36 protein-coding genes and 2 pseudogenes are annotated in these 42,008 nt (G+C 41.9%); 34 read left to right on the forward strand and 4 right to left on the reverse strand.

From position 1 onward, the window contains the following. The 34 genes and pseudogenes from IH879_01655 to IH879_01820 all read left to right on the forward strand — a co-directional run. Window positions 1–160 (forward strand): hypothetical protein (locus IH879_01655; protein MCH7673642.1); only part of this gene is annotated, 160 nt, incomplete at its 5' end. A gap of 89 nt (window positions 161–249) precedes the next feature. After that, a complete protein-coding gene (locus tag IH879_01660; GenBank protein ID MCH7673643.1) occupies window positions 250–1,938 on the forward strand; it encodes a long-chain fatty acid--CoA ligase in 1,689 nt (562 codons plus the stop codon). A 53-nt stretch (window positions 1,939–1,991) separates the two neighbouring features. Next, on the forward strand, window positions 1,992–3,128 hold the full coding sequence (locus tag IH879_01665; protein MCH7673644.1) for an ATP-binding protein: 1,137 nt from the start codon (window positions 1,992–1,994) through the stop codon (window positions 3,126–3,128). A gap of 29 nt (window positions 3,129–3,157) precedes the next feature. Further along, window positions 3,158–3,382: a hypothetical protein gene (locus IH879_01670; GenBank protein MCH7673645.1), complete on the forward strand. Its 225-nt coding sequence runs from the start codon at window positions 3,158–3,160 to the stop codon at window positions 3,380–3,382. Between the two features lies 1 nt (window position 3,383). Then, the gene (locus tag IH879_01675; protein MCH7673646.1) at window positions 3,384–4,901 is read left to right on the forward strand and encodes a Do family serine endopeptidase; all 1,518 of its coding nucleotides are present in this window, start codon (window positions 3,384–3,386) and stop codon (window positions 4,899–4,901) included. Between the two features lie 405 nt (window positions 4,902–5,306). After that, complete coding sequence (locus IH879_01680; GenBank protein ID MCH7673647.1) at window positions 5,307–6,380, forward strand: DnaJ domain-containing protein; 1,074 nt, start codon at window positions 5,307–5,309, stop codon at window positions 6,378–6,380. Window positions 6,381–6,475: 95 nt separating this feature from the next. Further along, a complete protein-coding gene (locus IH879_01685; protein MCH7673648.1) occupies window positions 6,476–7,993 on the forward strand; it encodes a Do family serine endopeptidase in 1,518 nt (505 codons plus the stop codon). 55 nt (window positions 7,994–8,048) lie between these two features. Continuing rightward, window positions 8,049–8,348 carry a zinc ribbon domain-containing protein gene (locus tag IH879_01690; protein MCH7673649.1) on the forward strand — a complete coding sequence of 100 codons (300 nt, stop codon included), beginning with the start codon at window positions 8,049–8,051 and terminating at the stop codon, window positions 8,346–8,348. 317 nt (window positions 8,349–8,665) lie between these two features. After that, window positions 8,666–10,582, forward strand: a complete 1,917-nt coding sequence (gene dnaK / locus IH879_01695) for a molecular chaperone DnaK (protein MCH7673650.1) — start codon at window positions 8,666–8,668, stop codon at window positions 10,580–10,582. A gap of 165 nt (window positions 10,583–10,747) precedes the next feature. After that, complete coding sequence (locus tag IH879_01700; GenBank protein ID MCH7673651.1) at window positions 10,748–11,542, forward strand: tetratricopeptide repeat protein; 795 nt, start codon at window positions 10,748–10,750, stop codon at window positions 11,540–11,542. 426 nt (window positions 11,543–11,968) lie between these two features. Continuing rightward, window positions 11,969–12,817, forward strand: coding sequence for a hypothetical protein (locus IH879_01705; GenBank protein ID MCH7673652.1), 849 nt, complete (start codon window positions 11,969–11,971; stop codon window positions 12,815–12,817). Between the two features lie 121 nt (window positions 12,818–12,938). After that, window positions 12,939–13,928 carry a MoxR family ATPase gene (locus IH879_01710; protein ID MCH7673653.1) on the forward strand — a complete coding sequence of 330 codons (990 nt, stop codon included), beginning with the start codon at window positions 12,939–12,941 and terminating at the stop codon, window positions 13,926–13,928. 370 nt (window positions 13,929–14,298) lie between these two features. Continuing rightward, window positions 14,299–14,534: pseudogene (locus IH879_01715) on the forward strand (DUF4926 domain-containing protein). 2 nt (window positions 14,535–14,536) lie between these two features. Beyond that, window positions 14,537–15,415 (forward strand): DUF58 domain-containing protein, encoded by an 879-nt coding sequence (locus IH879_01720; GenBank protein ID MCH7673654.1) that lies wholly within the window; start codon window positions 14,537–14,539, stop codon window positions 15,413–15,415. Window positions 15,416–15,436: 21 nt separating this feature from the next. Beyond that, window positions 15,437–16,369 (forward strand): hypothetical protein, encoded by a 933-nt coding sequence (locus IH879_01725; GenBank protein MCH7673655.1) that lies wholly within the window; start codon window positions 15,437–15,439, stop codon window positions 16,367–16,369. A 101-nt stretch (window positions 16,370–16,470) separates the two neighbouring features. Next, window positions 16,471–17,499 carry a hypothetical protein gene (locus IH879_01730; GenBank protein ID MCH7673656.1) on the forward strand — a complete coding sequence of 343 codons (1,029 nt, stop codon included), beginning with the start codon at window positions 16,471–16,473 and terminating at the stop codon, window positions 17,497–17,499. Next, window positions 17,500–18,495: a VWA domain-containing protein gene (locus IH879_01735; GenBank protein ID MCH7673657.1), complete on the forward strand. Its 996-nt coding sequence runs from the start codon at window positions 17,500–17,502 to the stop codon at window positions 18,493–18,495. 180 nt (window positions 18,496–18,675) lie between these two features. Beyond that, a complete protein-coding gene (locus IH879_01740; protein MCH7673658.1) occupies window positions 18,676–19,707 on the forward strand; it encodes a VWA domain-containing protein in 1,032 nt (343 codons plus the stop codon). A 19-nt stretch (window positions 19,708–19,726) separates the two neighbouring features. Continuing rightward, a complete protein-coding gene (locus IH879_01745) occupies window positions 19,727–20,485 on the forward strand; it encodes a tetratricopeptide repeat protein (GenBank protein MCH7673659.1) in 759 nt (252 codons plus the stop codon). A 104-nt stretch (window positions 20,486–20,589) separates the two neighbouring features. Further along, window positions 20,590–22,431, forward strand: coding sequence for a protein BatD (locus tag IH879_01750; GenBank protein ID MCH7673660.1), 1,842 nt, complete (start codon window positions 20,590–20,592; stop codon window positions 22,429–22,431). A gap of 5 nt (window positions 22,432–22,436) precedes the next feature. Beyond that, window positions 22,437–23,210, forward strand: coding sequence for a tetratricopeptide repeat protein (locus IH879_01755; GenBank protein MCH7673661.1), 774 nt, complete (start codon window positions 22,437–22,439; stop codon window positions 23,208–23,210). 24 nt (window positions 23,211–23,234) lie between these two features. Continuing rightward, a complete protein-coding gene (locus IH879_01760) occupies window positions 23,235–23,852 on the forward strand; it encodes an energy transducer TonB (GenBank protein MCH7673662.1) in 618 nt (205 codons plus the stop codon). A gap of 215 nt (window positions 23,853–24,067) precedes the next feature. Further along, window positions 24,068–25,297 (forward strand): hypothetical protein, encoded by a 1,230-nt coding sequence (locus IH879_01765; protein ID MCH7673663.1) that lies wholly within the window; start codon window positions 24,068–24,070, stop codon window positions 25,295–25,297. A 45-nt stretch (window positions 25,298–25,342) separates the two neighbouring features. Next, window positions 25,343–26,671: an outer membrane protein transport protein gene (locus tag IH879_01770; GenBank protein MCH7673664.1), complete on the forward strand. Its 1,329-nt coding sequence runs from the start codon at window positions 25,343–25,345 to the stop codon at window positions 26,669–26,671. 39 nt (window positions 26,672–26,710) lie between these two features. Continuing rightward, on the forward strand, window positions 26,711–27,700 hold the full coding sequence (locus IH879_01775; protein MCH7673665.1) for a hypothetical protein: 990 nt from the start codon (window positions 26,711–26,713) through the stop codon (window positions 27,698–27,700). Between the two features lie 166 nt (window positions 27,701–27,866). Further along, window positions 27,867–29,993 carry a tetratricopeptide repeat protein gene (locus tag IH879_01780; protein ID MCH7673666.1) on the forward strand — a complete coding sequence of 709 codons (2,127 nt, stop codon included), beginning with the start codon at window positions 27,867–27,869 and terminating at the stop codon, window positions 29,991–29,993. Window positions 29,994–30,231: 238 nt separating this feature from the next. Further along, on the forward strand, window positions 30,232–31,371 hold the full coding sequence (locus IH879_01785) for a hypothetical protein (protein MCH7673667.1): 1,140 nt from the start codon (window positions 30,232–30,234) through the stop codon (window positions 31,369–31,371). Between the two features lie 154 nt (window positions 31,372–31,525). Continuing rightward, window positions 31,526–32,071 carry a dTDP-4-dehydrorhamnose 3,5-epimerase gene (gene rfbC / locus IH879_01790; protein ID MCH7673668.1) on the forward strand — a complete coding sequence of 182 codons (546 nt, stop codon included), beginning with the start codon at window positions 31,526–31,528 and terminating at the stop codon, window positions 32,069–32,071. Window positions 32,072–32,100: 29 nt separating this feature from the next. Next, on the forward strand, window positions 32,101–32,892 hold the full coding sequence (locus IH879_01795; protein MCH7673669.1) for an SDR family oxidoreductase: 792 nt from the start codon (window positions 32,101–32,103) through the stop codon (window positions 32,890–32,892). A gap of 24 nt (window positions 32,893–32,916) precedes the next feature. Beyond that, window positions 32,917–33,663, forward strand: coding sequence for a hypothetical protein (locus IH879_01800; GenBank protein ID MCH7673670.1), 747 nt, complete (start codon window positions 32,917–32,919; stop codon window positions 33,661–33,663). 268 nt (window positions 33,664–33,931) lie between these two features. After that, window positions 33,932–36,343, forward strand: coding sequence for a penicillin acylase family protein (locus tag IH879_01805; GenBank protein MCH7673671.1), 2,412 nt, complete (start codon window positions 33,932–33,934; stop codon window positions 36,341–36,343). A gap of 112 nt (window positions 36,344–36,455) precedes the next feature. Further along, window positions 36,456–36,623, forward strand: coding sequence for a hypothetical protein (locus IH879_01810; GenBank protein MCH7673672.1), 168 nt, complete (start codon window positions 36,456–36,458; stop codon window positions 36,621–36,623). Window positions 36,624–36,790: 167 nt separating this feature from the next. After that, a complete protein-coding gene (locus IH879_01815) occupies window positions 36,791–36,970 on the forward strand; it encodes a pentapeptide repeat-containing protein (protein MCH7673673.1) in 180 nt (59 codons plus the stop codon). A gap of 266 nt (window positions 36,971–37,236) precedes the next feature. Continuing rightward, window positions 37,237–37,569: a hypothetical protein gene (locus tag IH879_01820; GenBank protein ID MCH7673674.1), complete on the forward strand. Its 333-nt coding sequence runs from the start codon at window positions 37,237–37,239 to the stop codon at window positions 37,567–37,569. Between the two features lie 186 nt (window positions 37,570–37,755). Here the strand turns inward: IH879_01820 and IH879_01825 are convergent, their stop codons facing one another. The 4 genes and pseudogenes from IH879_01825 to IH879_01840 form a co-directional block, all read right to left on the reverse strand. After that, entirely contained in the window at window positions 37,756–38,874 is a 1,119-nt protein-coding gene (locus IH879_01825; GenBank protein MCH7673675.1) for a TRAP transporter substrate-binding protein, read from the reverse strand. Window positions 38,875–39,268: 394 nt separating this feature from the next. After that, window positions 39,269–39,757, reverse strand: a pseudogene (locus IH879_01830) (polyketide cyclase). Window positions 39,758–39,922: 165 nt separating this feature from the next. Continuing rightward, window positions 39,923–40,282, reverse strand: a complete 360-nt coding sequence (locus IH879_01835; GenBank protein MCH7673676.1) for a tetratricopeptide repeat protein — start codon at window positions 40,280–40,282, stop codon at window positions 39,923–39,925. A 176-nt stretch (window positions 40,283–40,458) separates the two neighbouring features. Then, window positions 40,459–42,008 (reverse strand): hypothetical protein (locus IH879_01840; protein ID MCH7673677.1); only part of this gene is annotated, 1,550 nt, incomplete at its 5' end.

The raw sequence follows: 42,008 nt of genomic DNA on the forward strand, positions 1-42,008 counted from the left end.
GCCCGCTGCATACGAGGCTGGTAAAGCGTGTAAGGAATTAGGACAGTTTAATGAAGCCATCAAGTATTTTGGAATCTCCGGAAAAAGCAGGGTTTGGAAAAAAACTGCAGATTATGAAATCGACCTCATTAAGAATAGAGATAAATACGGCAGTAATTAAAATAATCAAAGTTAATACAAAAAAAACGCCCACCAACTTAGGTGGGTGTTTTTTTTTCTCAAAGTCATTCCTGAAAACCGGGATTCCATATGGACAAGCCCTGGATTAAATTTTACGAAGATCAAGTCCCGCCAGAAATTGAATTTCCGGATATTTCCTTACCTCAGCTTTTTGAACAGTCGGTAGCTAACAACCCAAACGGCTCAGCAGCGTCATTTTTTGGTAAGAAAATAACCTATACTGAACTCGGAAGATTAGTTGATCAGTTTGCAATTGCTTTAACAAGATTAGGGGTCAAGCAGGGTGACCGGGTAGCGATCATGTTGCCGAACATCCCTCAATACCCAATTGTTCATTTTGCTGCTCTCAAAATAGGCGCGATTTTAGTACCGACAAATCCTCTTTATGTCGAACGTGAACTTCAGTACCAATTGAATAATAGCGGCGCAGAAACCATCATCGCGCTTGATATACATTTCCCCAAAATAGAAAAAGTTAAGCCGGAGACCGGTCTAAGGAATGTCATTATAACCAGTGTTCAGGAATATTTGCCGGGTTTGTTAAAACTCCTGTATCCCATAAAGGCGAAGAAGGAGGGAAATTGGTATAAAGTGAATCGCGCCCCCGGAATTCATTTTTTTGAAGATTTAATCACCGAAAAGTTTGTGGCAATTTCGCCGGATATTGACGTGAAACCGGATGACATAGCGATGTTTCTTTATACCGGGGGAACGACCGGTGTTTCAAAAGGCGCTGTTTTAACGCACCGAAATCTGGTGGCCAATGTTATTCAAATCAGGACATGGTATTGCGAGGTCAAAGATAATGAAGAGGTGGTTCTCTGCGCGCTTCCCTTTTTTCACAGTTATGGTCTAACCACCTGTTTACACATGGCAGTCTTGCTGAGTTCGACGATGGTCTTAATTCCCAATCCAAGGGATATTAAAACCTTATTAAAGGAAATTCAAAAAGAAAAGGCTACCTTGTTTTCTGGTGTTCCGACTCTTTTCGTAGCAATTAACAACTTCCCGGAAATATCCAAATATGATCTTTCTTCGATTAAAGCTTGCGTTAGTGGGGGAGCCCCATTACCTTTAGAAGTCGCCAGGCAGTTTGAAGAAATTTCACACGGTGCACTGGTTGAAGGCTACGGTCTTTCGGAAACCTCTCCTGTTACGCATGCAAATTCCATCAATGGGAAACGAAAAGAAGGATCAATTGGGATACCTCTGCCAAATACGGATGCATTGGTAGTTGATCCGGAGACTAAGAAGGCCCTTCCAAAAGGAGAGGTCGGTGAATTGGCGGTCAAAGGCCCGCAAGTGATGAACGGTTATTGGAAAATGGATAAGGAGACCAAGGAAGTTTTGAGAGATGGATGGCTTTATACCGGCGATATGTCTAAAATGGATGAAGATGGCTATTTCTATATTGTTGACAGAAAAAAGGACATGATCATCGCCGGCGGCTTCAATATATTTCCGAGGGAAATTGAGGAGGTTTTGTACCAACATCCTAAAATTTTGGAAGCTGCAGTCATTGGGCTACCTGACGAGTATCGGGGTGAGACAGTCAAAGCCTTTGTGGTTTGTAAGGAAGGCGCCTCGCTTTCTTTCGAAGAAGTTATTGAATTTTGTAAATCGAAGCTAGCCCCATTTAAAGTCCCTAAGCTGGTTGAGTTTCGCGATTCACTGCCGAAAAGTAATATTGGTAAAGTCCTTAGAAGGATGTTGAAAGAGGAAATCGAAAGCATTAAAGCTGTTTCTAACACAAACTGATTATCCGTTTAACCTCAAGACTTCTTATCTTTAACAAAATAAGTTCTATTTTTATGGATTCCAAAAAAATTGCATATGAACCGATTGCCGGATTTGATAATGTGGTTCGTATTCCTTTGGAAGATATAGATGACACTCACATCGTGTTTCAGGTTTTACAGGATTCTTTTGAAATCTGTTTTCGGGATGGCAAAACCCGGATCGTTGTTGATTTACAGAATGTGCAATTTCCAACCGCCAGTCTTATTGCCCTGTTAGTTGAAGCAACATCACGGGCGCGAAGGTTAAACGGCGACGTTAAAATCATACATTTATCTAAATCAGCCAAAAATAATCTGGTTACGTTTTCACCCACCAGCTATCTTTCATTAGAAACTGAAGAAAAATTTGCTTTAGAGGATTTTCAGGAAACGTTTGTGCCGCAAGATGAAATTCTGGAAAGCACCCGGGACGAAATAATCGATGTTCCTCAGCAAGAAATAAACGGACCGGTACCAGAGGAAACATATGCTTCGATTCCTGATGAAACACCTGAGCAAGTTGAGGATAAAACAACGCCCATAGAAGATCAAACTTCACCAACGGTTGATATCGTTGAAGATCCATTTATCGAGCAATTGGAAGGCACCTTTCAGAATTTAAAAGCCCAGAGTGAGTCGAATATTAAAGAAACCGAACAAGAAGAAGTTCCAGAACCTCCGGTAGCCCCGGAACCTCGGAAAATTCCGGAAGTCGCAGAAACTCCGGACCCGCAGGAAACGTACGAAGATAAAAGACATCATTTACGAGTGAAAAGTATCCCCAAAAATTTATATTCTATTTGCGATTTTGTAATGGATTATGCAGAGAAGGTCGGCTTTGACAAAAAAGAGGTTGGCAAAATCAAGATAGCTGTTTATGAGGCTTCCTTAAATGTAGTTGAGCATTCATATCATTCAAATCCTGAAAATTGGATAGATGTTTGGGTGGAAGTCGATTCGCAGAAAATAACGATTGAAATTCAAGATTACGGATATAGTTTTGAAGGAATTAATAAGAAGCGATACGATGTTCAAAGTGCTATGAATAAAGCCCAAACAGGCGGTTTTGGACTCTACATCATTCGCCGCTCGATGGATGAGATTGAATATCATCCTGACGAAGAACAAGGCAACCGATTAATAATGATAAAATATTTAAAACCAAGCTAGATTAATGCTGGCCAATTTAGGGAGTAAAAATGAGCAAAAAAGATTTGGTCGATGAAATAAGGGATTTTCAAAAAAATAAAAAAAAGCTAATCCCCGTTTTAGTTGTACTTGGAATCCTGGGTCTGTTTTTACCGATTTTGCCTGGCGTCGCTTTATTGTTTTTTGGTTTCTTGCTTATTTTTCCGCGCGAAGGTGAGAATCTGCTTAAAAAAATTCGTAGTAAATTTAAAAATATAACCAGAACGGGAACTTAGAATGATGTCAAAACAAAACTCACTTCGTTTAGGCGTGCTACTTTTGTTTCTTGGAGTAATTTTAGGTTTAGTGATTTCATCAGGGTTTGATCTTACCAAAACATCACAAAGTTCACCACCCGTAGTTCCGGTAACAAATGTTCCGAATTTTCAATTAGGGTCGCAGGAGCGAGTTTCCAAAAAGTTACTCGATCTGCAGAGTACAAGTGAAGCATTCATTTACATATCTGAGCTTGTCATTCCTTCCGTAGTATCAATTCAAAGCACACGCATGATAAACGCTGCCGATGTCGAACGATTCCATGACCGCGATGACTTTCGGCGTTTCTTCCGCTTTAAGGTCCCGAAAGAATTCCGCCAGCGAGGCGCCGGCTCCGGAATCATTGTTTCGAACGACGGCTATATTTTAACCAACGTTCATGTGGTTGATAAATCAGAACGAATCCGGGTCGTTCTTTCCGATAACCGCGCATTTGATGCCCGGATTATCGGGCTTGATCCCCTAACCGAAGTCGCGGTGGTTAAGATCGACGCGACTAATTTGCCCGCGATCAAATTAGGTGACTCGGACAAAGCCAGGGTCGGGGAATGGGTCCTTGCGATTGGCAATCCTCTGGAGCTCCAGTCTACGGTCACGGCCGGTATTATCAGCGCCAAAGAGCGAAATATAGACATCATTGGAGATACTTACGGTGTTGAAAATTTCTTGCAAACGGACGCCGCAATTAACCCAGGGAACAGCGGCGGCGCTTTGGTTAACCTCAGAGGCGAGGTGATTGGCATCAATACCGCAATTGCCACGGAAACCGGCTACAGCACGGGTTTTGGTTTTGCTATCCCGATCAATCTTGCCAACAAAATCATGACCGACTTAATTCGGAAAGGCAGAGTCGAACGCGGCTATTTGGGAATCGGTATGCAGGATATCGACGAAAAGAAGGCTCGGGCTTTGAACCTGGACAGACCAAAAGGTGTATTTGTTAGTCAGGTCATAAAAGGAGAGCCGGCGGCAAGGGCTGGGGTTAAGGCGAAGGATGTTATCCTTAAAATTGAAGGTCAGGAAGTCAACAAAAGCAACCAGGTCCAGGCGATAATTGCCAAAAAAAATCCCGGTGATATAGTACTTCTTGAATTGTTGAGGAATGGCCGTAAAGTTGAGCTGAAAGTTAGTCTGGGGATAAAAGAAACGGGTGAAACCAATTTCGCAACAAATAGTTCTCCCAAGGATTTCGAACACCTTGGTCTTAAGGTTCAAGATTTGAGCCGCAAAATGGCCAAAGAGCTGGATTATTCCGGCTCTTCAGGTGCGGTTGTTTTTGATGTTCAAAAATGGAGTCCGGCGTATGACGCCGGACTACGACAGTACGACATTATAACGGAAATCGACAATAAATCTATCAGAAACGAGAATGATTTCTATCAACTTGTTTCTAATCTTGAGGTCGGGTCGGTTTCAATTTTTACAGTCGTAAGATTTAATGAAGAGGTTCATATTTTCGTTGAAATCCCGGAAAAGTAAGGCACGCTGGGATTGTTAAAATGTGAAAAATGAAATAAACCACGAATACACACGAATTTTCATTTAGAAAATTTTAAATTATTTGAATACAGATTTCAGCTTACAATTGACTTCGCGTTCATTTGCGTTTAAGTAAAAGATTAAAAACATTATCGATTCCTTCTAAGAAAGTCAAATTAGTTTTTTATTTTAACGGCAGAGAAAAATTCTTCTGCCTATTTTATTTAAAGGGCGTCTGTCACTTTGACAGCTGTTTCGATCGGATTTGAGCCACAGCTTGTTTTGAATTCTGGTCTAACCTCTAGTTAAATAAACATTTAACGTTCATGGCATAGTAATTGCTTATTTCTATTATTTCTTCAAGAAATGTCGTTTAGACAGATTTGAATTCATAAATGCTCTGCAATGGCAAATAAGAATTACTACGAAATCCTGGGAGTTGATGAAGGCGCCAGTTTCGCGACGATAAAAAAGTCATATCGCAAACTTGCTAAAGAGAATCATCCGGACACACACCCCGGAGATCAGCAGGCAGAAAAAAAATTCAAGGAGGCCTCAGAGGCTTACAACGTTCTGAGCGATTCAAAAAAGCGCCAGCAGTATGACCAGATGCGAAAATATGGCTTTGGTGCGCATTCTGGCGGTGGTTTTGGGCATCAAGGCATTGATCTTAGCGAAATCTTTGGTAATTATTCGGGGGCCGGCAGACGGCGCTCTAAAAGAAAAGCAGATTTCAATTTAGACGACTTTTTTGGCTTTGGCGGCCTTGGTGATCTTTTTAGCCAGGTACTGGATAGAGAAAATGGTTTTGGCCATCAAGGCCGACCGGGGAAAGGCCAAGATGTCCACGTAAAGTTAAAAATTCCTTTTGAGACCGCGGTACTTGGCGGCAAGGTAGCCTTTTCGATTCAAAAAGGGCTCGCTTGCGAACGTTGTAAAGGAACGGGGTCGAGAGCCTCTCAAAAACCTTCGACCTGCTCGGAATGCAAGGGCTCAGGAATGGTTTCAATGATGAGAGGGGCATTTTCAATGAAGCGTCCGTGTCCAAGGTGTTTGGGAGAGGGACAAACAATTTCTGACCCATGTCAAAATTGCGGCGGTTCCGGGCAAACTAAAGGGAATAAAACTTTTTCAGTGAACATCAAGGCGGGGACTGAAAATGGGCACGATTTAAAATTAACCGGACAGGGGAACCCGGGGAGGCCCGGCGAACCCGAAGGTGATTTAATTTTGACCATTCGAGTCGGCAAGCATCGGTTTTTCAAAAGTAAAGGGTTGGATATTTACTGTGAGGTGCCGATCGATAAAGAAAAAGCTATGCAGGGGACCGATGTTAAAGTGAAGACAATCCATGGCAATTCGGTTAGGTTAACGATTCCCCCAAATAGTGACACCGGAAAAACATTGCGGTTGAAAGGAATGGGGATATCTAGAAATGGCTCTCAGGGAGATCAGTACGTAAAGATTAAGCTAAATTAGACGCAAAAATTTTCGAGCCGGAACTTCTTTTGAGAAAATCGGTTTGTATACATTGAAAATTTGGTAGACTTTCGAATGTACTAAGGAGGTTACACATGGTTCAAAATAATAAAAAAACTTTGGTTGTTGTATTTTCCATCTGTTTGGGAATTTTTGTTGGCCTGGTCATTGCCTCCAATTTCAACTGGACTCAAATTGGTTTCGCCAACAATGAAGCTTTTGGATTAACACCCAGTGCTCCCCAATCAATACCCCCAATAAATTCGGATTTAGAATCCACAAGCCGTGCTTTTGTGGAGATCGCGAAACGAGTTACTCCTACTGTTGTTTCAATCACCAGTGAAAAAGTTATCAAAGTGCGAGACCCTTTTGCTAACTTTTTTGGCAATGATGAATTTTTTAAAAGATTCTTTCCGGGACGCGGCAATGGCGAAAAGGAATTTCGACAGAATGGTCTCGGCTCAGGTGTGATTGTTTCACCTGACGGTTATATTTTAACGAATTACCACGTCATCAAAGATGCAGATGAACTAAATGTTATCATCGATAAAAAAGAATATGTGGCAAGGGTGGTAGGCTCAGATCCTGAAACCGATATTGCCGTAGTAGATATTGATGCCCAAAATCTGCCTGCAATTCGCCTGGGTGATTCTGATAAATTAGAAGTTGGTGAACTCGTACTGGCAATCGGAAGCCCTTTTGATATTAGTTTACAGCACACGGTTACCGCGGGAATTATCAGCGCGAAGGGGCGCTCAAATTTAAATCTAGGCGCTAATTTGACTTACCAGGATTTTATTCAAACAGATGCGGCAATTAACCCGGGCAACAGCGGCGGCGCTTTAGTAAATATTCGTGGTGAGCTTATCGGCATTAACACGGCGATTTATGCGGGAAATGGCGGCGGCAATGTAGGCATCGGTTTCGCGATCCCGATTAGTTTAGCTAAGCAAGTTATGGACGACCTCATCTCACGGGGTAAGGTCGTGCGGGGTTATCTTGGTGTGGGTGTCAATACGCCTGATGCTGAGTTGAGTGAAGCGTTAAAATTGAAGGTTGTTGGAGGAGGCGCTGTAATTGTTGAATTGGTTAAAGGTACTCCTGCGCATAAAGCAGGACTCAAAAAATATGATGTCATTATTGAAGTTGAAGGAAAGAAGATTCAAGATCACCAGATGCTGACAAATTTAATAGCTTCTTTTAATCCCGGTGAGGAAGTGAGATTAAAAATCATTCGGGACGGTAAAGTTGTACATAAAACTGTCCGATTAGCAGAAAGACCAAGCGCGGGTGGGAGTGAGCCGGTTGCCGAAAGCAGTGTAACGAATCAACTTGGTATTCAGGTAGCGGACCTGACAAGAGAACTTGCCGAAAGATACGGCTATGACAATGATGGAGGCGCATTGGTTTCCTATGTTCGTCGCAATAGCGTTGCTGCTGAAAAAGGTTTGCGTCGCGGTGATTTAATCAAAGAAGTTGATAGGCGCAGAGTTCGTTCGGCAAGAGATGTCGAAAAGATGATAGAGAACCTCCAACCAGGAGACATTGTGCTATTTCAAATTCAACGTCAAACGAGCAATCATTTTATTGCAATGAAAGTACCGAAATCATAATCTCGTGGGTCAAATTATTAACTGAGCATTTCGGCTAAATAAAGGATTCTGAAATATGCCTACTTATGAGTATCGATGTAAAAAATGCAGTCATGAATTTGAAGAATTTCAAAGCATCACTGCGGATCCTATCAAAATTTGTCCGGAATGTGAAGGCCAGGTTGAACGGTTGATCAGCGCAGGAAACGGATTGATTTTTAAAGGCTCCGGTTTTTATATCACCGATTATAAAAACTCAAATCGTGTTTCTGAATCGAAATCAGAAAAGACGGAGAAATCAGAAAAATCCGAAAAGCCTGCTAAAGTGGAGAAAAAGGAAACCAAGCCTACCGCAAAATCAACTGAAGACAAATAAGGAAATCTTTTTTATCGAATAAAAAGGGTCCTTGAAGGGCGCCTTTTTTATTTAGACGCCAATATTGCGACACATTGACAGAGCCTCAATTCTTAGTTGGCTGAAAACAAATCATTAATAATTTTAACTCTTTGATGTAAGTTTAATAAAATTAGCACTCAGGTTCGCATATTTTTTAATGGCATAGTGTTTGCAAAAAAGCAGGAAGTTCGTTTAGAAACTGCCATTTTAGCATTCATTTTGAAGCTAAACGGAGTCTCTCTGAACACCGTTCACAATAGAATTTTGAAATTTAAAGACCTTAAGGAGGTTTTGTTATGAGTAAAATTATCGGTATTGATTTAGGAACGACAAACTCGTGTGTGTCGGTAATGGAGGGCGGCGAACCCGTTGTTATTCCTAATGCCGAAGGAGCGCGAACAACCCCGTCAGTCGTGGCCTTTTCGAAAACCGGCGAAAGACTGGTCGGACAGGTTGCCAAACGTCAAGCAATTACGAACCCCGAAAATACAATTTTCTCAGTAAAGCGATTTATGGGCCGTCGCCAGGATGAAGTGAGCACCGAAATTGCAGAAGTTCCTTACAAGGTGGTCAAAGGTGCAAACGGTGTAGCAAAAGTAAAAATTGAAGATAAACAGTATTCACCACAAGAAATCTCTGCAATGATTCTGCAAAAAATGAAGCAAACCGCGGAAGATTATTTAGGTTCAAAAGTGACGTCTGCAGTTATAACCGTCCCGGCTTACTTTAATGACAGCCAAAGGCAGGCCACTAAAGAGGCCGGTGAAATCGCGGGCTTAGAAGTCAAAAGAATTATTAACGAACCGACTGCTGCATCTTTGGCTTACGGGTTGGATAAAAAGAAAGATGAAAAAATTGCGGTTTATGACCTGGGTGGCGGTACTTTTGATATTTCGATTCTGGAAATCGGTGACGGCGTTTTTGAAGTTAAAGCAACCAATGGCGACACCCATCTTGGCGGCGACGACTTCGATCAAAGAATTATTGACTGGATTGTCGCCGAATTTAAGAAACAGGAGGGGGTGGATTTATCAAAAGATCCCATGGCGTTGCAGCGACTTAAAGAGGCAGCAGAAAAAACAAAGTGTGAACTCTCCACCGTCGCACAAACCGATATCAACTTGCCTTTTATTACAGCAACAGACTCAGGGCCCAAACATTTAAATCTAACACTGACTCGTGCGAAGTTTGAGCAGTTAGCTGAAGACCTTTTCAAACGCACTTTAGAGCCGTGCAAAATAGCTTTAAAAGACGCCGGTCTCAGCCCCAGTGAAATCGATGAAGTTGTGCTGGTGGGCGGCTCGACAAGAATGCCTAAAGTTCAGGAAATGGTTAAAAAGCTTTTTGGAAAAGACCCCCACCGGGGTGTGAACCCCGACGAAGTGGTTGCGGTCGGGGCGGGAATCCAAGGCGGCGTGCTTGCCGGCGATGTTCAAGATGTTCTGCTGTTGGATGTCACGCCTTTGTCGATGGGCATCGAAACTTTAGGCGGGGTTGCAACTAAATTAATCGAGAAGAATACTACCATTCCGACGCAAAAGTCCGAAATTTTTTCGACGGCTGCGGAGAGCCAGACCTCGGTTGAGATTCATGTTCTACAAGGTGAACGCGAGATGGCAACAAGCAATCGAACCCTTGGCCGGTTTATTTTAGATGGAATTCCACCTGCGCCGCGTGGCATTCCGCAAATCGAGGTTGCGTTTGACATCGATGCCAACGGCATTCTCAACGTTTCGGCAAAAGATAAGGCCACTGGAAAAGAGCAGAAGATTCGAATTGAAGCTTCGACCGGGCTTTCCAAAGAAGAGATTGAGAAGATGGTCAATGACGCAAAATCACACGCAGCTGAAGACAAGAAAAAACGGGAATCGGTTGATACACGTAACCAGGCAGACCAGCTGGTCTATCAAACTGAAAAGAACATCACCGAAATGGAAGACAAGCTCAGTGCGGATGATAAATCTAAGTTAGAAGCAGCAGTAGGCAGGGTTAAAGAAGCGCTTAAGGGAGAGAATGTGGATGAAATCAAATCATCGTCCGAGGCTTTGAGCCAAGTCTGGAGTGAAATGGCCAGCAAAATGTATCAGGCCAATGAAGCTCCTGCTGACGGTGCAGAAGCTCAGGCTACAGCAGAACCCGAGGATGCAAAAGATGAAACCGTCGAGGAGGCTGATTTCGAAGTGGTTGATGATGATAAATCATCAAAGAAGTAAGCCTATTAAAAAATAACTAACTTGCCATAAGGCGGGGAATAGTTAATTTCTCGCCTTTTTTGGATCAAATATTGGTTGATTTTACTAAAATTTACTTGATTTTGAAGGATTTATTTTTAATATAGCCTACTCAGAAAAAAACAATTTAGAGGAGAGCGGAAAAAAATGAGTTTGACGAAAATAACGTCTGTTGTCACTGTTGTAGTCAGTTTAGTAATATTTTCTTGCGGTCCCGAGCTTGCAGACAAGGAGTATGAGTTAATTGAACAAGCAAAAGTTTTTGAAGATGAAGGTGATTTTAAAAATACTCTGAAGGCCTATAAAAAACTGTTGAATAAATATCCTGAAAGTACATATTCTCATGAAGCTCTATTTAAGATAGGTTCGTCATATTTTTATATGAATGATTTTGATGAAACTTCCGAGACATTTCGTCAACAATTTAATAACAACCCAAGCGGTAAATTTGATTCAGTAGCCAGATTAATGATCGAATGTGGTGAAGATAATAAAATAACTGAGGAGGAACTTCTTACTTTAGCTCAAATATGTGAAGTTGGTGAAGTTTACGAGGAAGCTATTAAAGCTTGTAAAAGAAAATTGAATGACTTTCCGGATAGTATGACTTCAGATGAAACAATAGAACGAATAGCATTCCTTTATTACAATAATATTCATGATTTCAAAAAAGCAATCGTGTATCATGAGCGCTTGATTAAGGATTACCCCGAAAGCGAGTTTGTGAGCCGGGCGCGATTTATGATTGGCTTTATTTATGCCAACAACCTGGAAAACTACGAGTTGGCTAAGCAGTGCTACAATGAATTTCTCGAGCTGCATCCTGAAAGCGAACTTAGTGAAAGCGTAAAATGGGAGCTTGAGCATTTGGGACAGGATGTTAATAGTCAGTTGGATGATTTATTTGGGAATGAAAAATCAAACGACAAATCGACTAAGTGATATTTAAGAGCTGTCAGTTTCAAGAAAGCCGAATTTATTAATCGCGAGATTTTTTTGTGTTAATTAAATTCGGCTTTTTTATGTTTAAGTGAACACAGTGAGTACAAAGAAGTAAAGATCACAAAGGTTTTTCCCCAAAGGAACTTTTGAGATTTTAATAAAATTAAATGATTTTCCTTTTGGCTCTCTTCGTTTCTCAGGCTAACCCAAAATTATCCTAACTATGGGAGTTCTGAGTCGGTTTTAACCGGATCGTTTTAACCTCTTTTTAACACTTTTACTTAGGAACTTTTACCACCTACTTAAGTATATGTATTCGATAATTTTGAGGGGATGATGCATTTTTTGTTTTCTGCTGTTTTTCTATTTTTTTTCTTTGTAAATATTTGTTTCACGCAAAGTCAGGATACTTCCGCAGTTAGTTCGTTGCTTCAAGCTGGAGCGATCAAGGCGGCTGTCCAGATAGATCTAAAAGAAGTTCCTCAAAACAGAACCGTCACTTGCACAATCAAAGTTACCTGGCAAGGGGACTTGAGTCGCTACGAGATCGAGGATATTGAAAGTCCAATCTTGACCAATTTAGAGGAGATTGGTAACTCTTCTTCTAACTGGGTTGGTGATGCAGGTGGAGTGATGCAAGCTGTGCGAACCTATGAGTATACTCTTCAGCCGATTGAGCTTGGAATGGCCTATATTGACGGTACAATTATCGAATATAAAGATACAGAATATGGCCAAACGCATCGATTGGTCACGGCTCGTATGGAAATCAGAGTTGTTAAGCCGATTAAAGAGCGAAGTTTAAAGCCATTTATTTTAGCCGCTTCCGCTTTTTTATTTTTGGCGTTGCTTGTCAGTTTAGGTTTTGTATTTCTGAAACGAAAACAAGCCCGGGAAGCCGAGTTGGAGAAGCAAGCCCAAGAGTTAATTCCAATTGAGGAGAAATACCTTGCCGACTTTAAGGAAAAGGTTGATCTTAAAAGTCAGAGTGTAGTTGAAACTTTTTCTTCTCTTTCGAAGATTTTTCGAAGCTATTTGTCTGAAAAATACCAGATCCCGGCAATGGAAATTACCACTAAGGAAATCACGGGCAAATTGAATGAGTTGGCGGTTTCTGGAAACATAATTAGCCAAGTGGACGAAATCTTGAATTCCTGTGATGTTGCAAAGTTTTCCGGAGGCCAGGGGGAGAAAAGCACCCTGGAACGCGCCCACACTCTGGTTGAAGATATTTTAAATAAAAACAAAAACTCGATGGGCGAAGATCGTTCATGACTTATTTTTCGCATTTCGCTCATCACTTCTCGTTTTCGTTTTTCGGTTTGGGAACGGGATTTGAAAAAAATAAAAGTAATGAATAATTTTTCGTTGCTAAAGAAAACCTTGAGGAGGATAAATGGCTGTTGACATTGAAGCGATAAATAAGAAAATAGAAAAGGAAAGTGAGTTCGTCGATAAAATATCTGCAGAAGTCGCAAAAGTAATTGTCGGCCAGAAATACATGATCGAGCGTCTCTTGATTGGGCTGCTCGCAAATGGTCATATTTTGTTGGAAGGTGTGCCCGGGTTGGCCAAAACCATGGCGGTCAAAACTCTTGCTGCCACTGTGCAAACGAAATTTCAACGTTTACAATTCACCCCTGATCTTTTGCCTGCCGATTTAATCGGGACTCTAATTTATGATCAAAGAAACGGAAAATTTACCACAAAAAAGGGGCCGATTTTTTCGAATCTGATTTTAGCGGATGAAATTAACCGCTCCCCGGCAAAAGTTCAATCCGCGCTTTTGGAGGCGATGATGGAACGCCAGGTCACCATTGGGGAAAACACTTTTCCTCTAGATGATCCGTTTCTGGTTCTGGCAACTCAGAACCCGATTGAGCAGGAAGGTACGTATCCGCTCCCCGAAGCTCAGGTCGATCGCTTTATGTTGAAGCTGTCGGTCGGCTACCCCAACAAAGAGGAAGAGTTGGAAATTATGCGGCGAATGACAGGCAAAGAGGTTCCGGAAGTCAAGCCCGTCGTCGAACTGAAGGATATCATTTCTGCACGTGATTTAGTCAAAGAAGTGTATATTGATGAAAAGGTTGAAAAGTACATAATCGATATTGTCTTTGCAACCAGAAACCCCAAGGATTACGGTCTGGATGATCTGCAGGACTTAATTTCTTTCGGAGCTTCTCCCAGGGCCTCGATTTATTTGCACCAAGCTGCCAAAGCTCACGCGTTTTTACGACGGCGCGGTTATGTGGTCCCGGAGGATATCCGTGCGATTGGCATGGATGTTTTGCGCCACCGCATCCTGGTAACTTACGAGGCGGAAGCAGAAGAAATCACTCCCGAGGATGTTGTTCGCAAGGTTTTGAATAAGATTGAAGTGCCGTAGAATGTTGGACATTTATTTAATGAATTTACCAAATCTGGAAGTGGCTTATGTACCAATTTCAAAACTCAAAGATTATCTACTATCGACAACTCACGCGGCCGGGAGAACGAAAGCTGAATTTTTCCGTAAATTCGGATTTAGTGAAACCAATTTAGATTTATTGAAGGAGGCTTTAATAAATAGCTCATACACAGGAAGTTACTGAAGAGGTTCCATCCCTTTATTGGAAAGAAGTAAATTATTGACGGAACAATCGGTACACCTAATGATAAGATTATAAATGTAAGAACAGTTTGGATTATAGAAAAAAATCAAACAAAACCTCGTTTTGTCACAATTTATCCGAACTGATCCTTTGATAGAGATTAAAATTATGAAAGAATTAGATTTGGTTGACTAACTCATGATATTGAAGAGCATAATCTCAAATCCGGTGATGTTGGCACAGTTGTGCATTGCTATGATGACAAAAGTGCTTTTGAAGTTGAATTCGTAACGGCAGAAGGTAAGACGATCGCAGTATTGACACTCACAACAGACAATCTCCGTCGATTTGAGAACACTGAAATCCTGCATGCGCGAGCTATGACACCGTTGGCCGCTTAGTTATGATCCCCAAAGAAATCCTTAAAAAAGTCAAGCGCATCGAGATTCAAACCCGGGGACTGGTGAACGATATCTTTTCCGGTGAATACCACTCGGTGTTTAAGGGCCGGGGCATGGAATTTTCCGAGGTGCGCGAATATCAAATTGGTGACGATATTCGGTTAATCGACTGGAATGTATCGGCACGCATGGGGCATCCGTTTGTCAAAGTCTTCGAGGAAGAGCGCGAGCTCACGGTCATACTTTTAGTTGATGTGAGTTCGTCCGCTGACTTCGGTACTGTTGAACGGATGAAGGGGGAGATTGCTATCGAAATTTGTGCTTTGCTGGCCTTCTCTGCCATTAAGAATAATGATAAGGTCGGATTGATTATTTTTACTGATCGCATTGAAAAATTCGTTCCTCCCAAAAAAGGCAAGACCCATGTTCTCCGGGTTCTTAGAGAACTTTTGTACCATGAACCTGAAGGAAAAGGCACGGACATTTCACTTGCACTCGAATACTTGAGCAGAATCATCACGCGGCGCTCGGTGGTTTTTCTTGTGTCGGATTTTATTTCTGATGATTATCAGAAGGCCATGCAGATAGCCAATAAACGCCACGATTTAGTGGCGATTACCATTACCGACCCGCGGGAGATTGAGTTGCCAAATATCGGCTTGGTTGAATTGGAGGATGCCGAAACCGGCGAAATTATCATGCTCGACACGGCGGATTCGACAATAAGACAAACTTTTACACGGATAACTTCAAACTCAAGAGAGGAACGGGACAAAAATTTGCGCTCTATGAATGTGGACAGCATCGATATTCGCACCGACGTTTCGTACATTGAGCCGTTGATCAAGTTCTTTCGGATGCGTGCCAGACGTTTCCGATAATTTAGAGGGGAGGGTTTTGCGATGAGTTATAAAAAATTGAATTTTTCGCTGTTACTAATCTTGGTTGCAGGGGCGGGTTGCCAAAATGCCCCACAACCCAAGTTTGACGGAACGAAAATTCGCGGGTATGCCAGCGCTTTGTACAACCGAGAACTTTACCAGCAGGCAGTGAGTCAGTACAATTTTTATGTAGACAATTATACCCTCGACGATTCCGAGGCTTCGCAGATAAATTACACCATCGGCAATATTTATTTTGAACGCGTGCATGACTATGAAAACGCTCTAACTTACTTTTTAAAGATTAAACACCTTTATCCTGAAAGCGAATTATTGGATGAAGTGAACAAAAAGATGGTTGAGTGCCTGGAACGGCTTCAGCGTTCCGCCGACGCCCAGCAAGTCCTTGAAGAGGCGACGCTTTTGGATCCGTCGCAGGCGCAAGCAAGCCGGCCGGGAGATGTGATTGCTAAAATTGGCAAACGCCGGATCACTAATGGCGATTTGGACCACGAAATTTCTCTCTTGCAGCCTTACCAGCAAGCGCAATTAAGTGGCAAACGTAAAAAGGTGGAATTTCTTAAAAAGTTTATTGCAAGTGAATTACTTTATAATACGGCCAGGAGAAAGGGATTAGAGAAAGATAAAGAGGTCATTGAGGCAACCTTCCGGGCGAAGAAAGGTTTCATGGTTGACAAACTTTTGGCAGAAGAGATTTCAAAAGAAGTGGATATTAATGAATCAGACGTTGAACTTTATTATAAAGCAAATAGAGAGCAATATGGCGAAAAAGACGGCAATGGCGAAGTGGTTCGTACAAAGCCATTTGATGAAGTAAGAATACAAGTGATGCAGGATCTTATTCGTGAGAAGCAGCAAGAGGCCTATGACCGCCTGGTTCAAAGGATGATGCGGGCAGAAGCCGTAGACATTTATGATGACAAAGTGAAGTAAACCTCTCCTTTTGTCATTTTGGCCCCGACCTTCGGGAGAGAAATCTTGTGATGAATTAAGTATGAATTGAAATGATAAAAGGAAAATAATTGGCGTACAAGATGAGACATAAATTCAACTTTTTTTTTGCATTCGCCTTATTTTTTCCGACAAGCTTCGCATATACACAAGAAAGCTTAATCTCAATTGATTCTAAAATAGATAAGCACACGATTACCATCGGCGATTTGGTAACCTATTCAATTATTGTCACTCACGCTGCCGAAGTTCAGGTTGAACTGCCGGAATTGGGCGCCAATCTTGGAGCTTTTGAGATTAGAGATTACACGGTTCATGAACCTGTTTTCGAAAATAATAAGTCGGTAGAACAGGTTGATTATGTTATCTCTACTTTTGATGTGGGAGAATTCGAAATTCCGCCGTTGAGTTTTTATTATTCTTTCCCGCCGGACTCCACAAAACATGAGCTGAAAACCAGAAAACTAAAAATTCTTGTCGAAAGCCTGAAGCCCAGCGAAGAAGGCGATATCCGCGGTATTAAAGACCCTCTCGTTTTACCAAGGAATTACCGCAAATGGATTATCTGGGGAAGCATCGGTTTTGCTTCGTTGATTTTAGCAGGCGCTTTATTTTATATCTGGCGCAGAAAACGTGCAGGCAAAGGTTTGCTGCCTGAAAAAATTGTGCCGTCACGACCTGCACATGAAATCGCTTTGGAGGAATTAACTGCTATAAAGGAATCTTCTTTACTGCAGGAAGGTAAAGTTAAAGAGTTTTATGTTCAAATTTCCGAAGTAATTCGCCGGTACGTCGAAGGCCGTTATTTCATAGTTGCAATGGAATTGACCACCTTCGAATTAATAGAAAATCTGCAACGTTCTGAAATTTCTGCAGAAGAAATTGAAATGTTCCATGAATTCCTCATCACCTGCGATTTGGTTAAGTTTGCTAAGTACAAGCCAACCAGTGCTAAAAATTCAGCAAACCTTGACGAAGCTTTTGAAATCGTCGAACGAACAAAGCTGGTTTATGAAGAACCGGAAGAGTTAGAAACCGAGGCATCCCCAAAAGATGAAAGCCCCTTAAATGATGAAGAACAATTGGCGGAACCCGTAGAGGAACAGAAGTAGATGTTGACGTTTGCGAATCCAGGTTTATTATCCCTTTTTGTCTTAATACCGATCTTATTATTTTGGTATTTCAAATGGAATAAAAAACGCTTTGGTACTTTACGCTATTCAAATCTGGGCGTGGTGAAATCCGTTGAAAAATTTTCGAGCAAAAAGAAATACCGCCATCTTCCTTTTGTTCTTCGTCTTTTAGCTATTTCTCTTTTAATTCTCTGTTTTGCCAGACCCCAGTCCAGTCACACAGAAGAAGAAGTGATCACCGAGGGGGTTGATATTGTCTTAGCTCTCGATATTTCCAGTAGCATGTTGGCCGAGGACTTTAGACCGAATAACCGGTTAGAAGCAGCGAAACTAGTGGCTAAGAATTTTATTCAAGGAAGAAAAAACGACCGAATTGGAATGGTGGTATTTGCCGCCAAAAGTTTCACACAGTGCCCCCTGACTCTGGATTATGGAATTCTACTCAATTTTATTGATGAAGTGGAAAGCGGTATGATTGAGGATGGGACTGCGATTGGGATGGCAATTGCCAATGCCGCGAACCGGCTTCGCGACAGCAAAGCCAAGAGCAAGATCGTTATTCTTTTGACGGATGGACAAAACAATAAGGGGCAGCTCGATCCGATTACAGCCGCTAAAGTCGCTCAAGCGTTTGACATCAGAATCTACACCGTAGGTGTCGGTAAACGAGGCACAGCGCTTTATCCGGTCGATGATCCGATCTTTGGGAAACGATATGTGCAAATGCCCGTTCAAATAGATGAAAAGACTTTGAAAGCAATTGCTAAAATAACCAAAGGTAGTTACTACAGGGCAACAGATAAAGAAAGCCTTGATAAAATTTTTCAGGAAATCGATCAACTGGAAAAAACCAAAATCGAGATAAAACAATTCTCACGTTTCAAAGAATTGTTTTCAACATATTTGTTTATGGCCTTAGGTCTCATAGTCGTTGAGGTTGTGCTGACAAATACTAAATTTCGAAAGATCCCGTAAAATTAGCTTAACCACAAAAACACAAAGTTTCACAAAGAATTAAATTGTATGGGTATTGGAAATTCGCAATCGACACAGACCAAAATATATTTTGATTGTTTTAATAGTGCTCAAAATTAGAAATAAATCTTAGATATGACCTTAGTGCCCTTTGTGGTTAAATAAATTACTCAGAATAATATGCTCAGATTTGCCGACAACGAATATTTCTTATTTTTGCTTCTAATTCCTGTATTTATCGGATTTTACTATTTTGTGTTCAAATGGAAAAAGCGAGCCTTAGCTCGTTTTGGCAACCTCGAACTCGTGAATAAATTGAGCGAATCCACAAGCCGCGGCCGTCAAATAGGCAAAGCAGTGCTGCTCATTTGTGGGGTTTTATTTATGACCCTCGCGCTCGCCCGTCCTCAAATCGGGACTCGTTTGGAAGAAGTCAAAAGGGAGGGCGTCGATATTTTCGTGGCTTTAGATGTTTCTTTCTCGATGCTCGCTGAGGATATTCAACCGAGCCGGCTTGCCAAAGCCAAACATGAAATTGCTGCATTTATTGATTTGCTTCAAGGTGATCGAATCGGGCTTATATCATTTGCCGGCGAAGCATTTATCCAGTGTCCGCTTACTTTGGACTACGGCGCCGCCAAGACCTTTCTGGAAATTATGGATCCAAGCCTGATTCCAGTGCCCGGGACAAATCTAAGCGCTGCAATTGCATTAGCAATAAAAAGTTTTGAATCAAAGGAACGAAAGTACAAGGTTTTGGTTCTCATTACGGACGGTGAAGATCACGGCGATAAGACTGAAGAGTATGCGAAAACGGCGGATAGAGAAGGCGTGATTATTTTCACAGTTGGAATCGGTTCTGCCAAGGGCGTGCCAATTCCTTTGTATGATCAAAGAGGCGTTAAAAAAGGTTTTAAAAAAGATCAAAAGGACGAAGTTATCCTGACCAAATTAGATGAGTTGGCGTTGCAGAAAATTGCTCTGACCACCGGAGGAAAATTCTATCATTCAACCACGGGTGAAACAAAGCTTGAAAAAATTTATGGAGAAATTTCAAAGATGGAAAAAAAAGAACTGGCCTCGATGAAGTTTTCGCAATACGAGGATAGATTTCAATACGTTCTTGGTTTTGCGATTTTACTGCTGGTTTTGGAACTCGTTATTTCTGAGAGGGTCAAAACCGGACAAGAATGGCGCGGAAGATTTGAGTAATTATTTTAGGAGAAAGTAAATGCGGAAGACGATTTTTCTTTTAATTGTGAATATGCTTTTTGCAATTTCAGCTTTTGCACAAAGCGGCCACAAGCAAGTGACTGAAGGCAATAAACTCTATGCCGAGGAAAAATACGACGAAGCCAACAATAAATACCGAGATGCCCTGATTGAAAATCCGGAGTCGCCAATCGTTAATTTTAATATCGGGGACGTACAATATAAAAAACGTAATTTTGAAGAGGCCATTAAGTCCTATGAAAAATCCACGTCCTCTGACGATATCTCTTTGCGGTCAAAAACCTACTATAACATTGGCAATACGCTTTATAAAATGGCCAAACTGCCCGAAAGTATTCTGGCCTATAAGAAGGCGCTTGAATTAAATCCTGAAGATGAAGATGCTAAATACAATTTGGAATATGTGAGAGCAAAACTCAAAGACAACTCAGAAAAGCAACCTCAGGAAAATCAACAACAGGAGCAACGAGAAGAGCAACAACAGCAAGATCAACAGAATCAGGACACGGAACAGAATTCTGAAGAGGAGCAGCAAGAACAGCAGGATGAGCAGGAACAGGAGCAAAGTTCCGAGGAGCAGCAAAACCCAGATCAGCAGCAGGAGGAACAACAGCAAGAGCAAGCAGCTGAACCAAAAGAAATTTCTAAAGAAGACGCCGAAAGGCTTTTGAATGCCCTACAAAACGAAGAAAAGGATTTATTAAAAGAACAGAAACCCAAGAGGCGAGGGCGACCCTTTAGAGGGAAAGATTGGTAAAACATGTATGTCGGAAATTTTCCGAAGGATTTCTGACAATTCAATTTGTCAATTTGGTCTTCAACCATCATTGACCTGTAAAACAAAGGCGATTTAATTTTATTATGAACAAAGAGAATCAATTGTCTGTTTTAGCTTCACTCACCTGCATTCTATTTTTTGTTTCAAGCCAGGCTTTCGCCCAGGATTTGGAGATAAAAGCCTATGTAAATAAATCCTCAGTTGGACTGAATCAGCAGTTTGAGTTTAGCGTCGAATTGTCCGGTTCGGACGCACAAAGAGCCCCTGACCCTTCGGTGCCTGATTTAGATGGATTTGCTTCTTACATCGGCACCAGCAATTCAACGAATATGCAATTTGTAAACGGCCGGATGTCTGTCACTAAAACTTTTACACATCATTTTTTAGCATCTACTGAAGGTAAGTTTCAAATCCCGGCCATTGCTGTTGAATACAAAGGCGAGACATATTCAACAGATGTTATCAAAATTGAGATTGTCAAAGGGGCGGTACCTCCGCCAGGAACTTCCGGCACCCGAGGTTCCTCAAATGATCCGTTGGATTTATCTGAGCAATTGTTTCTAAAAGCTTCAGTTGATAAACAGCGTGTTTACCAGAATGAATCGGTTATTATCAGTTATAAAATTTATACGGCTGTGAAGGTGACGAATTATGGTCCTGTTTCTCAATGGCCCAACACCGTTGGATTTTGGTCCGAGGAGTTTGAAATGCCGCAACGCTTGACCTCATCCACTGAATTTGTTAATGGCCGCCGGTATCAAGTATATGAAATTAAAAAAATGGCTCTTTTCCCCCAGGGCCCGGGACGGAAAACTTTAGAGCCTATGGGTATCGAATGTGAGGTACAGTTACCCCGCCGAAGGCGTCGTAGCCGGGATATATTTGATAGTTTTTTCGACGATCCATTTTTTCGGAATACCAAACGGATAAGCATCCAATCAAACCCGGTTGCAATTGAAGTCATGCCGCTCCCCGAAAAAGGTAGGCCGAGCGATTTTTCTGGAGCTGTCGGGCGGTTTTCAATCAACTCTTCCGTTGACAAAACTGCGGTAAAGACAAATGAGGCCATTACCCTTAAAGTAAATATTTCGGGAACAGGAAATATCAAGATAGTTCCGCAGCCACAAGTTGATTTTGCATCGGATTTCGAAGTGTACGATCCGAAAATTAATGAAAGCATTCAAAGAAACTCCGGCCAAATCTCAGGTTCTAAATCATTTGAGTATGTGATCATCCCTCGGTTTCCGGGTCAGCACACGATTAAACCCGTTTCGTTCTCCTATTTCGATTTATCGTCAAAAACCTATCGGACGATATCTACAGATGCAAAAAAGATTTCGGTTGCTAAAGGCGATGATCAATTTGTTAATGTTGGCATCGGTACTTCTAAGGAAGATGTGAAATTTATCGGGAAAGATATTCGCTATATCCAAACACGAATTCCGGAATTTCAAAGAAAAGGCGATGTATTTTATAAAAAAACGTTTTTTTATGTTATTCTCGTATTCCCTCTCATTATTTTAGGAACTTCTTTTGCTAATCGGGCACATTTAGACAAGTTGAGCTCAAATGTCGCTTACGCCCGCAGCCGAAAAGCGAATCAAATGGCCCTGAGACGGTTGAGAGACGCAAACAAACAAATGAAAGCAAATAATACATCTGGATTTTACGGAGAGGTATCAAAAGCGCTAGTGGGATTCATTGGGGACAAATTGAATGTGGCGTCGGCCGGTCTCATCACCGACGAAGTTGACAGGATGCTTCACGATCAGAAGATTGACGAAAATACTGTTTCCGACTATCTTGATTGTTTAAAAACGTGTGACTATAAACGATTTGCTCCAAGTGATTCAAATAAGGTGGAAATGAATGATTTCTTTGAAAAGACAAAAAAAGCGATTGTTAACTTAGAAAAAGAAATTTGAAAAACATGCAATTTGAAAAATGTTTTAACCATTTTGCAATTTTAACCCTGTCAATCCTTTGTTTGGCAAGCGGTCTTCTCGCAAATGATGTGGAAGTTTTTTTTGTGAAGGGGAACGAGTTTTATCAGGATGGCAATTATAAAGGTGCGATCGAAGAATTCGAGAAGATTCTAAATTCAGATTATGAAAGCTGGGAAGTCTACTATAATCTAGGTAATGCCTATTTTAAAGATGGACAAACCGCAAAAGCAATACTCAACTTCGAACGGGCAAAGAAATTACATCCAAAAGATGAGGACATTAATTACAATTTAGAGTTGGTTAATCTGGCGATCGTTGATCGAATTCAAGAGTTGCCACAGTTTTTTCTTTTTAAGTGGCTTTCAAATATTGCCCATTCGATTAATTTAAAAGTGCTCGGCGGAATTACGGTTTCATTGTACTTACTACTAATTTTGATCACCATTTTTAGAATTTATCTAAAGTCACCGCAATTGAAAAGAACCGTTTTTGTCTCTCTAATTGCTGCCTCGATCACTTTGACAGTCTTCACAGGACTTTTTGTAATTAGGATTTTTGAGACTGAAACCAAAGTTGAAGCCATCGTTATAAAAGATAAGGTGGATGTTAAAAGTGCGCCCGGCGGCCTGACAGAAGTTTTTACTCTGCATGAAGGCGTTAAAGTACAAATAAAAGATCACTCGGAGAATTGGGTGAAGATTCGTCTTGCAGATGGAAAGATAGGTTGGTTAGAAACGAAAGTTTTAAAACAAATATAAAGTTAGGCTAACCCGCCCGGATAAATGCCCTCAATTGATTTCCAAAAAATTAAAGCGGATTTCCGTTCTCAATTTTCAATCAACATCAAGAAAGCACTTGTTATTACACTCGTGTTTTTTATCCTGTTGGTCTTTATTTCCCCTCGAATAAAGCTCAGCATTAAGGAGGTCGTGCAGCCAAACATTATCATCAATGTTGAGAATATCCCGATCACGCGTCAAACCAGAATGAAGCCGCCGCCGCAAAAGCCGACTGTGCCCATCCCTTCAGAGGATGAAACCATTCCGGAAGATGCGACCATTGAGGAAACCACGCTTAAATATACGAATATTTTTGACGATTCTCCGGGTATCCCCGGAACAAACATCACCCCGCCGAAACCTATCGCCTGGGTTTTCCCGGAATATCCGAAAGAAGAAAAGAAAAAAGGCGTGCATGGGGTGGTGAAATTGAGTATTCATATTGATAATAAAGGCAAAGTTGTTGAAGTGATTGTTCTTGATAATACTACGAGCAGCGAAAAATGCGCCCAGGCGGCCGTCGAGGCTGCATATGGGAGCCGTTTTCGCCCTGCCAAAGAAGGAAATCGCGCCGTTAATTTCTGGATTACCCAACCTTACCGATTCGCTATTAAGAATTGATTGGTAACTTTGTTGCCAGTTGCCGTTAATTCCATTTCCAGTTTTAAATATCGCCCAGTTAATAATCTTAGTAACTTTGAACTAATTAGCTTGATAAGCTGTTAAATTTATTGAACTCATTTCCTAAATTCTCATTTATCAAAAGAGTGGCATATCATTTGCGTAACTTTTCGTAGATTTAACGCTAATAATTTGCATAATGTGAGGAGAAAAAAATGAAATTGCGCATAACTAACAATCTAATCTTGAATGGCTTGATATTCGTTTCGTTGCTATTCTTCTCCGGTTGTTATACTCAGCTTGCGAAGCCTGATTCGAATAGGGCAGTTCAAGATACCTATACGGAAGAGTCAGTGGACTATTATGAAGATGAAGAGTACGGTGAAGAGTACGAGGATTATGAAGAGTACGAAGATTACGAAGAAGGTGATATCGAGGATTACGATGAAGTGCACATAACGCGTAGATATTATAACGACATCTACGTTTATGGCGGCTATCCTTCTCCCTGGTATTACGATCCTTTTTATGATCCTTACTTTTACGATTCGTATGCACCGTATTCAAGTCATGTTTCCATTCATATAGGGTACCGTGATCCATTTTTCATGGGTTACCATCGTCGATATTATGATCCTTTTTACGATCCATTCTTTTCTGGATACTATGGTTCTCGGTATTCTTTCGGTTATACCAGCGGTTTCTACTTCAACGGTGGGTGCCTTAGATCAGGTTCGTACGGCTATTACGGAAATTACTACCCAGGGACAACTGTTGCAACGGTCCGCAGTGTTCCAACAAAACAGCGTGATTTTACCCGACGCGGCCGTAGAGGCTCCGATTTTGGGTACGAACGCTCACGAGATGACAATTATACGCCTGTCTCAACGGTTTCATCAGGAACATCCCAGGGTCAGAGTATTACCAAAGAAAGTGCATCCAGTCAAGACCGTATAAAAAGACGGAAAAGAAGATCTGAGTCAAGTGATCAAGGAAGGAGAGGTAAACGAATTGAGAGAATCGGCAAAAGTTCTGATGAAGGGCGAGACTCGAATGACCGAGGTGATTCCGAAATAAAATCAAAAAGAAGAAACAGCAGCGATGAAAGAAACGAGGCCGTAAAGCCCCGGAGAAGCAGAACCGATAAATCAAAAAGTTCTGTTTCGAGAAGATCGAAGAACAGTAGAAGCAGGTCTAAATATAGCAAAAGGCCGTCAAAAGACGGTAAAGCCTCGCCAGGTAAAAGTGTAAAGAAAAGAAATTCGAGCAGAGGATCATCTAAATCCCAGAGCAGTCCGAAAAGAAGCTATAAATCGGGCGGCTCTAAGCCGAGCAATAGTTCTGGTGGCAGCAGGAAAAGCTATAGTGGCGGTAGTAGTAAAAGCAGTGGTTCATCAAAATCTTCGGGGAGGTCATCTTCTTCCCGCAGAACCAAGAGACGCTAATTTGTAGCTAAATTTACCAACGGAGCGGTGAAAATGAGGATAAATATGAAAGTCGTAAGTAAGTTGTTGGCTTTTGGTCTTTTAATGTGTGTGCTGAAAAGTAGTTCAGCTCAAGATGTCTTCCCGCCGGAAGAAATCTTCTCTTTAGGGATGCAGCTTGGAACCGGGGCAAGAGCTATTGCCATGGGCGGGGCCTACACCTCAGTTGGCGGCGACTTTTCTGCTTCTTTCTGGAATCCCGCCGCCCTTGCAGATATTAGACGTGTCGAATTTTACGGCTCGCTCAGTCACCTGATGCGGCAAAACAGAGTCGAATTTTCTGATATTCCATTTAATCCAACCATTAATGAGAATGAAGAAAATTTTACCAGGTTTAATGACCTGGGTCTGGCTTACCCGGTTCCAACTCAGCAGGGCAGTTTAGTCTTCTCGTTTGGTTATAACCGTGTCAAATCCTATGACTCCAATTTTGACTTTCGGGCTTTCAATTTCAGTCCGGATGATTCAGTGAACCAGGCCTGGAAGGAGCTGGAAACCGGCAGCTTAAATACATGGACAGCCTCCGGTGCAATGGCTGTTTCACCAAACATGTCGGTTGGCATCGGACTTAATTTCTGGACTGGCGGCAGTGATTTTCAAACAACATTTAGAGAAGTAGACATTGACGATATTTATGCCGACTTTGAAAATTTTACCAGAGATGATGGTCTCAATACAAATATTTCAGGCTTCAACGTAAAGATCGGTGGTCTCATCAAGCTGCCTCTTTTGCGACTCGGAGCCACGATCTCAACTCCAATTACATTTAAAGTGAAAGAAGATTTTTTCACCTCTGAGAAACTGCTCGATGATAACCTGGATTTAGCAGAAGAATTTTTTGACGAAGGATTTTTTGAATATAGAATTAAATCCCCCTGGACGTTTACTGGCGGCGCTTCATTGAATCTTTTGAATTTCGTTTTTTCCGGAGACGTCGAGTATAATGATTGGACACAAATTAAATACAAGAGTGAACCTCCTTTTGCAGGTGTGACTGAAACTGAAGCAAATCTCTCAATCCGGGATAACTATCGGGCCACGACGCGAATTCGATTGGGGGGAGAATTTACCTTGCCGTTGACGGGACTAAGTTTCCGGGCAGGTTATTTCAGAGACCCATCCATGTTTAAAGATGTTTCCTCCGATGAAGATAAACAGTTTTATTCAGCGGGTATTGGCTTTTTAGTGGACAAACAGGTTCGACTTGATGTGGCGCTCGTGCATGGATTTTGGAAGAACTTTAATCAGGGCCTGCCGGGAACGGACGATATAAACGATTATGTCGAAGATATTAAAGTCAATAAAGCTTTTGTGTCCCTGGCTTTTCGTTTGTAACTTTTGAGAGGTTAATATAGCTTTTTAGAAGGAGGACCGATGATCAAATTCAGCTTAAGATTTGCCTTTTTAATTATCTTGTTAGCCGGTTGCGCCACCACGTCGAATATCAAAAAAGAAGATCGGGTTACCATTCTGCTCAAAGACGGTACAAAAATTAAAGCCCAGGTAACCGGTATTTCCAATAGCACGATAGCTTTCGAAGCAATCGATCGCAAAAAAGCCTACGACTATGGTGAGGTGATTCAACTGAACCTTGTTCGTGGAATTAGAATGCCGAATGGTGCGATTCTTTCGGTAAAAGAGTATGATGCCGTTCGCAAAGGTGGCGAACCCAAAGCCTCGAAAAGAAAACCAAAGAGAGTAGCCAAAGCTGACCGGCGTGTCTCAAAGAGTTCAGAGTCTCAATATGAAGAGCTCAAAAATAAGCCGATCAGCGAGATGACGGACAATGAATTTCAGTTCTTCATGATGATGAAAGAAAAAGAATTGGAAACAGAGAAGGAGTTCGTTGTCAGAAAACCTGAAGTGACAATGAGAAATAATAACCCGTCTCGCCAATTTGATCAGCAATTGGAAGAGCTTGTAGATTCAATGATCCGGGCCGGAATTGCACCTAATTACCTGACTTACTTAAAAGGCAAAGAAAACCAGAGAAGAAGCTTAACTCGTTTTGAAAAGGAAATTATAAGCCTCATCGAAAACCACCCCACCTGGCAGGATCAAGTAGATGATTTAGAATATTTAAATCGGACGGCAAAAAAAGCGCTTACAAGGGCATATCTCTACAATCCTGACGAATTAGAAAGAAACTTACATTTATCATTCGATCCCGATGTTGAAATGGACTATGTTAGTTTGATGAGGCAGCTGCACCGCCAATTTGGTGAGAATGTTCGGATGCGCGATTTCAGAATTTTTGTTGATGTCTTCGGTGAAAGCGGTGCCGGTGCCGTAAAAGAAATCCTGGAAAATTATTCCACCTGGCAGTTTGTATTGAGTCAAGATACCACTCTGGTAGATAAATAAAATCTCCTCCTCCAGTAAAAAGGCAAGTGTAAGAAATTCACTTGCCTTTTTTTGTTTACTATTCTCTCGACGAGTTGTGCTAAAAAGTTTTTGCAATTCTTGGCAGGAGTCTGTATATTCCAGAAGGCCTGCTATCAATAACATCCCAGTGACAATTTGAGGTTCTATGAGATCTTCACGTGATTTGCATTTAATCCTGCTTTGTATCATACCGCTTGTTTCTTATTATCAAGTCTTCGCGGAAATCAAATTTTCCAGCCGTGAATTCTATCGCCAGGGTCTGCTGCTTGCCAGTGAGGGAAAAACAGAATCTGCAATCGATGCCTTTAAAACCGCTGTTAAAAAAGATGGTAAGTTTGCCGATGCTTATCATCAACTCGGTCTTGCCTATATAAAGATCGGTACGATTGAAAGTAGAAAGCAGGCTACCTTCGCTTTGAAGAGGGCGTTGAAGTTGGATAAAATGAATATCCAATATCATTTGGATATGGCCAAGCTTTCATTAAAGAAAGGAATGAAAGGGGAAGCGAAAAAGAACTTTGAAAAAGCTTTAAAGCTTGACCCTGCAATTGCCGAAGCTTACTACCATCTCGGTCTTTTAAAAGAACAGGAGATGCTTTGGTACAAAGATTTGATTAGTCCGCAAGATGAAGGAATACTCTTTACTTTTAATAAATATGCAAATGAAGATCTGCGCGATGCAAAGAAATACTTTGCAAAGGCCATTGAGTCAGATCAGGATTTTGCCTTAGCTTATTATCATTTGGCGCTCATCCAATTTGAACTTTCTGATTATTCTGCCATGGCAGACAACCTTGAAAAAGCGCTCGAAGTTCAGCCCGACAATAAAGATTTTTATCTTTTTCTCGGATCGGCTTATCACCGGATGAATGATTATTTTTTAGCGAATCAAAACTTCGACTTTGCCAAGCATTATATGTCCGACGAAGAATTCTCTCTTTTTGAGTCTGTGTCTACCGTTTTGGAGCCCGAAGAAAACAAACAGTATACTGCTTTAAATTTGATTAAAAAAAACGATTACCAGAGAAAATTTTGGAAGCAGCGGGATCCCCTTTTTATGACAGAATTTAATGAGCGAGTGCTGGAACACTACAGTCGCTTTGCTTACGCCAATTTGAGATTTGGCTATCCCGAAAAAGGGATAGTGGGTTGGAAAACGGATCAAGGAAAAGCGTACATTCGCTTTGGTCCACCCAAATCAAAATTTAGAACCCGTCCCAAACTAAACAGTACTTTAAACAGCGGCGGTGGTTATCCAATTGTTCCTTCTCAGGAAAATTGGAACTACGCAGATTTCAATCTGGTTTTCGAGGATGAAACTTTAAATCGTCGTTATAAATTTAAGCGGCACTTGGATCCTGACCAGGATTCCAAGCTCATTTTTGAACAACTAATTAAACAAGTTCCCGAGTCCTATGAACTTGACATCGAAGGCTCCCCTTTTAAAATTCCCCATCAGATAACTCAATACATGGGTGAGAATGGGCAGACAAAAATAGCATTGGATTTCGGAATCCCTCGTGATAAAGTCACGCTTAACTACGCCAATGTTTATTTAAAAAAAGGATTCTTTGTCTTTGATGCCGATTGGAATGATATCGCAAAAAAGGTTGAGAGTCGAAGAATCCCCTTAAGTGATCAGCTTGGTGTTAAGGGTTCACCATTCATAATTGATAGACACGAGTTTCAACTTGCGCCGGAGTCGTATAAAATTTCCCTCGAACTGGTGGATGAAAGTTCAGGTAACATTGGTAAATTCCGCCGGGAATTAAATGTACGAAACTTTGATCCGAATCGTCTGGAGATTAGCGATTTACTGCTGGCGGATAATATTCAAGCAGATTCATCCTCTCAGGACGAAAACGCGAATCTTAAAATACTTCCAAACCTTTTTCGCAGATTCGCGCCCGGACAATCGATTTTTGTATATTTTGAATCTTACAACCTCGACCTGGATGAAGGCGGCTTCTCACACTACACCGTTGAAACCATTCTTCGATCGGTCAAAAGTCAAAAGAATGCATTTGCAAAATTTGCTGCGAGTGTTGGCGGACTTTTTGGATTGGGTAACGCCAAGCAGACGGAAGTCAGTACTTTATATGAATACCAGGGGAATTCGACCATGGAACCGACGCACAGTTCTGTGCGTTTAGCTGATACAAAACCCGGTCAGTATATTTTGGTGATTCGTGTAAAAGACATACAAAGCAATAAAACTGTTGAAAAGAGTATCACATTTGAAATAGTTAAACACACAAATAAAAAAGGATGAAGCAATGAAAGGGCATAATTTTAAAGCATTGTGGATAGGTTTACTGGGTTTCTTCTTTTTGCTTTTGTTTAAAACGGCCTCTTTTACCGAGGATAAAAGTACGCAGTTTCAACTATTTAGTACCAGCAACGTTTATGGCTATTTAAAACCCTGTGGCTGAAAGCTAAACCCGATTGGTGGACTGGCTCGGCGGGCCGGCTATATAAAACAAGTTAAGCAAGATGATCGTTTTCAACTGTTGGTTGACTGCGGCGATTTTGGCAGTACCAAAGTTAAGTCGCAGATTTTCAAAGTTAATTACTTACTAACCGGGATGGCCCTCTTAAACTACGATGCCATTAACCTGGGCGAAAAAGATTTACAGTACGGCTCTGAATTCCTAAGTGAAATAAGAAAAATGCATAAGTTACCTTTTGTTTCGGCCAATGTTTATAAATATGGAACCGAAGAACTTTTTGCTGAGCCCTATTTAATTAAACAAAAAGGGAATCTTAAAATCGGTATTTTCGGAGTGACCACCCAAAGTGGTGCACGTCATTTGGTCAAACCATCGACTGGTTTTGAAGTAAAAGATCCCATGGCAGCAGCGCAAAAATCTGTTAATGAATTAAGACAAAAATGCGACGTGGTAATTGCCCTGGCGCATTTAGGACTTAACGGAGCAAAAGAGTTAGCACAAAAAGTGAACGGTATCGACATTATCATTAGTGGGCATGATACTCAGAGGACGCAAAAGCCGGCGCAGATTGGAAAAACGGTTGTGATGCAAACGGGTTCTAAAGGTCAATACTTAGGCCATTTGGAGTTTAAATTTGCTTCTAATTCTGTTTCTCTTGTTGAAGGAAAGTTGGTTACTCTGAATGATCAAATCCCCGATGATCAGAAATTAGCCAGGTTGATTTCGAAGTTCGATAAATCTTTTATAAGCAGTTACCCGCTTCAAAGTTCGAAAGCTATTGATGATTTCAGTTTGCTAAGCGAACGCTCTTGCGTACAATGCCACCGCAAGGAACATCGCCAGTGGAGTTCCACGTTGCATCGCAAGGCCTGGCAAAGCTTGATTGATAAACAGCAAACAGGGGACGCAGAGTGCCAGCAATGTCATACAACCCTGTTTAAGCAGTCCAACGGGTTTTCAACCGTCTTTGAAACCCCTGACTTGGTGAATGTTCAGTGCGTCGATTGCCACAATTTGGCTGAGGATAGTCCCAAAGAACATATTAACAAATTTAGAAGGAGGAGAGTTGCTGCCTCTACTCAGACTAATGGTAAGGCTAACTTTAAGCCGGTCACGGAAGCAACATGTTTGCCATGCCATAATAAAGAGAGCAGCCCAAATTTTAGCTATGAAGAAGCCTTGCTTAAAGTAACTCACTAATTTTTACTTATTGAATATTTCTTTTGATAAGGGAGGGCTTTTTTTTGCTTTCCCTTTTTTAATTAAATTTACTCGCACTCAGGAGTTGACAAAACAAGCGGGATTGGTTATATTAAATTGTTTTTACTTAAATTGAATTTCTAAGGAACAATAGGTGCCTTCTAATTTCTCAAGTTTTGATATTGCCGGCTTAGTCCTGATTGAGCCCAAAGTTTTTAAGGATGAAAGAGGCTTTTTTTTTGAATCATACAAGTATTCCGAGTTCAAAAACAACGGTATTCCCGATACATTTGTGCAAATCAACCGATCGACTTCATCTGCCGGTGTGATTAGAGGACTTCATTATCAGCTCCCTCCGTTTGGTCAAGGTAAACTGGTTAGCTGTATTAAAGGCGAAGTTTTTGACGTTGCTGTAGATATAAGAAAGAATTCGCCGACCTTCGGTAAATGGCATGGGGTTATTCTCAGCCATCAGAATAAAAAAATGTTGTTTATTCCGGAGGGATTTGCACATGGATTTTATGCAATGCAAGAAGCTGAGGTGATGTACCAAACAACGAGTGAATATGCACCGAAGTCCGAAAGAGGAATTATTTGGGATGATCCGGAATTGAACATTCAATGGCCGGATGGACCCAAAATGACCTCTGGAAAAGACAAAGTATACCCGTTGTTAAAAAATGCAGAAGTTTTCGAGTAATCAAAAAATTAAAAATCCGGAACGTTCAAATGAATTTAGAAATATCAGATAAAGTTGCTCTGGTGGCTGCCTCAAGCCAGGGTCTTGGAAAAGCGGTGGCTATGGGTTTTGCGCAGGAAGGCGCAAAAGTGGTGATTTGTGCCCGCAATAAAGAAAAATTAGAAGCTGTAAAAAAGGGAATTGAGTCCCAAACAAAATCTGAAGTTTTGGCTGTGCGGACGGATCTGACCAAAAAAGAGGATATTGAAAATCTGGTTGCCGAGTCGATTAATAAATTTAATTCAATCGATATTCTTGTCAATAATGCAGGCGGGCCTCCCGCCGGCTTCTTTGCGGATATGACCGATGAAAATTGGCAGAAAGGCGTAGACCTGACTTTGATGTCTTCGGTTCGTCTCACTCGAGAAGTTTTGCCTTACATGAGAAAGAACAAGTGGGGACGTATTATTAATATTACCTCAGTTTCGGTGAAGCAGCCAATTAATGAGCTGCTTTTGTCCAATAGCCTGCGTTTGTCGATTTTAGGCTGGGCCAAAACACTGGCGAACCAGGTTGCTGCTGAAGGAATTTTAATTAACAATGTTTGTCCCGGTTGGACTCGCACTGATCGGGTTGTCGAAATATTTGAAGCTCGCGCAAAAGGCCAGGGGACGACTCCTGAGAAAATCGAAGCCGGTATCACCCGAGGAATTCCCATGGGGCGTTTGGGCAAGCCGGAGGAGCTGGCAAATTTAGTGGTTTTTCTGGGGTCTGAAATGGCGAGTTACATTACCGGTGTTTCCGTCCAGGTTGATGGCGGGTCGGTACAAGGGCTCTATTAACAAAACTTTGTTGAGAGGAAAGCAATGAAAAGAGTAGTTGGTTTATTTCTGCTGATTTTTGTCTTTGTTATCAATGCAAACGCCCAGGGATTTAGGCAACAATCCCGGCAGTTGGTCGATTTGCCCACCGCCGGCACTTTAGAGCGCGGTAGTTTTGCAATCGATATAAGGATGTACAACAATGGAGGACTGATCGGCGGAGTTGCAGTTGGCATTTCTCCACGGTTTATGTTTGGACTTTCTTTTGGCGGCGAAAATATCATCGGTGAGGGCGGTGTGAATTGGAATGAAAACCCAGGAATTCAGGCGCGCTTTCGAATAATTGATGAAAGCTTTGGTATGCCGGCCGTGATAATTGGATTTGACTCGCAAGGATACGGCGCTTACAGGAAAGGCTCTAAGCGATATGCTAACAAATCGCGCGGTTTTTTTGGCGTAGTGAGTAAGAATTACGCTTTCTTTTATAACCTGGGGCTGCATGGTGGGGTGAACTACAGCCTTGAAACCGTTGATGAGAAAGATATAAACTTTTTTTTAGGTGCGGACCTGAATTTAAATCGTGAGGTTCGGATTATTCTGGAATATGACTTTGCCATTAACGATAATAGTACCGGGGCACAATTTGGCTCCGGAAGCGGCTATCTAAATGCAGGCGCGCAATGGTCCTTTTCGGATCGCTTGTTCCTGCAGTTTAACTTAAAAAACTTGCTTAAAAATGGCCCGGGTCAGGTGACGCGTGAATTTAAAATCGGGTATTTTGAATATTTCTAAATCATTGAATCATCGAACTTTTCTAAAAGAAATACCTATTTAAGTAACCGCGAATGAACACTATTTTTTTAATAGTGGTCAAGGGCTGTTTTAGAAAAGTTAATTGATATTAAGAGGCACACCTTCCCTTTCAATTAAATTATTATAGAAGCTTTTAGACAAGTCCTTTTCTGGATGATTTGAAGTGGGTTTTTATTAGCGCATATTTGCGCTTATTAGCGGTACCAAGCATCAAAAAAATTTAATTTATTCTTAAATTGAGGCATCCATGGCCAAAGGCTGGCGCATTTTTCTTTCCATTTCGGCCTTTTTTTTTATTATTATCCTGACAATTTCCATTCTTAGCTACCGGCTCCTCAACAAGGCTTTGCCAAAAACTGATGGTTCATTGGTATTAAATATATTGAATCAACCAGTTGAGGTCTACCGGGACGAGTATGGCGTGCCGCATATTTTTGCTGCAAATGAAAGCGACTTATTCAGGGCGGCAGGTTTTGTAACAGCTCAGGACCGGCTTTGGCAAATGGATTTGAATCGACGGGTTGCAAACGGCCAGCTATCGGAAATATTCGGTGAGGCCGCAGTTGAGCACGATAAATTTGTCCGCATCTGGGGGTTCAGCAGGGCTGCTGAGAAAATTGTCGAAATCCTTTCACCTGAATCACGTCTTGCTCTAAAAGCTTACGCGGAGGGTGTGAATGCATTTATCGAATCTCATTCTGAGCAATTGCCTATTGAATTTTCACTTCTGAAATACAAGCCGGAAAAATGGAAAATAGAAGATAGTATTGCTTTTGTGAGGTTGATGGGTTGGAAACTGTCATTTAGCTGGTACACTGATCTTGTTTTGCAAGAACTTGTTGCCAAACTGGGTGAGAAAAAAGCCAGGGAAGTCTTTCCCGATTTTCCCAAGGATGGACCTTTTATCCTTCCGTCAAGCACCCGGCCTTTTTGGACACAAACTCAAAACTTTATAAATTCCGGAATGCAAGTTCAGGCTTTTCTCGGTTTTGGCAGCACGCATTTGGGAAGCAACTCCTGGGTTGTTGCCGGTGAGAAATCTGCATGCGGCAAGCCGCTGCTGGCCAATGATCCGCATTTGGAATTAAGAGCGCCTTCAGTCTGGTACGAAATGCACCTCTCGGGCGGTGAAATCAATGTTGCCGGAGTTTCTTTCCCGGGCGTCCCGGGGATTGTGATCGGACATAATGAACACATTGCCTGGGGGCTGACAAACGGCATGATCGATGATGTCGATTTTTATTTGGAAAAAATCAACCCGGATAGTACAAGTCAATATTTGAACGGCAGCCGCTGGCAAGACTTTGAAACTGTAACTGAAGAAATCAGAATTAAAGATGCCGAACCGGAATCACTGCAAATTCGATTCAGTCGAAATGGACCGATTATCTCGGAAGTTCATCCGATGTTGGAAAATGGGGACGAGGCGATTTCAATGCGCTGGGTTGGCCATGAGCCAAGTGATGAATTGCTGGCTTATTTAAAAATACAAAAATCAAAATCCTGGGATGAATTTACCGACGCACTCAAAAGCTATAAAGTACCGGCGCAAAATTTCGTGTTCGCTTCAGCGAACGGAGATATTGGCTATCATTTAGCCGGCGGAATCCCTTTGCGCAATCGAACAAACGGTGTTTTGCCGCACGAAGGTTGGAAGACAAGGGGGCAGTGGCTGGGACAAGTGCCTTTTGAGAAACTTCCGAACGTGTTAAATCCACCGGAAAACTATATTGTCACGGCGAATAACAAAATGGTTGACGACCGCTACCCATACTATCTTTCAAACCTTTGGGAACCTTCCAGCAGAGCGGCACGAATTCACCAGCTTCTTTCGGAGAAAGACAAGTTTTCGCTTGATGATTTTAAGTTGATGCAAACGGATCTCGTCTCCTTTCATGCCCAAAATATTTTGCCTGTTGTGCTGAACACAATGGAAGCGGTGATTGACTCAAATTCATCCGAGGATTTGAAATCGATTTACAACCTCATGAAAGACTGGGATGGCCGTGAATCACCCAAAAGTGTCGCCACTTCTATTTTTCACGCTTTTTTTCTCAGGCTAACTGAGAATACCCTCAAAGATGAAATGGGCGATCAATTATTTGAGAATTATATCCGTTTTGGCAATGTCCCAAATCGGGTTATGGCGGCTTTATTGAAAAAGGGCAGCTCTGAATGGTTTGACGACGTGAATACTCCGGAAATTGAGAACATTGAAGATATTATGAGGCGTAGTTTGCTCGATGCCGGCATGCAGCTTAAAAACCTTGCCGGAGATATTATCACCAATTGGGCCTGGGGTGAAATTCACACCCTCACCATGCGGCATCCATTAGGCCGAGAGAATTTACTGGATATTATTTTTAACATCGGGCCCTTTCCCAGGGGCGGCTCAACCATGACCTTGAATAACTCAGAATATCAATTCGATTCACCGTTTGAAGCAACCCTGGGAGCTTCTACCAGGCAGTTGGTCGATCTGTGCGATTTGAATCATACACTGTCGGTCATCACCACCGGCCAGTCCGGTCAGAGGATGAGCAAACACTACAAAGATCAGACGCCGCTCTGGCTGGAAGGTCGGTACCGTTCAATGATTATGGGCCGAGGTGAAATTACAGAAAGTGCACAAGAACATTTAACTCTAACCCCTTGGTAGGGGAACTGGGTGTGAGGTCTGCTTTGCTTTTTACTCCTAAGAAGTTACACTCTTGATGGTTCAATAAAGGGACGTTTATTGATTCACTAAAAAATATAACAGGGACTCAAACATGTTATTACCCGATTTATTTCACGATGACTTCAGACAGCGCTCTTACCACGACTGGTATGATGTTCTGGTTAACTTGCTAAAGAAAACTGCTGGTTCCTTGCAAAAAAGAACCGCAACGCGAAAGCAAAAAATTGTAAAGAGCAATAAAAATAAAGATGGTGCTTAGCAGCAAAACTTTTTTGTGTTCAGGTAACGGACGTTTATTGAGCAGGGTAAAACATGGTAATTATGAGATGGCAAACGAGAAGCATTTAAAAAAAATTCTGAAGCAAGGAGTAAAGGCTTGGAATGAGTGGAGACGAAAAAACAGTTGCATAAAACCAAAACTCGGATGTGCATCCTGTTCGGAATGGATGTCAGCACGGCAATCCAGGCGAAGCAGATTTGCACGAAGCAATTCTAAGTGGAGCAAATCTCTCCAGCGCAAATTTCATCAGAGCAGATTTAAGTATGGAGCCTGAATTTTATTCGGAATGTTTTTCACAAATTACAAATAAGGCTCTGTTGCGATAACATACCTATTTGAATATTTAGCAGTTGGTCTGGATAACACTCACAGAGCAATAATATCTTAAACAAATATAACACTTTTTTATTGTTATTTGACTTGATATCACATAAATTAATGTTTAGCAGAAAAACTACTTACTCACTTGAAGGCTCATACATGATTAAGGGAGGACAGTAAAATGAAACACTTTATGCGTCTATTGGGACTTTCCGTTGTCCTGACAACGCTGCTTGGTTGCGCAAGCACGGGCAGATTTAGCGCCACGAACCTGACAAACGTTGAATTGTCTCAGAGCAATTTTCGTGTTATCGCCACCAATGTGTATGGAGAGGCATCAGCAACATACCTGCTTGGATTTAGCTTTGCTCAAGGTGGGGAGATGCAAACTATAGCACTTATACCCCTTGGGGGCGACCGCATGCTTTACAAAGTAGCGCTGGAAAACTTGTGGCGCAACTTCGAGCAGACACACGGGAACATCGAGGGGCGGAGTCTTGCGTTGGTAAACGTTCGCTTCGACTCTGACGCACTGAACGTGCTTGTTTTTTACACAAGACCCAAAATTTCTGTTCGGGCAGATGTCATTGAGTTTGTTGAGTAATCAGTGGCTGAGGTCGGGAATGTGCCGAATCTTGCCTAACCAGCCGTTGCAGTTGACGGCGGGATCTGTGGTTTTAAGAATGTTTTGGGCTTGCGACAAGTTTTGGTCTGTCGAGCGTTTTCGGCAACCTGCCGCCGCAACTGAACTTTTTCGTTAGCTATTTTCGAAGAGCAGGCAGGTATTCATTCAAATGTTCGGAAACGTATGATACACCGCTTCTGAAACCTCCGCCCAACCCGTCACATCTTTTCGAAAGCTGTCGAAAGATTCATAAACTTTTTTGCTTAACGGATCTTTGCTGGTCATCTCGTCAATCACTTCGCCGGCATATTTTTTTAGAGCCTTTAAAACTTCATCCGGGAATTTTCTCACCGACACCTTTCCTTCCTCAATTATTTTTTTTAAATAAGTATTGTTCCTCGACTCAAATTCAGATATCATCCAGATATTGGCGCGGTCGGCGGCAGCTCGAACGATCATCTGCAAATCTTTCGACAAGCTTTCCCAGGCGCCTTTATTCACCGTCAATTCGAGCACCGGGCCCGGCTCATGCCAACCCGGGTAGTAGTAATATTTCGCGATTCGATGAAAGCCCTTTAGATAATCGTGATACGGGCCAATCCACTCGGTCGCATCGATAACACCTCGCTCAAGATTTGTATAAATTTCACCGCCAGCGGTGAGAATAGGGGTGCCACCTGCTTTGGCAATAACATGCGCGCCCAACCCGGGAATGCGCATTTTCAAACCTTTAAAATCATCGACGGTATTAATTTCCTTGTTAAACCAACCTCCCATCTGCATGCCGGTGTTGCCTGCGGGCATAGGGATCAGGTTGAAAGGCTCGTACAATTCCTCCCATAAGGCCAGCCCACCACCCGAGTAGATCCATGCATTCATCTGTTGTGCGTTCATGCCGAACGGCACTGCCCCAAAAAATTGCGCCGAAGGAATTTTCCCTGCCCAGTAATAGGCTACCCCATGCCCCATCTGCGCAACACCCTGGCTGACAGCATCGAAAACCTCAAGCGCTGGCACCAATTCACCGCCGCCATAAACTTGAATTTGCAGTCTTCCATCCGACATCTCACCAATCCATTCCGCCACCAAATCTGCGCCTTCACCCATGACCGGGAAATGCGGCGACCAGGTCGTGACCATGTTCCATTGGTACTTCTTTCTGGTTTGGATGGCTGGCGCGTCACCAGTCGACTCGGAGCCACAGCCAAAAACCAAAGCTGAGCCGCCAATCAGGGTAGCGGTTGAACTTTTTTTCAAAAACTCGCGTCGATCGATTTTTGTCATCTTTCCTCCGTATCAATTAAGCATTACTGGGTTCACAAAAAAGTTAATGACCGAAATTGGTATTTTCAATTCAAACTAAAATTTAACGCAGAGGCGCTGAGAACGCTAAGGCTCGCAGGGTTTATTCGAAACATATTCCTATCCTGATAATTTAGATTTTTGGATAATTATAGAATAAAACATGACTTCACATTTTGTTAAAAATACAAAGTTTTTGGCGGTAATAGAAATTTTTCCACAAAGGCGGTATCATGTGGAACGTGGTATCCGAAAAAACATAAATGGTAAAATAGTAAATCGTTTTCCGAATTATGAGTTACGTCAGGCGTTTCATTTCATACTTCGTACCTTGTGCCTTGTGGCAATGAATTATTCTGGTTAAGAAATTGTGTGGGAATGTCGGGCCCGGCGGTGACGGAATTTCATTTAAATTTTCAGAATCATTTCGCCGCCTGATCTCCAATTTCAAACTCTCCTCACCTTTCGCCATCGCCCAGCGATGATTGGCCGAAAAGATCGGTTTTATAAGAAAAGAAAAAATGCGCAGTAAAGGTTTATCCGCTTGAATTTTCCAATCGTAGGTGATCTTTACCCACTGCCCATCTTGCAAGAACTTCCAAATACCGTGCCCAACAAAATCACCCCATGCTTCTAATGCGAAGCCTTCGGGCTTTTTAGCCTCAGTCACCCGAAATTGCCATCGCAAAGTATAAGGCAGCCAACCCTTGGTATACAGCTTTACAATTTTACCAATACCATCTTCATCTCCAGGCTCCAGTTCCTCAACGTTTAAATAAACTGAAGGCCACCAACGAACGAGGTCGGCGGGTTCGCTGAGAATGTCATAAACTTCTTCACAACTGCTTTTTACTCGCCATTCCATAATAAAGTGATAATCGCTGTTTGTCAAGACTCTTAGTTATTGGTTATTAGGTGAAAATAGACGAACACTTTCAAAAGCAATTATTAGAACTTTAAATATTTTGATTTGAGATGCAAGGGAAAAGTAATGAATCTATGGAGGGAATTGTTGCAGCTTAGAAGGTCCCTAGGAAGAAATGTTGAATAGAAAGAGAGTACCTGCCTTTACAAAATGAGTCTTGGCTTTTTCCTGCTGACCAAGTTTTTCTGCGATCTTAGCTGCTTTATAATTCATTCGGGCATCGTGAGGGTTCAATCGTAGAGCTTTCAAAATTATCTCCTGGGAATCATTAAATCGGTTGTTTTTGTAAAGTGCCCAGGCGTATGTTTCCAATACATCTACATTATGAGGTCGGCGACGATATTCGGATTCCATTCGGTCATGCGCTGCAGTAAGATCTATTTGGTTGCCTAAACAAAAACGTGCATACTCCAGATTGATGTTCCATCCTTGTGCTTCATGTTGCTCAAAGCCATCGATCAGCATTGCCATCAAATCCTTAGCCGTTTCTGTCTTTCCTGAAACTCGGAAACTTTCACAAGCTTTTCCATGAATTCATGCTCGGGTGTGTTGTCATCTTTTAAGTTTTTAAAATTAAATTTTACGCATTTATTCGTGAAAATCAAGTCACATCGGTAATTTTTTCAAGGTTCCCGCAAAGGTTATTTATACAACGCGTTAAAAATTAATTTAAATGTTCCAAACGTCTGTCCTCGATGCTGTGGCCGAAAGGCATACAAAATGGCGCGACCTTTGCCAACTGGAATTTCGGCCAAACCAACCTTGTTGTAAAGCCGATCTTCGCCAACCGCCCAGCCGCTTTGTAAAATATTTCGATCGCCAAAGAAACCGGTTTCCGTAATTTGTTGATTGTAACGCTTCAATTTTAAAGCAACCGGACGATTTTTGTAAATCGCAACATTCTTTTGCATTCCGTAGGTTAACGGAGAGGTAAGATCGAGGTGAAATTCAAAGAGGCTTCCGGGTGCGAAGTAATCTTTTCGTTTGACCTCACTCAACGTATTTGTAGCTGGTAACTGCAATTTTTCGATTGCGAAGTTACACGCCTCGCCAAAAAACAACACAGTACCACCTTCTTGCAGAAATTGTTTGATTTTGTCAACGCCATCCTTGCCGATGCCGCCGGTATATTTGCTGCGCACTTTCGGTTCTCCAACATCCGGCTCTTTGGCATTTTTTGATTTGCCATCAACAATCCAACTGGCGCCTTGGCTGCCAAAAATCAAAACATCATGTTGCGTTTTTAGCTTAGTCTTATTTTTGAAATCGGCATTATGCAAAATGCTATATTCAAAACCGAAGTTATCGAGGATGAGCCGCATCCAACCTTCATCGTACACCCCTGGAATCCATGGCTGATAAATGCCTATTCGAGCCTTGGTTATTTTTTTCATCTGATGGCTGTCTGAACTGCCCAAGCTCCTGATAGGCACGTGATAGGTCACTCCTTTTTCTTTGATGAGCTTTTTTTGCTCTTTATCAATGTTTACGATAAAAGTTCCCGGCGGCAAGTCGTCCCATTTGGCTTCGAGCGAATGTACCTCGAAGCCGGCGCCAAGCAAATCATTGACCAGTTTAAAGCTGTGATTGAATCTTCTTTCGATAGCAATAAAACCTGGCTCAATTTTAGAGTCAGGTAGTTTCAGTTTTGGTTCCACTTTTTTCATGTCAACCTTGAAAGGCGTTTCGATTTCTACAACCGCGGCATCGAATTGTAAACCAAGAGTCCAGGCGGTGACATCATACGGCTGGCGCGGCGGTCCGCCCGGATACTCTTGCAAGTTTGGATATTGCTGAATTTCGAGAAAATCTTTAATGTAAGCTCGTGTCGGCTGTGCTAAAGGAATGATGAAAGTGCCTTTTTCGAATAGTCCTTTTTCTGTCGAGAAATCTTTTTCCGCTTGATAGATGTCAACGTTGGCAAATCGAAGTCGCTTGAGCATTTCAATGGCGTTGTTCGGATCGTGCTGCTCCGGTCGAACCAGGTAAGCGAATGGACTTCCTTCTTTGCCTTTGGCTATTGCTTCTCGGTTCAGTCGATAAAAATTTTGTTTGAATTTTTCTTTGAACGTCGCCACCGCGGTGAGCATGGAGTAAGTTGCCGCTTTTTCATATTCAATGATATCGCGCAGCCGCCACCAACCGCCGGGCCAGGGATCGAGGAAATTGGTTTGTTGGGCATAATCGGGTA

Source organism: candidate division KSB1 bacterium, assembly GCA_022562085.1.
Lineage (GTDB): Bacteria > Zhuqueibacterota > Zhuqueibacteria > Oceanimicrobiales > Oceanimicrobiaceae > Oceanimicrobium.

What these genes read in the sequence shown, in the direction of transcription:
- IH879_01680 (MCH7673647.1), top strand. Translation starts at nt 5,307, where the DNA reads ATGGCAAATAAGAATTACTACGAAATCCTGGGAGTTGATGAAGGCGCC.
- IH879_01770 (MCH7673664.1), top strand. Translation starts at nt 25,343, where the DNA reads ATGAAAGTCGTAAGTAAGTTGTTGGCTTTTGGTCTTTTAATGTGTGTG.
- dnaK (MCH7673650.1), top strand. Translation starts at nt 8,666, where the DNA reads ATGAGTAAAATTATCGGTATTGATTTAGGAACGACAAACTCGTGTGTG.
- IH879_01665 (MCH7673644.1), top strand. Translation starts at nt 1,992, where the DNA reads ATGGATTCCAAAAAAATTGCATATGAACCGATTGCCGGATTTGATAAT.
- IH879_01755 (MCH7673661.1), top strand. Translation starts at nt 22,437, where the DNA reads ATGCAATTTGAAAAATGTTTTAACCATTTTGCAATTTTAACCCTGTCA.
- IH879_01810 (MCH7673672.1), top strand. Translation starts at nt 36,456, where the DNA reads ATGTTATTACCCGATTTATTTCACGATGACTTCAGACAGCGCTCTTAC.
- IH879_01725 (MCH7673655.1), top strand. Translation starts at nt 15,437, where the DNA reads ATGAGTTATAAAAAATTGAATTTTTCGCTGTTACTAATCTTGGTTGCA.
- IH879_01660 (MCH7673643.1), top strand. Translation starts at nt 250, where the DNA reads ATGGACAAGCCCTGGATTAAATTTTACGAAGATCAAGTCCCGCCAGAA.
- IH879_01750 (MCH7673660.1), top strand. Translation starts at nt 20,590, where the DNA reads ATGAACAAAGAGAATCAATTGTCTGTTTTAGCTTCACTCACCTGCATT.
- IH879_01700 (MCH7673651.1), top strand. Translation starts at nt 10,748, where the DNA reads ATGAGTTTGACGAAAATAACGTCTGTTGTCACTGTTGTAGTCAGTTTA.
- IH879_01740 (MCH7673658.1), top strand. Translation starts at nt 18,676, where the DNA reads ATGCTCAGATTTGCCGACAACGAATATTTCTTATTTTTGCTTCTAATT.
- IH879_01685 (MCH7673648.1), top strand. Translation starts at nt 6,476, where the DNA reads ATGGTTCAAAATAATAAAAAAACTTTGGTTGTTGTATTTTCCATCTGT.
- IH879_01775 (MCH7673665.1), top strand. Translation starts at nt 26,711, where the DNA reads ATGATCAAATTCAGCTTAAGATTTGCCTTTTTAATTATCTTGTTAGCC.
- IH879_01675 (MCH7673646.1), top strand. Translation starts at nt 3,384, where the DNA reads ATGATGTCAAAACAAAACTCACTTCGTTTAGGCGTGCTACTTTTGTTT.
- IH879_01670 (MCH7673645.1), top strand. Translation starts at nt 3,158, where the DNA reads ATGAGCAAAAAAGATTTGGTCGATGAAATAAGGGATTTTCAAAAAAAT.
- IH879_01825 (MCH7673675.1), bottom strand. Translation starts at nt 38,874, where the DNA reads ATGACAAAAATCGATCGACGCGAGTTTTTGAAAAAAAGTTCAACCGCT.
- IH879_01805 (MCH7673671.1), top strand. Translation starts at nt 33,932, where the DNA reads ATGGCCAAAGGCTGGCGCATTTTTCTTTCCATTTCGGCCTTTTTTTTT.
- IH879_01720 (MCH7673654.1), top strand. Translation starts at nt 14,537, where the DNA reads ATGATCCCCAAAGAAATCCTTAAAAAAGTCAAGCGCATCGAGATTCAA.
- IH879_01745 (MCH7673659.1), top strand. Translation starts at nt 19,727, where the DNA reads ATGCGGAAGACGATTTTTCTTTTAATTGTGAATATGCTTTTTGCAATT.
- IH879_01800 (MCH7673670.1), top strand. Translation starts at nt 32,917, where the DNA reads ATGAAAAGAGTAGTTGGTTTATTTCTGCTGATTTTTGTCTTTGTTATC.
- IH879_01760 (MCH7673662.1), top strand. Translation starts at nt 23,235, where the DNA reads ATGCCCTCAATTGATTTCCAAAAAATTAAAGCGGATTTCCGTTCTCAA.
- IH879_01835 (MCH7673676.1), bottom strand. Translation starts at nt 40,282, where the DNA reads ATGCTGATCGATGGCTTTGAGCAACATGAAGCACAAGGATGGAACATC.
- IH879_01765 (MCH7673663.1), top strand. Translation starts at nt 24,068, where the DNA reads ATGAAATTGCGCATAACTAACAATCTAATCTTGAATGGCTTGATATTC.
- IH879_01730 (MCH7673656.1), top strand. Translation starts at nt 16,471, where the DNA reads ATGAGACATAAATTCAACTTTTTTTTTGCATTCGCCTTATTTTTTCCG.
- IH879_01735 (MCH7673657.1), top strand. Translation starts at nt 17,500, where the DNA reads ATGTTGACGTTTGCGAATCCAGGTTTATTATCCCTTTTTGTCTTAATA.
- IH879_01710 (MCH7673653.1), top strand. Translation starts at nt 12,939, where the DNA reads ATGGCTGTTGACATTGAAGCGATAAATAAGAAAATAGAAAAGGAAAGT.
- IH879_01795 (MCH7673669.1), top strand. Translation starts at nt 32,101, where the DNA reads ATGAATTTAGAAATATCAGATAAAGTTGCTCTGGTGGCTGCCTCAAGC.
- IH879_01690 (MCH7673649.1), top strand. Translation starts at nt 8,049, where the DNA reads ATGCCTACTTATGAGTATCGATGTAAAAAATGCAGTCATGAATTTGAA.
- IH879_01780 (MCH7673666.1), top strand. Translation starts at nt 27,867, where the DNA reads ATGAGATCTTCACGTGATTTGCATTTAATCCTGCTTTGTATCATACCG.